The sequence below is a fragment of the Heliorestis acidaminivorans genome, assembly GCF_008933955.1.
GTDB lineage: Bacteria > Bacillota > Desulfitobacteriia > Heliobacteriales > Heliobacteriaceae > Heliorestis > Heliorestis acidaminivorans.
In genome coordinates this window covers 57,672-115,342 of record NZ_WBXO01000006.1, presented here as the reverse complement: position 1 = coordinate 115,342, position 57,671 = coordinate 57,672, and the positions used below count along the sequence as shown (strand labels likewise).

General features: G+C 41.6%; 56 protein-coding genes, 5 tRNA genes and 1 other annotated feature (1 of these 62 only partly in view). Of the genes, 55 read left to right on the top strand and 6 right to left on the bottom strand.

All coding sequences use genetic code 11. The features are described 5' to 3' along the window. From F9B85_RS09355 to F9B85_RS09095, 53 genes are all read left to right on the top strand, one after another. Positions 1 to 1,166 carry the 3' portion of a valine--tRNA ligase gene (locus F9B85_RS09355; RefSeq protein WP_151620217.1) on the top strand. Its footprint begins 1,513 nt before the window's first position, so the window shows 1,166 of its 2,679 coding nt (coding positions 1,514–2,679); its start codon lies off the left edge, out of view; the stop codon is at positions 1,164 to 1,166. After that, the gene (locus F9B85_RS09350) at positions 1,163 to 2,506 is read left to right on the top strand and encodes a bifunctional folylpolyglutamate synthase/dihydrofolate synthase (protein WP_151620215.1); all 1,344 of its coding nucleotides are present in this window, start codon (positions 1,163 to 1,165) and stop codon (positions 2,504 to 2,506) included. The genes F9B85_RS09355 and F9B85_RS09350 overlap by 4 nt, the downstream gene beginning before the upstream one ends. Before the next feature lie 164 nt (positions 2,507 to 2,670). After that, positions 2,671 to 3,306, top strand: coding sequence for a redox-sensing transcriptional repressor Rex (locus tag F9B85_RS09345; protein WP_151620213.1), 636 nt, complete (start codon positions 2,671 to 2,673; stop codon positions 3,304 to 3,306). Positions 3,307 to 3,453: 147 nt separating this feature from the next. After that, positions 3,454 to 3,894 (top strand): DUF6917 domain-containing protein, encoded by a 441-nt coding sequence (locus tag F9B85_RS09340; protein ID WP_151620211.1) that lies wholly within the window; start codon positions 3,454 to 3,456, stop codon positions 3,892 to 3,894. 87 nt (positions 3,895 to 3,981) lie between these two features. Beyond that, positions 3,982 to 4,443, top strand: coding sequence for a RidA family protein (locus F9B85_RS09335; protein ID WP_151620209.1), 462 nt, complete (start codon positions 3,982 to 3,984; stop codon positions 4,441 to 4,443). Between the two features lie 28 nt (positions 4,444 to 4,471). Next, the gene (locus F9B85_RS09330; RefSeq protein WP_151620207.1) at positions 4,472 to 5,935 is read left to right on the top strand and encodes an aminotransferase class V-fold PLP-dependent enzyme; all 1,464 of its coding nucleotides are present in this window, start codon (positions 4,472 to 4,474) and stop codon (positions 5,933 to 5,935) included. Positions 5,936 to 5,956: 21 nt separating this feature from the next. Beyond that, on the top strand, positions 5,957 to 7,243 hold the full coding sequence (locus tag F9B85_RS09325; RefSeq protein WP_151620205.1) for an FAD-dependent oxidoreductase: 1,287 nt from the start codon (positions 5,957 to 5,959) through the stop codon (positions 7,241 to 7,243). Positions 7,244 to 7,471: 228 nt separating this feature from the next. Next, positions 7,472 to 7,714: a hypothetical protein gene (locus F9B85_RS09320; protein WP_207707090.1), complete on the top strand. Its 243-nt coding sequence runs from the start codon at positions 7,472 to 7,474 to the stop codon at positions 7,712 to 7,714. Between the two features lie 12 nt (positions 7,715 to 7,726). Continuing rightward, on the top strand, positions 7,727 to 9,568 hold the full coding sequence (locus tag F9B85_RS09315) for a cobalamin B12-binding domain-containing protein (protein WP_151620203.1): 1,842 nt from the start codon (positions 7,727 to 7,729) through the stop codon (positions 9,566 to 9,568). Then, the gene (gene kamB, locus F9B85_RS09310; protein ID WP_151620201.1) at positions 9,565 to 10,638 is read left to right on the top strand and encodes a lysine 5,6-aminomutase reactivase subunit KamB; all 1,074 of its coding nucleotides are present in this window, start codon (positions 9,565 to 9,567) and stop codon (positions 10,636 to 10,638) included. Before F9B85_RS09315 ends, kamB begins: the two co-directional genes overlap by 4 nt. 119 nt (positions 10,639 to 10,757) lie before the next feature. After that, complete coding sequence (locus F9B85_RS09305; protein WP_151620199.1) at positions 10,758 to 11,018, top strand: DUF4321 domain-containing protein; 261 nt, start codon at positions 10,758 to 10,760, stop codon at positions 11,016 to 11,018. A gap of 21 nt (positions 11,019 to 11,039) precedes the next feature. After that, positions 11,040 to 11,624 (top strand): Maf family protein, encoded by a 585-nt coding sequence (locus tag F9B85_RS09300; protein WP_151620197.1) that lies wholly within the window; start codon positions 11,040 to 11,042, stop codon positions 11,622 to 11,624. A 139-nt stretch (positions 11,625 to 11,763) separates the two neighbouring features. Then, positions 11,764 to 12,453 carry a RadC family protein gene (gene radC / locus F9B85_RS09295; protein ID WP_151620195.1) on the top strand — a complete coding sequence of 230 codons (690 nt, stop codon included), beginning with the start codon at positions 11,764 to 11,766 and terminating at the stop codon, positions 12,451 to 12,453. Between the two features lie 52 nt (positions 12,454 to 12,505). After that, positions 12,506 to 13,534 (top strand): rod shape-determining protein, encoded by a 1,029-nt coding sequence (locus tag F9B85_RS09290; protein WP_151620193.1) that lies wholly within the window; start codon positions 12,506 to 12,508, stop codon positions 13,532 to 13,534. 34 nt (positions 13,535 to 13,568) lie between these two features. Next, on the top strand, positions 13,569 to 14,417 hold the full coding sequence (mreC, locus tag F9B85_RS09285; protein WP_151620191.1) for a rod shape-determining protein MreC: 849 nt from the start codon (positions 13,569 to 13,571) through the stop codon (positions 14,415 to 14,417). Further along, positions 14,417 to 14,920, top strand: a complete 504-nt coding sequence (mreD, locus tag F9B85_RS09280; protein ID WP_151620189.1) for a rod shape-determining protein MreD — start codon at positions 14,417 to 14,419, stop codon at positions 14,918 to 14,920. Before mreC ends, mreD begins: the two co-directional genes overlap by 1 nt. Further along, positions 14,917 to 16,998 carry a penicillin-binding protein 2 gene (mrdA, locus tag F9B85_RS09275; RefSeq protein ID WP_151620187.1) on the top strand — a complete coding sequence of 694 codons (2,082 nt, stop codon included), beginning with the start codon at positions 14,917 to 14,919 and terminating at the stop codon, positions 16,996 to 16,998. The genes mreD and mrdA overlap by 4 nt, the downstream gene beginning before the upstream one ends. Positions 16,999 to 17,162: 164 nt before the next feature. Continuing rightward, the gene (gene minC / locus F9B85_RS09270) at positions 17,163 to 18,020 is read left to right on the top strand and encodes a septum site-determining protein MinC (protein ID WP_151620185.1); all 858 of its coding nucleotides are present in this window, start codon (positions 17,163 to 17,165) and stop codon (positions 18,018 to 18,020) included. 12 nt (positions 18,021 to 18,032) lie between these two features. After that, positions 18,033 to 18,836 (top strand): septum site-determining protein MinD, encoded by an 804-nt coding sequence (minD, locus tag F9B85_RS09265; RefSeq protein ID WP_151620183.1) that lies wholly within the window; start codon positions 18,033 to 18,035, stop codon positions 18,834 to 18,836. Positions 18,837 to 18,867: 31 nt separating this feature from the next. Beyond that, the gene (gene minE / locus F9B85_RS09260; RefSeq protein ID WP_151620328.1) at positions 18,868 to 19,137 is read left to right on the top strand and encodes a cell division topological specificity factor MinE; all 270 of its coding nucleotides are present in this window, start codon (positions 18,868 to 18,870) and stop codon (positions 19,135 to 19,137) included. A gap of 123 nt (positions 19,138 to 19,260) precedes the next feature. After that, on the top strand, positions 19,261 to 20,385 hold the full coding sequence (gene rodA, locus F9B85_RS09255) for a rod shape-determining protein RodA (RefSeq protein ID WP_243138135.1): 1,125 nt from the start codon (positions 19,261 to 19,263) through the stop codon (positions 20,383 to 20,385). A gap of 13 nt (positions 20,386 to 20,398) precedes the next feature. Beyond that, positions 20,399 to 21,055: a flagellar brake protein gene (locus F9B85_RS09250; protein ID WP_151620181.1), complete on the top strand. Its 657-nt coding sequence runs from the start codon at positions 20,399 to 20,401 to the stop codon at positions 21,053 to 21,055. Between the two features lie 24 nt (positions 21,056 to 21,079). Continuing rightward, positions 21,080 to 22,771, top strand: coding sequence for a nucleoside kinase (locus F9B85_RS09245; RefSeq protein ID WP_151620179.1), 1,692 nt, complete (start codon positions 21,080 to 21,082; stop codon positions 22,769 to 22,771). A 159-nt stretch (positions 22,772 to 22,930) separates the two neighbouring features. Beyond that, on the top strand, positions 22,931 to 23,911 hold the full coding sequence (locus F9B85_RS09240) for a murein hydrolase activator EnvC family protein (protein ID WP_151620177.1): 981 nt from the start codon (positions 22,931 to 22,933) through the stop codon (positions 23,909 to 23,911). After that, positions 23,868 to 24,746: a M50 family metallopeptidase gene (locus tag F9B85_RS09235; protein ID WP_151620175.1), complete on the top strand. Its 879-nt coding sequence runs from the start codon at positions 23,868 to 23,870 to the stop codon at positions 24,744 to 24,746. The genes F9B85_RS09240 and F9B85_RS09235 overlap by 44 nt, the downstream gene beginning before the upstream one ends. 109 nt (positions 24,747 to 24,855) lie before the next feature. Next, on the top strand, positions 24,856 to 26,778 hold the full coding sequence (locus tag F9B85_RS09230; RefSeq protein ID WP_243138134.1) for a TIGR03960 family B12-binding radical SAM protein: 1,923 nt from the start codon (positions 24,856 to 24,858) through the stop codon (positions 26,776 to 26,778). Beyond that, entirely contained in the window at positions 26,753 to 27,460 is a 708-nt protein-coding gene (locus F9B85_RS09225; protein WP_151620173.1) for a TIGR03936 family radical SAM-associated protein, read from the top strand. Before F9B85_RS09230 ends, F9B85_RS09225 begins: the two co-directional genes overlap by 26 nt. Beyond that, positions 27,457 to 28,650, top strand: a complete 1,194-nt coding sequence (locus tag F9B85_RS09220; protein ID WP_170270366.1) for an Rne/Rng family ribonuclease — start codon at positions 27,457 to 27,459, stop codon at positions 28,648 to 28,650. Before F9B85_RS09225 ends, F9B85_RS09220 begins: the two co-directional genes overlap by 4 nt. 99 nt (positions 28,651 to 28,749) lie before the next feature. Continuing rightward, on the top strand, positions 28,750 to 29,061 hold the full coding sequence (gene rplU, locus F9B85_RS09215; RefSeq protein WP_151620169.1) for a 50S ribosomal protein L21: 312 nt from the start codon (positions 28,750 to 28,752) through the stop codon (positions 29,059 to 29,061). Positions 29,062 to 29,076: 15 nt separating this feature from the next. Then, positions 29,077 to 29,424: a ribosomal-processing cysteine protease Prp gene (locus tag F9B85_RS09210; RefSeq protein ID WP_151620167.1), complete on the top strand. Its 348-nt coding sequence runs from the start codon at positions 29,077 to 29,079 to the stop codon at positions 29,422 to 29,424. Continuing rightward, positions 29,418 to 29,696: a 50S ribosomal protein L27 gene (rpmA, locus tag F9B85_RS09205; RefSeq protein WP_151620165.1), complete on the top strand. Its 279-nt coding sequence runs from the start codon at positions 29,418 to 29,420 to the stop codon at positions 29,694 to 29,696. Before F9B85_RS09210 ends, rpmA begins: the two co-directional genes overlap by 7 nt. 67 nt (positions 29,697 to 29,763) lie before the next feature. Then, positions 29,764 to 30,270 carry a Spo0B domain-containing protein gene (locus tag F9B85_RS09200; RefSeq protein ID WP_151620163.1) on the top strand — a complete coding sequence of 169 codons (507 nt, stop codon included), beginning with the start codon at positions 29,764 to 29,766 and terminating at the stop codon, positions 30,268 to 30,270. 27 nt (positions 30,271 to 30,297) lie between these two features. Next, entirely contained in the window at positions 30,298 to 31,617 is a 1,320-nt protein-coding gene (obgE, locus tag F9B85_RS09195) for a GTPase ObgE (protein ID WP_151620161.1), read from the top strand. A 2-nt stretch (positions 31,618 to 31,619) separates the two neighbouring features. Further along, a complete protein-coding gene (gene yhbY, locus F9B85_RS09190) occupies positions 31,620 to 31,913 on the top strand; it encodes a ribosome assembly RNA-binding protein YhbY (protein WP_151620159.1) in 294 nt (97 codons plus the stop codon). A gap of 73 nt (positions 31,914 to 31,986) precedes the next feature. Continuing rightward, positions 31,987 to 33,138 carry a glutamate 5-kinase gene (gene proB / locus F9B85_RS09185; protein WP_151620157.1) on the top strand — a complete coding sequence of 384 codons (1,152 nt, stop codon included), beginning with the start codon at positions 31,987 to 31,989 and terminating at the stop codon, positions 33,136 to 33,138. A gap of 124 nt (positions 33,139 to 33,262) precedes the next feature. Continuing rightward, positions 33,263 to 34,516 carry a glutamate-5-semialdehyde dehydrogenase gene (locus tag F9B85_RS09180; protein ID WP_151620155.1) on the top strand — a complete coding sequence of 418 codons (1,254 nt, stop codon included), beginning with the start codon at positions 33,263 to 33,265 and terminating at the stop codon, positions 34,514 to 34,516. 6 nt (positions 34,517 to 34,522) lie between these two features. Then, the gene (gene nadD, locus F9B85_RS09175; protein ID WP_243138133.1) at positions 34,523 to 35,260 is read left to right on the top strand and encodes a nicotinate-nucleotide adenylyltransferase; all 738 of its coding nucleotides are present in this window, start codon (positions 34,523 to 34,525) and stop codon (positions 35,258 to 35,260) included. 109 nt (positions 35,261 to 35,369) lie between these two features. Further along, entirely contained in the window at positions 35,370 to 35,627 is a 258-nt protein-coding gene (locus F9B85_RS09170; RefSeq protein WP_151620153.1) for an RNA recognition motif domain-containing protein, read from the top strand. A gap of 83 nt (positions 35,628 to 35,710) precedes the next feature. Continuing rightward, positions 35,711 to 36,319 (top strand): bis(5'-nucleosyl)-tetraphosphatase (symmetrical) YqeK, encoded by a 609-nt coding sequence (gene yqeK, locus F9B85_RS09165; protein WP_151620151.1) that lies wholly within the window; start codon positions 35,711 to 35,713, stop codon positions 36,317 to 36,319. A gap of 10 nt (positions 36,320 to 36,329) precedes the next feature. Next, positions 36,330 to 36,695 carry a ribosome silencing factor gene (rsfS, locus tag F9B85_RS09160; protein ID WP_151620149.1) on the top strand — a complete coding sequence of 122 codons (366 nt, stop codon included), beginning with the start codon at positions 36,330 to 36,332 and terminating at the stop codon, positions 36,693 to 36,695. Positions 36,696 to 36,737: 42 nt separating this feature from the next. Next, complete coding sequence (locus F9B85_RS09155; RefSeq protein WP_151620147.1) at positions 36,738 to 37,484, top strand: class I SAM-dependent DNA methyltransferase; 747 nt, start codon at positions 36,738 to 36,740, stop codon at positions 37,482 to 37,484. A 58-nt stretch (positions 37,485 to 37,542) separates the two neighbouring features. Continuing rightward, positions 37,543 to 37,772 (top strand) — a binding site (T-box leader). Positions 37,773 to 37,816: 44 nt separating this feature from the next. Beyond that, a complete protein-coding gene (gene leuS, locus F9B85_RS09150) occupies positions 37,817 to 40,333 on the top strand; it encodes a leucine--tRNA ligase (RefSeq protein ID WP_151620145.1) in 2,517 nt (838 codons plus the stop codon). A gap of 284 nt (positions 40,334 to 40,617) precedes the next feature. Beyond that, positions 40,618 to 40,694: transfer RNA gene (locus F9B85_RS09145), tRNA-Met, on the top strand. A 9-nt stretch (positions 40,695 to 40,703) separates the two neighbouring features. Further along, a tRNA-Tyr gene (locus tag F9B85_RS09140) sits at positions 40,704 to 40,787 on the top strand. Positions 40,788 to 40,793: 6 nt separating this feature from the next. Continuing rightward, positions 40,794 to 40,868, top strand: a tRNA-Gln gene (locus F9B85_RS09135). Positions 40,869 to 40,875: 7 nt separating this feature from the next. After that, positions 40,876 to 40,951: transfer RNA gene (locus tag F9B85_RS09130), tRNA-Glu, on the top strand. A 7-nt stretch (positions 40,952 to 40,958) separates the two neighbouring features. Further along, positions 40,959 to 41,034, top strand: a tRNA-Thr gene (locus tag F9B85_RS09125). Positions 41,035 to 41,312: 278 nt separating this feature from the next. Then, positions 41,313 to 42,050: a copper amine oxidase N-terminal domain-containing protein gene (locus tag F9B85_RS09120; protein WP_151620143.1), complete on the top strand. Its 738-nt coding sequence runs from the start codon at positions 41,313 to 41,315 to the stop codon at positions 42,048 to 42,050. A gap of 176 nt (positions 42,051 to 42,226) precedes the next feature. Beyond that, on the top strand, positions 42,227 to 42,601 hold the full coding sequence (locus tag F9B85_RS09115; RefSeq protein WP_151620141.1) for a DUF4870 domain-containing protein: 375 nt from the start codon (positions 42,227 to 42,229) through the stop codon (positions 42,599 to 42,601). Between the two features lie 35 nt (positions 42,602 to 42,636). Continuing rightward, positions 42,637 to 43,443, top strand: a complete 807-nt coding sequence (locus F9B85_RS09110; protein WP_151620139.1) for an undecaprenyl-diphosphate phosphatase — start codon at positions 42,637 to 42,639, stop codon at positions 43,441 to 43,443. Positions 43,444 to 43,497: 54 nt separating this feature from the next. Further along, positions 43,498 to 43,704 (top strand): uracil-DNA glycosylase, encoded by a 207-nt coding sequence (locus F9B85_RS09105; RefSeq protein ID WP_151620137.1) that lies wholly within the window; start codon positions 43,498 to 43,500, stop codon positions 43,702 to 43,704. A gap of 583 nt (positions 43,705 to 44,287) precedes the next feature. Further along, positions 44,288 to 48,085, top strand: a complete 3,798-nt coding sequence (locus F9B85_RS09100) for a phosphoribosylformylglycinamidine synthase (protein ID WP_151620134.1) — start codon at positions 44,288 to 44,290, stop codon at positions 48,083 to 48,085. 226 nt (positions 48,086 to 48,311) lie between these two features. Next, positions 48,312 to 49,076 (top strand): copper amine oxidase N-terminal domain-containing protein, encoded by a 765-nt coding sequence (locus F9B85_RS09095; RefSeq protein WP_243138132.1) that lies wholly within the window; start codon positions 48,312 to 48,314, stop codon positions 49,074 to 49,076. Positions 49,077 to 49,149: 73 nt separating this feature from the next. Here the strand turns inward: F9B85_RS09095 and ligD (F9B85_RS09090) are convergent, their stop codons facing one another. From ligD (F9B85_RS09090) to ku, 3 genes are read right to left on the bottom strand one after another with little or no spacing between them, the layout of a single operon-like run. After that, entirely contained in the window at positions 49,150 to 50,094 is a 945-nt protein-coding gene (ligD, locus tag F9B85_RS09090) for a non-homologous end-joining DNA ligase (RefSeq protein WP_151620132.1), read from the bottom strand. Continuing rightward, positions 50,037 to 50,942, bottom strand: a complete 906-nt coding sequence (gene ligD / locus F9B85_RS09085; RefSeq protein ID WP_151620130.1) for a non-homologous end-joining DNA ligase — start codon at positions 50,940 to 50,942, stop codon at positions 50,037 to 50,039. Before ligD (F9B85_RS09085) ends, ligD (F9B85_RS09090) begins: the two co-directional genes overlap by 58 nt. Then, positions 50,939 to 51,784 (bottom strand): non-homologous end joining protein Ku, encoded by an 846-nt coding sequence (gene ku / locus F9B85_RS09080; RefSeq protein WP_151620128.1) that lies wholly within the window; start codon positions 51,782 to 51,784, stop codon positions 50,939 to 50,941. Before ku ends, ligD (F9B85_RS09085) begins: the two co-directional genes overlap by 4 nt. Positions 51,785 to 51,972: 188 nt before the next feature. On the opposite strand from ku, the gene F9B85_RS09075 reads away from it, so the two are divergent. Both F9B85_RS09075 and F9B85_RS09070 read left to right on the top strand, forming a co-directional pair. Continuing rightward, positions 51,973 to 52,623, top strand: a complete 651-nt coding sequence (locus F9B85_RS09075; RefSeq protein WP_170270364.1) for a helix-hairpin-helix domain-containing protein — start codon at positions 51,973 to 51,975, stop codon at positions 52,621 to 52,623. A gap of 266 nt (positions 52,624 to 52,889) precedes the next feature. Then, positions 52,890 to 54,191: a peptidoglycan-binding protein gene (locus F9B85_RS09070; RefSeq protein WP_151620124.1), complete on the top strand. Its 1,302-nt coding sequence runs from the start codon at positions 52,890 to 52,892 to the stop codon at positions 54,189 to 54,191. A gap of 190 nt (positions 54,192 to 54,381) precedes the next feature. On the opposite strand, the gene F9B85_RS09065 is transcribed toward F9B85_RS09070, so the two are convergent. From F9B85_RS09065 to F9B85_RS09055, 3 genes are all read right to left on the bottom strand, one after another. After that, a complete protein-coding gene (locus F9B85_RS09065) occupies positions 54,382 to 55,620 on the bottom strand; it encodes a DNA polymerase IV (RefSeq protein ID WP_151620122.1) in 1,239 nt (412 codons plus the stop codon). Continuing rightward, a complete protein-coding gene (locus tag F9B85_RS09060; protein WP_151620120.1) occupies positions 55,617 to 55,970 on the bottom strand; it encodes a restriction endonuclease subunit S domain-containing protein in 354 nt (117 codons plus the stop codon). Before F9B85_RS09060 ends, F9B85_RS09065 begins: the two co-directional genes overlap by 4 nt. Positions 55,971 to 56,144: 174 nt before the next feature. Beyond that, positions 56,145 to 57,479, bottom strand: a complete 1,335-nt coding sequence (locus tag F9B85_RS09055; RefSeq protein WP_151620118.1) for a replication-associated recombination protein A — start codon at positions 57,477 to 57,479, stop codon at positions 56,145 to 56,147. Between the last annotated feature and the right edge of the window lie 192 nt (positions 57,480 to 57,671).

Below are 57,671 nucleotides of genomic sequence, written 5' to 3'. Positions count from 1 at the left end.
TGGGTCTAGAGTTCCAAAAAGATGTACCCTTCCGTGATGTATTTATTCACGGTTTAATACTTGATGGACAGGGAAGGAAAATGTCCAAGTCACTTGGTAACGGTGTCGACCCTATTGAGGTAATCGAACAGTACGGTGCTGATACATTACGCTTTATGCTGGTCACAGGCAATACACCAGGCAACGATATTCGCTTCCACTTAGAACGACTAGAAGGTACGCGTAACTTTGTCAATAAGATCTGGAATGCTTCTCGCTTTGCATTAATGCATCTGCATGACTACAAAGGTCACCAACCATGGGGTGAACTAACCTTAGCAGACCGTTGGATTTTGTCACGCTATAATAGTGTAGTAGGTGCTGTTACAAAAGCTCTAGAAAACTATGACATTGGAGAAGGAGCTAGACTTCTCTACGATTTCTTATGGAATGAATTCTGTGATTGGTACATTGAACTGGTAAAACCTCGTCTCTATGGCAAAGATGATACTGTCACTGATGCAGTAGCTTCTAGGCAGACGGCCCAAAAAGTATTACGTCATGTACTTAGTGGCACTTTGCAACTACTGCATCCTTATATGCCTTTCTTAACAGAAGAGATCTGGCAACAGTTGCCTCACCATGGGGACACAATCATGCTTTCGTCATGGCCAGAAGTAGATCCAAACCATGTAGACTATACAGCGGAAGAAGAAATGGCCTTGCTCATGGAGTTGATCCGTAGCGCACGTAATCTCCGGGCAGAGATGAATGTGCCGCCTGGTAAGAAAGCAGAGCTTATCTTGTTGACCGATGAAGAAAAAGCACAAAAGATATTAACAGAAGGTAAGTCTTATATAGCTAGCTTAGCAACAGCTTCAGAAGTGTCGATAAGATCTATAAAAACAGAAAAGCCTGAAGGCGCAGTTACAGCTATCGTTCAAAGGGTTGAAATATATCTTCCCTTAAAAGATCTGATTGACATTGAAAAGGAGATCGAAAGGTTACAAAAAGAGCTTGCTGTGACAGAGAAAGAATTGCAACGCCTGCAAGGCAAGTTATCGAACCAATCTTTTGTCTCTAAAGCACCTGTAGAAGTAGTAGAGAAAGAGCGAGAAAAAGCTGAAGAAGGTCAGAAAAAGAAAAAAGCTTTGGAAGAGCGGATAGGTGCTTTAAAAAGCTTATGATGACCATGGAAGAAGTAAAGCTCTACCTACAAAAGCTAAGTAAACTGGGGATAAAACCAGGCCTAAAAAGCACCACTGAGCTGCTACGGCGGCTCGGTGATCCCCATCGACAAAGCAAGCCTGAGTTTATTCATATTGGCGGTACAAACGGTAAAGGTTCAACGGCTGTCATGATAGCTTCTGTACTAGAAGAAGCTGGTTATTCTGTTGGGCTTTTTACGTCACCGCACCTGCACTGCATCACTGAGAGAACGCAAATTAATAAAAAGGCAATTGAAGAAGAAGTAGTAGCTTTACTCTTAGAAGAAATGCAGAGTCCCATTGAGGCCATGGTCGAAGAAGGTTTTGCACATCCCACAGAATTCGAAGTATGGACAGCACTCTCTTTACTTTACTATTATAGAAAGGCTGTCGATTTTGTTGTTTTAGAAGTGGGCATGGGCGGAGCTATTGATGCAACTAATGTAGTTACACCTTTGCTTTCGGTGATTACTAACGTATCGCTAGATCACCAGGATTACTTGGGTCATTCAGTGGAAGAAATTACCATAGCCAAAGCAGGAATTATAAAAAAGAATAGGCCGATTATTACAGCTAGTGAAGATCCTACTGTGCTCACCCTGCTACAAGAGAAAGCAATTAAGGAAGAAGCACCTCTGATTCAAGTAGTACGTAAGGGACCAAAACTACCTAGAGCCCAATGGGTGCACTATGATATTATTAAAGGTAAGAAAGAACTGCTAGTTGAAGGGCTTTTACGATCTTATGGACCTCTAGTTGCACCTCTAACAGGAAGACATCAACAAACTAATTTAGCTACGGCTGTTGCAGTACTTGAAGTAGTACAAGAAAGAGGTTATTCCTGGACAGAGAGTGCTCTAAAGCAAGGCCTAGTGAAAACTAACTGGCCAGGACGGCAGGAGCGGATTGGAAACATTCTTTTAGATGGTGCTCATAATGAAGCAGGTGCGGTAACGCTAGCTAAGACTTTACAAGAAGACTATCAGGGGTACAAAAAAGTAATGATTTTGGCCCTTTTAGCTGATAAAGAGCGAGAAAAGGTAGCATCTCTTTTAGCTCCCGAAGCTGATCATATTATAGTATGTCGTGCTAATCATGAGCGAGCCGGCGATTGGCTAGCACTAAAAGAAATCGTAAGCCCTTACTGTAAGTCTATACAGGTAATAGAAGAAGTAGCTGAAGCTTTACAACAAGCAGAAGAAGTTGTTACTACTTGTGAAAAGAATGGTTTTTTAGCTCTTATCGTTCTATCAGGATCTTTATACTTAGTTGCTGAAGCGCGACAGATCATATTTACTAAGAATCACAAGTATTTGTGATAAATGGTGCTTCAACATCTTCTTTTTTGCGTTATAATAAGAAGGGTATGGTTCATTATTGATTGAAGCATTTGAATACTTATTCCACATAAGTGTAACTGCGCAGAAATCTTGTAGGTAAGACAAGAATTAACTTTATTACCTTTAAGAAAGAGGGAGAGCCATTGAAATCTTATAAAATACCTGAAGCTACCATAGCTAGACTTTCGGTTTATTCCCGTTACCTGAGCAAGGTAGAACAGCAAGGCCTCGAACTCATCTCGTCTGGTGAAATTGCCGAAGGATCAGGCGTAAGTCCAGCCCATGTAAGAAAAGATCTAGCCTATTTTGGTGAATTTGGAACTCGTGGTGTCGGCTATAATGTCAAAGAATTGCACAGGCATATCTTGAAGATTTTGGGTCTTGATCTGAAATGGAAAGTAGTTATTGTTGGTGTCGGTCACTTAGGAACGGCCTTGGCTATGTATCGTGGCTTTAGAGATCGCAAGTTTGAAATTGTTTCTCTTTTTGATGTTGATGAAAGCAAATTTGGCAAGGTATACGAAGGTATTGAAGTAAAGCCATTTAATGATCTAGAGAAAATTATCAAAGAAGAGAACGTAGATATTGGCATTATTACGACTCCTACGTCTAGTGCCCAAAGTGTAGCCGATATTTTTGTGAACTCCGGTATCAAAGCAATCTTGAACTTTGCCCCCTGTGTACTTAATGTTCCTTATAATATAGAACTGCGCAACGTCGATTTGGCCGTAAATTTGGAAGTGTTGACTTTTAATATTGCTAGTAAGCAGAAAAAGTAAATAATAAAATAAGAAACAAGAAACCAAGAAAGAAACCCAAAGAATGCTTTTTCGGGTTTCTTTTTTTATTCCTTGAAAAATTTTCTGACATTAAAAAAATCTATATTAGAGAAACTAAAGGAAGAAAAAATAAGAGGGAGGGAAGACATGACCTTATCAGATCCCTATGCAAAAAATATGTTAAAAATCCACCCTTATGCTAAGAAAAAAGATGTGGTGGGGGAACTTGTGGCCATATTAGATGGTCGCTTGGAACAACGAGGTTTGCAGTTGATCAAGCCTATTTCTAGAGCCCTAGCCGTAAATGAGATTCATGAAATTATTATGACTGATGAAGATGATTCTAAGCCGGGTAGTGAGGTTAACCGCATCGCCTATCTGGCTTTCTTTGAAGTAAAAGGTGGCGGAGTTGTTGTCACAGGTGATCCAGTCTATCTAAAAGGAAAGCTTCTTGGTCATATCGCAGGCTTCGATGAGACTCATATGCCTAATCATATTAATATTGTTATTCATTCCAAAGAAAGGCTTTCTGGCATCCATCAAGGTGCCGAGATAGGGCAGCAGTTATTAATTAAAAGTCCTGATTGATTGTAAGTATCTATACATGTTTTGAACTAGTACGGTGAAACTACTTTACGAGAGCGAAATAGTACAAGGAATGGGGAGGTGATAGCCTTGTCAGTTGAAGCAAAACTGCAAGAAATGGGTCTAACGGTCCCTGAAGCTCCTAAGCCTGTCGCAGCCTATGTACCAGCAATTAAAGTTGGCGATTTTATCTATACTTCCGGTCAAATTCCATTTGTGAATGGAGAACTGAAATATAAAGGTAAAGTTGGCCAAGATCTAACACCTGAAGAAGCTTATGAAGCGGCAAAAATTTGTTGTCTCAACTGTTTAAGCGTTATTAAAGGTCAAGTTGGCGATTTAGAACAGATTAAACAGATTGTAAAAGTTGTTGGATTTGTTAATAGTGGACCTGGTTTTCAAGGTCAACCAGGTGTAATAAACGGAGCATCAGAGCTTCTAGGCCAAGTCTTTGGAACAAAAGGTCAACATGCCCGCTCGGCCGTCGGTGTGAATGAGCTTCCTCTAGATTCAGCAGTAGAAGTAGAAATGATTGTCCAAGTGAAATCATAATAGACCTTCATTTTTGAGGAGGACAACAATGGCCAACGCCAAATATAAATTTCAATTGTATCGACATCTTCAAGCTAGTATCCCACAGATTTACGGTGAAGCCAAAAAAATGGCTGATGAGATCGGCATACCACCAGAGATTCGCGGTAAGTTTGGCTTGACAGGAGCTATTTCTGGCTGTCCTGCACCACTTCGTAAAGATGTAGCAGAAGCTACAGAGCGTGGTGGTAATGAAGTCATTCCACTGGCTAAACTAGTCGATGAAATCCGTGAAATTGTCAAAGACGTCTATGGTGATGAATGGGACGTTGCGCCTACAAGTACTTGTGAGGCCGCACTCTGGCTATGTTTTGATACCTTAATGACACCTCCAAACTTAGGTCGTGGTGATAACTATCGTGCGCGTTACATTGCGCCTTACGAAAAGCATATGCACCATCAAGCAGCCTATGGTAGACCTTTTCCACCAAAATACAAAGATCTGTATGCTGATCGTGGCACTACAGCCGGTGAATATGGCTTCTATGGTAAGCGTCAAAACAACTTAGATACAGTTATTGTACCTTTAGCAGGTGCTAAGTACCCAGTTCATGGTATTAAAGCCCATCCTGTGCCTCTCTTGACAGAAGTAGACCCTGAAAGCGCTATCGAACAGATGGCTCTAGCCGCAGAAGTGCATGCCCCTTATCTAACAGGCTTTACTTCGATTGGCTATGATACACCAGGTTACGGTTATGGCGTGAAAGATGAAGATGGCTCTCCTCTCTTAATGAAGCGAATTGGTGAGCTTGCTCATGAATACAACGTCCCCTTCTTAGTCGATAACGCTTGGGGTATACCTTTCGTTGGTACTGACCCTCGCAAAGTAAATGCCGATTTGATTGTTTATGCTATGGACAAAGCGGCTGGAGCGGCTACCTCAGGTCTAGTCATTGGTCGTGAAGATCTAATGGTTTCTGTCCGTAGAGCTATCGGTATGCAAGGCGATCGCTGGGGCACTACAGCTTCTTACGGTAAAGCAGCTTACGTTACTTTCGATCCTGGTAAAGAAGCTTTGCTCAGCCAAGTACAAGCCCTACGGACATTGCGTGACAATCCAGAAATTATGACAAGACCAGTTGACGATCTAGAGCGAATTGTAAAAGAAGAATTCGAAAAGCTTAACCCCAAAATTCGTCAAGGTATTATTATTTCCAAGAGCTACAACTCGCAAGCTGTGGAAGTTAACTATGAAGGCACTTGGAAAAATAATGAGATTGGCTTCCCCATCTTTGCTATTGAAGATATGTATGCCGGTAGTAATATTCTGCAAACAGGTCTAGCACAAATGGGCGTTATACCAACTATTGCCTATGATGCTAATATCTATATCTCCCCAGGACTAGGCACAACAGATGAGCATGGTCAAATTATCGAAAACAATATGCGCTACGGTGTTAGAGCCCTCGTGCAATTGATGGAGATTGTAGGACGTCACGCTGGCCTAGTGTAAAGAAGGGAGTAATATAGTACTATGCCAAAAATCGTAGTTGTAGGCGGTGGATGGGCTGGTTGTGCTGCAGCCATCGCGGCTGCTAAAACAGGTGCTGACGTTGTTCTTTTAGAGCGTACCGATATGTTCTTAGGTACTGGCCTCGTTGGTGGCATTATGCGCAACAACGGTCGCTTTACAGCCACTGAAGAAATGCTGGCCTTAGGTGGCGGTGATCTTTTTGAAGTAACAGATGCAGTATCCCGCCACAAAAATATTGAGTTTCCCGGTCACAAGCATGCTAGCCTCTATGATGTGGCTAAAGTTGAGCCTGCTGTCAAAGAGAGAATGAATCAATATGGCAATATTGAATATCGTACAGAAGCTCGGGTTAGAGATGTTCAAATGGAGGGCTCTAGAATAACGGCAGTCGTTCTGGAAGAGACTGATGTTATTCAAGGTGATAGCTTTGTTGATGCTTCTGGTACAGCAGGTCCCCAAGGCAACTGTACTAAATATGGCAATGGCTGTGCCATGTGTGTCTACCGCTGTCCTACCTTTGGAGGTCGTGTATCTATTGCCGCCAAAGCAGGTGTAAAAGAAATTATTGGTCGCAAAGCCGATGGTTCCTTAGGTGCTATGTCCGGTTCCTGTAAACTTCACAAAGATTCGATTCGTCATGATATTATCGAAGAAATGGATCGAACTGGTGTAGCTATCATTCCTATACCAGAAAAATTGCGTAAAGCAGATTCTCTATCTCAAAAAGCTTGTCAACAATATGCACTCAAAGAATTTGCTGATAATGTGATTATTCTCGATACAGGGCACGCTAAACTGATGAGCCCCTTTTATCCTCTTGATAAATTGCGTCAAGTACCTGGTTTTGAAGATGCTCGCTTTGAAGACCCCTATTCTGGCGGTATTGGAAACTCCGTACGTTATCTGGGCATGTGCCCTCGTGATAATACTCTTAAAGTACAAGGTAACGTTGATAACCTCTTCTGTGCAGGTGAAAAAGCAGGCTTACTAGTAGGCCATACAGAAGCGATTGTTACAGGTACTTTAGCAGGACACAATGCGGCTAGAGCGGCTGTGAAGAAGGAACTATTAGAAATTCCCCAAGAGCTTGCTGTAGGTGATGCGATTGCTCATGTAAAAGAGCAAATGGGGACAGAAGATGGCTTAACTAAGAAATACACTTTTTCTGGATCTGTCTATTTCCAACGCATGAAAGAAAAGAACCTTTATACAACTGATGTAAATGCTATTCAGCAAAAGGTTCAAACAGCAGGTCTCTCTGGTGTATTCGCTCAACCATTGTCTTGAGTCGTAGGTGAGCAACCGTAATGGTGAAAAAAGCAAGGTCCGGGTATGCCTGGTCCTTGCTTTCCTATAAGTAACGGTTGTAAAAAGGAGGCGGTGGTCATCGGATACTGGACTTGGCTTTATGGCTTAAATGGTAAAAGTCCTTCTGGATATCGAGTCGGCCATAGAGTAAGACAACAGCTTTTCTTTTCCCATAGGGCTGAGGACGATCAAAGGAGGAAGTAAGCGTTGACCGAGGCGATGCTATCTCATGTAATGGATGCTCTAGATGTAGAAACCTTTTTGGTTTGCTCAAGTGAAAATGAAGGAAAAGATCGTGCCATCGGCTTGATGCGCTCCTTAGGCTTTCAAGATGTTGATATTGTCTATATTCATTATGCTGGTCCTGGTGCACGGGTAAGAGTAAGAGCCTATATCTATAGACCAGGAGATAATTATGCTTGGGTTACCGCCCAAGAGTCAAGACAATAAAAAGAGAGGGACATGCCAGTGGTGACCTGTCTAGAACGACGCAAAATATTACTGGTACCGCTTGATCCCGTTCATGATATTGGACTAAAAATGATTCGTCGAGGACTTGATAAAGCAGGACACAAAACTTTGTTACTGCCGCCTGACTTACCATCGGAAGAAATTATTTCTATGATGAGTAAAGAACAGCCCGATCAAGTTTTGATCAGTCGTACTTTAGGTTATGGTGTTGCTGAATTGTTGGCTCGTTTTGCTGACTTAGCTGATGCCGCCGGTTTACGAGACAAAATGGGGCTCGTTATTGGTGGAATGGCTATTAGACCTGAATTAGCTGCAGAACTAGGTTTTGATGCAGGCTTTGGACCTGGTACGTCAGTAGAAGAAGTAGTAGCTTATGTTGAAGGACGTCCTTATCAACGGGATGCCAACAAAGTGAAGAAAACAAAAGCAGATCTGACAGCCAACTATACTTATCAGTACCGTCATAATGCTATCGGAGAATTGCTAGATCGAATTGCTGATGGAATTCTAGGATGGGTACAGGGCAAAACTTCACCTGCTATTCAAAGAAGTCGTTTACGTGATAACTTGTGGGATATTGAGCAGTGGCGACTAGGAAATATAAACAAAGATTTTACTGAGGCCTACTCTGCTTTATGTGATCCTATAGCGGAAGCCTACTATCGTAGTGGAGAAGTTCATCCCAAAACAAGACAACTAAGAGCTGAAGAAATTGAAAGACTAGAAGCTTATCTGACAGACACAAAAAGCCGTATGGAGCCAGCTAAAGTTCAACATTGGGAAGAAGGACAACCAAAAGTTTTTATCCAGTATGGTACAGGCTGTCCTTTCATGGATATTGCCCACATCAAATTATCAGAAGCCTGGGGTGCTGATGGTGTTGTTCACTTCGATCCTTCTTGGGGTGCTAGAACAGAAGGTTTTATTGGTGATTTTTTAACTCATCAGGAAGATGGTTCAGTAATAACACCTGAAAATTTATCGTGGACAAAGGCAGGACTGGAAGAATATACACTCTGGCAAGTACGGGCTCATCGCGGCTTGAATACACCTGAAACAGTTGTTCTAGCAGGCAAGTTAGGTGCAGATCTAACCAAAATTAATATAGCCTATGGTTCTCTAGCGGCAGGTACGGACCCAGCTCGTCTTACTGTAGATGGTGTAGAATCAATTAAAATGGCAGCTAAGTACAATCTTCCTTTTGATGTAGTTACGAATGAAGAACTAGCCGGTGTTCCAGCACACAAAGCTTTTGCAGGCATGCTGATTGTGGCTGCTTTAGGTAGAAAACTTGGTGGCAGACCGATACTGCAACCTCTTTTCTGCTACAGCCCTGAAGTTATGATTAGCGGTCAGATGGAACAAAATTATATTGATTTTAATGCCGCCAAAATCAAGGCCCTGCGCAAGATTATGGATGCTCCTATTTGGCCTGGAGCTCCCATTGGTTTCTTAACGCAGACAGAAGATCGAGTTCAATCTTCAATGACTACTTCACTCCATGCCGCACTGGCCGCATCACTTCGAGTCGATGCCATATCTATTGCATCATCTGATGAAGCTTACTCTGGTGGACCGATTGTAGCTGCTTCAAGATTAGATACCTTAACGGCTGTAAAAGAAGGTTTTCGCTTTTTTGGGGAAGGTCGAGTAGAAGCAACATCTATGGCTGATAGATGGGCTGATGAGATGGTTCAGAATATCGAAAAAGTTTTAAAAGACGTTGCTGACGCGCCTTCTTTTGTTGATGCTCTTTATAACGGAATTTTAGGGAGCAAAGAAGAAGGGGCTTATCCTGGTCGAGGTGGACGGGATACGATTCAAGTAGAATGAAGGTCATCGGTATAGCCGGTACAGCCAAGAATACGGGCAAGACTACAACTACAGCGGCATTGCTTCAAGAAGGTTATCGTCGTCACCGTAAAATGGCTATTACCTCTATCGGGTACGACGGTGAGGAACTAGACAATGTTACGGGCCTACCAAAACCAAGATTATGGTTGGAAAAAGGCACGATTGTAGCTACAGCGAGAAAATGTCTTGCCCTGTCTTCGGCTGATATTCAAGTCTTGGAAGATAGCTCTATTAAGACAGCTCTAGGTACTATAGTAATCGGAAAAGTAGCAACAGAAGGATTAGTAGTAATTGCTGGGCCTAATAAAGCTTTTGAGCTTGTAAGAGTGAAAAAGCTCTTGGAAAAGTACAAGCCTAATTTGCTTTTTGTAGATGGTGCATTGAATAGAATGGCTCCTATGATAGAAACAGATGGCTTGATTTTAGCAACAGGAGCGGCTCGACAAATTGATCCAGCTTTGTTAGCCTTAGAAACTTCAGAGATATCTACAGCTTTCCGTTTACCATTAGCTTATTTCTCCAAACTTGGTAATCAGCCAGGCTTTGTTTATTGGCAAGATAACCATTGGCACGTGAAGCCTTTGGCACAGAATTTGCTTATAACATCAGCAGAGGGAGAAGAATTAGCTGAATTAGTCTCTTCTAACCTAAAAGAAGGGACCAAAGGTTATATAAACTTACCGGGTCTAGTAACGACCAAAGCGATAGATAAATTTTTAGAAAAGACAGCTGATCAGATAAAAGGCTGGTCTATTCATTTTCGAGATCCTGTCAGTCTCTTGCTAAGTAGCAGTCCTCGTGAAGTTGGCCAAATGATAGAAATGATTCAAGAAAAGGGTTTGAAGGCAAAAGTGCGCAGAAAAATTCCACTACTTGCAGTAACAGTAAACCCCTTTTTCCCCGAGTATGATGCTGGTGCTCAGCTCTACCGTTCACGATTTTTACCTAAAGGCTTACTAGAATCACGAATGTACAAATTGCCTCTTCCGGTTTTCGACGTAAAAAGAAAGGGAGCTCTCTATCTTTGGCGTAAATCGATCGGTTTTTGAGGAATAGGCTGGATTAGAGAAGGATTTTAGGGTAAACTGACGAATAAAGAACGAGTTACTAGGGAAGACCGGGAGTGTTCCCGGCTTTCTTTTTTGTGATTTATAAGGAGGGTAGACTTGTGAGAACCTTTCGTGGAGGGGGTTCCCGAAGAGTCGGCATCCTCATCGTTTTACTGATAGCGGGTGCCATTATTGGCTCCTTAATTGGAGAGGCTTTACGTCCTGTTTTACCCTTTCTCGTTATGAGCAAAGACCTAGCCTTAAGTCCTACGCGCATTGATTTAGTAGCTCTGAACTTTACCTTTGGGTTTACGATAAAACTGAACGTAGCCGGTGCTTTAGGTATGATAGGTGGTTATTTCCTCTATCGCCATCTTTAATGAAAAAGTGAGGCGCTTGATTTGAATCTCATCTTAGCTTCTGCGTCACCACGACGCAAAGAATTATTGGAAGGATTGAATGTTTCTTTTCAAGTACTTCCAAGCCATTTTGATGAAAATAGCGCAGAACATATCTCAATTGAAAAACGTGTTCTACATCTAGCTCTCGGTAAAGCGAAAAAGGTTGCCCCGCAAGTAACAGATGGAATTGTAATAGGTGCCGATACGGTAGTGATTTTTAACAATCTTATCCTTGGAAAGCCTGAAACAGAGCAAGAAGCTCGCCAGATGTTAGAAAGCATGTCTGGTTGTTCCCATAGAGTCATTACTTCTCTTGCACTTATTGAAGTAAAGGAAGGCCAAGAAGTAAAAGAAATAAGTGCTGCTGAAGAAACTACTGTTTTTTTTCGTAGTTTAAATGATGAAGTTATAGATTGGTATCTGGCAACTGGTGAAAGCTATGATAAAGCAGGTGCCTACGGGATTCAAGGTTATGGAGCTTTGTTAGTGGATCGAATCGAAGGAGATTATTTTAATGTTGTAGGCTTACCTTTACGATTACTAGACTTATTATTAGAAAATTTGGGCTATACGCTTCGTCGATAGATTATGGTTATTCAGTTATTCATTAGACAATAATGGGAACATCATCAAAAAGTACAAGCTAATCTATTGTGTTTTTATCTGACGAATCTGTTCTAATTTTTTTAGCCGTTCCCCATATTATGGGGGGATTTCGGTGAATATGGACTACTCAAGATTGAGGTTAAAAGATCTACCTAGTGAGTTACGTCCTAGAGAACGGATGGACAAAGCTGGTCCACAAGTATTATCCAATAGTGAGCTTTTAGCCATATTATTAAGAACGGGAACTCAACAAGAAACGGCTTTAGACTTAGCCAACAAAATCTTGAAACAAGGTGGCTTGCGCTTTTTAGCAGAAGCTTCCATGGAGGATCTTCAAAGTATCAAAGGACTTGGTATAGCTAAGTCTGCCCAAATTAAAAGTGCTGTGGAATTAGGACGAAGGATTTCTGCAAGTTCACCAGAAACAAGAACTATTATTCGCTCTCCTGAAGATGTAAGTCGTTTGGTTATGGAAGAAATGCGCTTTTTGGACAAAGAAGTTTTTCGAGCTCTTGCTCTTAATACCAAAAATCATGTCCTAAGTATTGAGAATATATCTGTTGGAAGTCTTTCTTCAGCTATTGTTCATCCAAGGGAGCTTTTTAAGGCCCTCATTCGCAAAAGCGCCGCCGCTGTGGTGTTATTACATAATCATCCCAGTGGCGATCCGACACCTTCTAGGGAGGATCGGGAAATAACGCGTCGAATTGTAGAGGGAGGAAGAATTTTAGGGATTGAAGTGTTAGATCATATTATTATTGGTGATAATCGCTACGCTAGCTTGAAAGAGCTAGGATACATGAGTTAAACCATAGTTAGAGCTCACATCAATAGGAGATACAATTAAGGAGAAGACGATCATGTTTACCAAAGATTTGGGCATTGATCTTGGCACGGCCAATACGCTGGTACATCTTAAGTCTAAAGGAATTATTTTACGGGAGCCTTCTGTTGTTGCTATTCAACGTGATACAGGCGCTGTAATGGCAGTCGGTGAAGAAGCTAAGCAGATGATCGGACGAACGCCTGGTAATATTACAGCTATAAGACCTATGAAAGATGGCGTCATTGCTGACTTTGATATCACTATGGCCATGATCCGTTATTTTATAAGAAAAGTCTTAAAAGGATCGAATTTCTTTACACGAGTTAGAGTTGTAATTTGTGTTCCTTGTGGTGTTACGGCCGTTGAAGAGCGGGCAGTAAAAGAAGCGGCTATTCAAGCTGGTGCACGAGAAGCCTATCTGATTGAAGAGCCTATGGCCGCCGCTATTGGAGCAGGCTTGCCTGTTCATGAGCCTACAGGGAATATGGTTGTAGATATTGGTGGAGGTACAACGGAAGTTGCCGTTATTTCTTTAGGTGGTATTGTTACTGCTAAGTCTATTCGTGTAGCTGGTGATGAAATGGATGAAGCCATTTCTCATTACATTAAGAGACAATACAATCTTGCTATTGGAGAGCGAACTGCAGAAGAGATAAAAATAAATCTTGGCTCAGCTTATCTAGAGCGTCCAGATGAGTTTGCTAAAAAGATGGATGTTCGTGGAAGAGATCTCGTTTCGGGCTTACCCAAGACTGTTCATGTATCAGCAGAAGAGATTCAAAAAGCTATGGCAGAGCCCGTATCTTCTATCATTGATGCCATAAAAGTTTGTTTGGAGAAGACGCCACCGGAACTAGCAGCAGATCTGATGGAACATGGCATTGTAATGGCCGGAGGTGGCTCGCTTTTACAAGGCTTAGACAGACTTGTAAGTTTACAAACAGGAATGCCTGTTTATATTTCCGAAGAGCCTTTATCTGCTGTAGCCTTAGGGACAGGAAGAGTTCTAGAAAACATTTCTGCTTTACGCCGTGTGCTTATACCACAGAAGCGGCTAGGCTAATAAATATTAAGGTCAAACAGAAGGAGGAAGACCGTTGGCACGCCCACAACTCAGGAAGACACTGATTGTCATCGGTCTTGGCGCTTTATTAGGCCTAGGCCTTCTTCGTATGACAGCAGGAGAGCGTATCGACAATAGTCCTGTTGAGCGCTTTGCTCAGGCTGTGCTTGCGCCCATACAAATGGGCTTTTCCTATGGGACACAAAGTCTCGGTGGATTGGGTCAGTCTGTTTTGAATTATAAGCAAGTGACAGAAGAAAACGAAGCTTTACATACGGAGAAGGGAGAGCTTCAACGTCAAGTAAGTTTGTTGAAGCAGTACCAATTAGAGAACATTCGATTAAAAGAGTTGCTAGGCTTCAAAGAAGAAAAGGAGCAACAGTACGATCTGGTATCAGCTCGGGTTATTGCTCGCGATCCTTCTACCTGGTTTAGTACTCTTACTTTAGATCGAGGTTCCCGCGATGGAATTGCTCGCAACATGGTGATAATTAACAATGATGGCTTAATTGGTCATGTGGTTTCTGTAACACCTTTTTCTAGTCAAGTTTTGTTAATTATTGACCGTGAAGGACCTGTGCCTGGTCTTATTGAAGTAACCCGAGAGCCTGGTATTGTTGAAGCAAGAGCTGATGGTTCTGGTCTGTTACAAATGATTAATCTTCGACGGGATGGGCTAGTTCAAGAAGGACAACTTGTTTTAACTTCAGGTCTCGGCGCTATTTACCCTAAAGGATTAAAGATTGGCTATGTTTTAGATATACTACCAGAACCAAATGGTTTAACGAAAAGAGCGACCATCCGACCTGCTGTAGACTTTCAACGTCTTGAGGAAGTTTTTATTATTAGAAATGTCTATAAAGAGGAAGGGGCCGAGGACTAGTGCGCTATTTGCTCATAACGCTTTTTCTAGTTCTGGCAGTGGTCTTACAAACTACTTTTTTTCACACTTTTTCAATTCAAGGGATTGGTCCCAATCTAGTTTTAATTTTGGTAGTATTTTTCTCTCTCTTACAGGGAAGTAGAGCTGGTAGTTTTTTTGGTCTCTTGGCAGGTTTGTTTTTAGATTTGATTTCAGGTCGTTATATTGGCTTAAATACACTGACCTTAGCCGCTGTAGGAGGACTGATCGGTCTAATTGAAGGTCGGCTCTATAAAGACAATTTACTCGTTCCTATGGGAGCAGTTTTGGTAGCTACCATAATTCTTAACTTATTGGCTTACCTTTTAGCTCTTTTTGCCGGTCTTCAGATTACTTTCAAAACATTATGGATGACTCTCTTGATCCAAGCTTTATATAATACAGCCTTGGTGCCCCTTTTTTATGGAAAGTTTTATCACTCTACAACACAAGGTTGGCTCCGTAAGGAAGAGGTGGGATCATGAGCAAAAATTTTGTCGATCTTTCAAATAAGACCATTAGCGAGTTACCCAAAGAGTCTCCAGCTGTAAAAAGACGTAAAGAGCTAGAGAAAACTTTGCGTATTTTTGCAGTTATTACAATGGTTTTATTTGTTTTTCTTTTTTCTCGTCTTTTTTATTTACAACTTATGGCTAGCGATGATTATCAGACTACATCAGAACGTAACCGTCTTCGCTTGTTGCCTATAACAGCCATGCGTGGAGATATTGTTGATATTAATGGCGTCACTTTAGCTACTTCTGTGCCAGTCTATTCTGTTTCCATAACCCACTTAGATGCAAGGTATAAAGAAACAGAAGAGGAAGTGGTCGAGAAGGTAGCTTCTATTTTAGGTCAAAACGATCCACGTATTACGCCTGAATATATAAAAGATCAGATTAATAAAAGCAGATCTCGTCTTTATGAACCTATTTTAATTAAGTCTGGTTTAACAGAAGAGGAAGTAGCTATCCTTGAAGAAAAGCGATATGAGCTGCCCGGTGTGGTTGTAGAGAAAGGGCCTGTTCGCTATTATCCAACTTACGGTGACAGGCAGATTGCAGGCCACCTGCTTGGTTATGTTCGAGAGATTAGCCGTGACGAAATGGAGCGTTTTGCTGAAGATAATTATCGATTAGGGGATATGATTGGCAAAATAGGTTTAGAGCGTGCATTCGAGAAATATTTACGAGGACAAGATGGGTTTCAACAAGTAGAAGTAAACGCTTTCAATCGTCCCATTCAAAGCTTTTATACACAAAACCCTACGCCAGGACAGCAAATAGCTCTTACTATTGATGCTGAGATACAAAACAGAATGGAAGAAGCGATGGATGAAACGCTAGAGAGGTTACAGAATACCTTTCCCAAAGCCCAAGCCGGTGCTGCTGCTCTCATCGATGTACGTAGTGGCGCTATATTGGCTATGGTTTCTAGACCTAATTTAGATCCTAACGACTTTATTGGTCTAATGGACCAGGCTACTGCAGATTATTATCACAATTCCAATCCACCAGCTTTTATCAATCGAGTTTTTCAGTCTGCTTATCCCCCTGGATCAACTTTTAAGCCAATTACAGCACTGGCTGCTTTAGCGGCAGGGCGCCTTAACCCTAGTGAGACAGTAAATTGCACGGGAGCTTATTGGGAAAAACCTTATATTCGTTGCACTGGTGTTCACGGAGCAGTTGATCTGGTTCGAGCCATGGCTACTTCGTGCAACGTTTATTTTCAAGAGATGGGTCGAAGAGCAACCATTGATAACGTCAGTTTGGTAGCTAGAGAATTTGGTCTGGGTGAAGAGACAGGGATTAATCTGCCTGGCGAAGAAATTGGCTTAATGCCAGGTCGTGATTGGAAAAGAGCCTGGGGTAACTCTTATGCTCTAAATCGCCAAAAAACTAGGCTAAAAGAACTTGAGAAGCAGACGGAGGAACAACTTGCCCTCGTCCAAATGGAGGAAGAACGGGAGCAGATTCTAGAGAAAGATGAGCGGATTCGCAAAATTATTGAGCGGGACTATCAAAATGATCTGAATTACTGGCCTTTTTGGCAGGCTTTCGAGACTTATAACACATCCATTGGACAAGGACGAAATCAATATACAGTCTTACAATTAGCCAATTATGTAGCGACTTTGGCTAATGGGGGAACACGCTATGAGCCTTACTTAGTAGACCGCATCGAAAGAGAAAACGGTGAAGTTGTTCATCGTTTTGAACCTACAGTAATGCATCGAGTTTCATCTACTTCAGCTGAAGAAATGGCTGCTGTAAGAAGATCTATGCTGGCTGTTACGGAGCCTCGCGGTACGGCATACCATATTTTCCACGACTTCCCCGTTAGGGTAGCTGGCAAAACAGGAACAGCAGAAACAGGTCGTGTTGGTGATAGCAATCAAAATCGTGATTTTCATGGCGTATTTGTTGCTTTCGCACCTTATGATAACCCTGAAGTTGCTTTTGCTGGTGTTATAGAATATGGCTATCATGGGGGATCGTCCGCTGGTATGGTAGCGAAAGCAGTTTTTGAAGAATACTTTGGCTTTAATCAAAGAGAATAAAAAAATTAATCTATCGAAGCTATTTAGTCGAAAAATGTTAAACGAGGCGTTCTTCCTCGTTTTTTTCTTTTTCTTGAAGGATTTTACTCTTTAGCGTAGAATTTATTGTTGAATTAAAATGGTAAAAGTATGGAAATTGCCTGAGAGGCTGGGGTTAAGTAGCAATGAAAAAGGCAGACATAGTGATCAAAGGTAGCAAAGAAGGCTTGACCTTCTTCCTTGACTCTGAGTGTGAATTTTCTTCTTTGGTAACTGCAATTGAAGAAAAATTAGGCTCTGCCGATAACTTTCTCATCGGAGCTAATGTGTCAATTGATGTAGGCTCTAGAGAACTTACAGAAGAGCAGTTAGGACAACTAAAGGCGCTTTTCCCTTCTTTTGGTTTGATTGTACGGGCGATCAATACTTGGTCTGAAGCCAAAAGTGTTGACGATCAGGAGGAGGTAGCCACAGTGAAAGGGAATAGGGAACGAATCTATCAGATTGCCAACCACTTATACGAAGCTAATGAAAGCTCTGGGAAGAAAAAAGAAGATGGTAATAAAAACATTGTGTCACCAACTGACGGAGAACTTGTAGAAGTACAAGAAAGATCTTACATACCTGATTCTAAGGAAAGTAAGAACGAGGTAGAAGAGTCTGCTATGATAGACAAGCAGGGTGGCGACGAGCAGACGCTTTTAATTCAGAGAACATTACGATCTGGTCAGAGGGTACGTTACCCTGGTCATGTTGTGATCATGGGGGAAGTCAATCCTGGAGCAGAAGTGATTGCCGGTGGTAATATAATTGTGCTTGGTAGCTTTCGTGGCGTTGCTCATGCTGGCGCATTTGGTTCAACTGAGGCTATTGTCATGGCTTTTCGTTTACAACCAACTCAATTACGCATTGCCGACCATATTACCCGACCTCCCGATGAAGGGGATGCGGGACCGGAACATCCCGAAATTGCTCGTATCCGAGATGGTATGGTAACGATTGAACGGTACCAATACGGTTCAAAATCATTTGGAAAAGACTGAGGAGGAAGTCTAATGGGTGAAGTAATTGTTATCACCTCAGGTAAAGGCGGCGTTGGTAAAACAACAACTACAGCTAATATTGGTACAGGCCTTGCTTCTTTAGGATATAAAGTAGTACTGGTAGATACTGATATCGGTTTACGCAATTTAGATGTGGTTATGGGTTTGGAAAATCGGATTGTTTATGATATTGTTGATGTAACAAGTGGACAAGTAGTTGCTTCTAAAGCACTTATTCGAGACAAAAGATTTCCTGATGGTAGATTAAGCTTATTACCAGCGGCGCAAACAAAAGATAAATCGGCTGTTAATCAGAAGCAAATGCTTGAACTTTGTGATGAGCTAAAAGCAGAATTTGACTTTGTACTTATTGATTGCCCTGCAGGCATAGAACAAGGGTTCAAAAATGCTATCGCTGGTGCGGAAAAAGCAATCGTAGTTACAACGCCTGAAGTATCAGCCATTCGTGATGCCGACCGGGTTATTGGTCTGCTGGAATCATCGGGTATACGCAATCCTAGATTGGTTATCAATAGGCTTCGACCTGGAATGGTTCGTCAAGGTGATATGATGTCAATAGAAGACATGGTTGATATTTTAGCTATTGACGTCTTAGGAGTTGTTCCCGAAGATGATTCTATCTTGATTTCAACTAACAAAGGTGAGCCTGCTGTTTTAGATGAACAATCTCGGGCTGGACAAGCTTATCGCAATATTACACGTCGCATAACTGGAGTAGACGTACCTTTGATGGATTTAGAGCAACCTGATAGTTTTATGGACAAAGTTCGTAAGATCTTTGGTTTCCGTCGCTGATAGTAGCTAGAAAGGGGGCATAGTAATGGCGGTGCTGGATTTCTTACAGCGTATTTTTAGTCGTGACAATATGTCGGGTAGTAAAAACGTGGCCAAAGAAAGACTTCGTCTTGTTCTTGTCCACGATCGAAGTAGTGTTTCTCCCGAAATATTGGAGTCACTTAAAGAAGATCTAATTAAGGTCATCTCTAATTATATGATCATCGATGAGAGAGCACTTGAAGTTAGCTTAAGTAACGAAGATAGCTCTGTTGCTCTGGTGGCTAATATTCCGATACTAGACATAAAACGGAGAGACTAATAGTGGAAACTCATGACCTTTCTTACAATTGTAAGGAAGGCCTTTTTTTTGAACCTGTTATAGCCTATAATTATAATGTTCTAAATATCGTAATATTCAAAGCACTATAAGGAGGATGCCGTTTTGGATCGAAAATTTATCAAAAACGTAGACTGGACGCTAGTAGCCCTAGTCGCCCTCCTTATGACTTTTAGCTTGATTGTTCTTAGTAGCGCTTCTGCCAATATTGGAGCTGATCGATGGGATTTTGTTCGTAAACAGGCATTATGGATGGGAATAGGTTTGGCGGCCGCTATTGCTTTGGTCTTTGTTTCTTATCAGAATGCGGCACGCTATTCCTGGTATCTCTATGGCTTTACGTTACTGTTGCTTTTATCAGTTATAGTCTGGGGCACGGATATTAACGGTTCTCAAAGATGGATTAAGTTTGGTACTTTTCAGTTTCAGCCATCAGAACTTGCTAAACTATTATTGATCGTAACTTTTGCTGATTTTCTTTCTAAACGTTATGGAAAACTTAATACAATTACGGACTTACTGCCTTGTTTCCTCTACATGGCCCTTCCAATGGCTTTAATCCTAATTCAACCAGACTTGGGTACTTCTCTTGTTCTAGTAGCTGTAATGATGGGTATGTTACTTATAGCTGGTGCGAACAAAAAGATTCTCTTATCACTTACAGTCGGTGGCTTTGCTATTATTAGTACAGCTCTGGCAGGCTACTTTTTTTGGGGTTTATCTTTGCCGTTACAGGATTATCAGATTATGAGGCTAGTTATCTTTTTTAACCCCGACATGGATCCAGCTGGATTTGGCTACCAGATTCGTCAATCCTTAATTGCCATTGGTTCTGGTGGATTAATTGGGAAAGGACTATACAATGGCAGTCAAGTGCAATTGAATTTTTTACCTGAACATCATACTGACTTTATTTTTGCAGTTGTTGGTGAAGAGCTAGGGTTTATAGGTGCCGCAGCATTACTGTTGCTTTTCATGTTCCTTATTTTACGGTCTATTCGTATTGCTTTAGATGCACGAGATGTATTTGGATCTTTAATAGTAATGGGTATTGCCTCGATGCTTCTCTTTCAAGTGCTTGTTAATGTTGGAATGACGATCAGTGTTATGCCTATCACGGGCCTACCACTGCCTTTTGTAAGCTATGGGGGAACTTCCATGCTTACAAATATGATGGCGCTGGGCCTACTCTTGAACGTCCACATTCGCAGACAGACCATCATGTTTTAAGGGTGATTAAAAAGTGGCATTAGAACAGTTAAAAGTAAATGATTTGATTCAGATTCTGATTCCTCCAGGAAGTATATTTTCGGGTCATCATAAAAGTCGTATTGAGGATATGAGTGATGATAAGCTCATCCTGGCTTTGCCTTTTAAAGAAGGACAACCGATTCCGATGCACGTAAAAGAGAGAGTTATTTTCTACAAAATAACGGACAGTGGTATATGGGTTTATCAGACTCAAGTATTGTCTCGGAAGGCTCATCCGATTCCTGTTATAGAGGTCGATCGACCTCTCAAAGCCGATAAGGTGCAAAGGCGGAATTTTTATCGATTCCCTATCGTCTTAGAAACGGATTATGCCAAAATAGATGAGCAAAAAGATCCTATTGATTGGGAATGGCTTAGCTGTAGTATTCGGAATATTTCTGGTGGTGGCTTGCTTTTACTATGTCAAGAGCCCCTAGAAAAAGATAATAAACTTTTTGTGAACATACCATTACTGCAGGAACAGTTACGAATGAAAGGTATCATCAGAAGGGTTTCAAAAGTACAAGAACAACGGGAGACCTCTTACTATATCGGATTAGAATTTATAGAACCTACTCGAGTAGAGCAGGAGAAAATTATTCAATTTATTTTTGCTCGTCAAAGAGAGAGGCGCAATCAAGAGCTATGATAATAAACTAAAAGGGGATACTCTATGACCACTATCTCCAAACCTTCGCTAGCTTTGACAATAAAAACACCGCAAACAGGCTGGTTTTGCCGATGGTGGAATCGACGTACCACATTGCAAGTTTTAGCCTGGGAATTGCAGGCGGAGCATGGCGCTCCTATTGTAGCAGTTAAAGTAAATAATAAAATCGAGAATTTACAGTACTTGCCTGAAGAAGATTGTACTGTTGAAATGGTTGATATGACTAGTGAAGCAGGCATTCGTGTTTATGCTCGAAGCCTTGCTTTTGTTCTAATGCGTACAGCGAGAGAGCTTTACCCTGAAGTCGACTTTGAGATTCAGTTTTCCTTAAACAAAGGTTTTTACGTTGAAAGATTAGGTGGCGAACCGCTAACGCTTGATATGGTAGAGAAAATGCGTGAGCGTATGTGGGATATTGTTCGAGCTTGTGAGCCTATTGAATGTCAGGTTATGACGATTGAAGAAGCCAAGGTAAAGCTTCTAGAACATCAACGAGAAGATCAGGCGGCTATCTTAAAGTATCGTCAAAGAGAACCTGTCTATCTATATCGCTGTGGCGACTATGTTGAATTTAGCGACGAAGTGCTTGTTCCTCATACAGGTCTAATTACAACTTATCAATTGGAACATCACTATGCAGGCTTTTTGTTGCGTTTTCCTGATCAAAATAATCCATTCCAGATTCCAAAGAACTTAGAGCAAAAGAAATTAGGCTATATTTTCCGTGAATCAGATCGTTGGACAAAAATTGTTGGCGTCTCTAATGTTCGGGATCTAAATGGTCATATCGAAGCAGGCAAGACAAGAGAGTTAATTCGATTGGCAGAAGCCTTACATGAAAAACGAATTGCTCAGATTGCTGATAAGATAGCTGAAGAGCCGGAGCGTGGACGGGTAATCTTAATTGCCGGGCCTTCTTCCTCTGGTAAGACGAGCTTTGCACAACGCTTGAAAATACAGCTTAGAGTTAATGGTTTCAATCCAGTGACTCTTTCTCTAGATGATTTTTTTCATCCTCGACGTATCACACCTAGAGATGAAGCAGGTAATTTTGATTTTGAGTCACTTTACACAGTTGATCTCGCTTTGTTTAATGAACAGTTAAGTAAGCTCATTGATGGTCAGACTGTAGAAGTGCCGCATTATAACTTCCATAGCGGGGAAAGAGAGTATCTAGGGCGAGAACTACGCATAGGTATAGATCAACCGATCATAGTGGAAGGTATCCATGGATTAAACGAAGAACTAACGAGCCATATTGACCGAGAACAGAAGTTTAAGATTTATGTGAGTGCTCTTGTTGAATTGAATTTAGACTTGATGAACTATATTAAAACAACTGATATTAGGTTATTACGTCGTATCATCCGAGATCACAAATATCGCTCTCGGCGAGCTGTAGAAACTCTGACTATGTGGCCTTCTGTACGACGTGGCGAAGAACGATGGATATTCCCTTATCAAGAAGATGCTGACGTTATGTTTAACTCAGCCCTTCTATATGAACCTGCAGTATTAGGAGCTTATGCTAAACCTTTGTTAGAAGCAATTGATTCGTCGGAAGAAGTATATGGCGACGCACAACGTCTGTTAACGTTGCTTGATTATTTCCGAGCGATGAATGATTCTGAAGTACCCCTTACGTCAATCTTAAGAGAGTTTATAGGTGGAAGTACTTTCTTCCGCTCTAAGTAGACAGCTTTAATACCAAAAAGACTCTATGCAAAATAAAAGCATAGAGTCTTTTGTTTTTTAAAATCCTTACTCCATCATACTTGTCCTATTTCTTCATATCATGTAGCGAAGGGCTTTGAAAACAATCAATTATCTGTTAGCGGCAAAGGAGGAGGGAACGTGAAGAAAAAACCAGAAAGTGAAAAATGGATTTATAATCATCGTCGCCAAACCCCAAAAAGCAAGGTACAACAGGAGGAGAAGCTTGAAGAGAAAAAAAATAGCTTCCCACAAAGCACTTTAGCCAGCACAAATAGTACAAATGAGAGCAGTAAAGAAAGTAATAAAGAAGGCTCAAAAGATAATCAAAAAGAATTAAGTAAGTCTGAAGTACAAGAAACTTGGTTTCCTAAAAAAACAAGGACAAGCCCACTGAACGCAACAGATAAACCGAGATGGGCTCTATACGATCCTCCTGCAGAAAAAGAAAATCCCAAAATGTCCTGGCGCTGGTTCGGTCAATCGGTTATGGCTTTAATTCTTTTAGCCTTTTTTTGGGGGGTTTTTCAGATTGAACACCCCTGGGCCAAAGTTGCACAACAGCAAGTAGAGCGTCTTGTTACAGAAGATATGGAGTTCGAGCCTATGCGTCAGGCTGTGCTTCGTCTCGGACTTTGGACTGATGCTACAGTAACAGCCCCTGTATTTGCACCAGCAGGTGGCGTAGCTCGCTACGGTCTTCCTGTAGAAGAACCGGTTAAAGGTATTGTTGTAGAAGCTTTTGGACAACGAGGCACGGATTTTTATCCTGGGGTAAGAATTGTTGGTACAGTCGGAGCGCCTGTGGTGGCTGGTGTAGAAGGTACATTAATTACACATTGGCCTGAAGATGGTGGTACTTATGTTCAAATCGCTATGAATGATGGATCTATTCGTATTATGGGACCTCTACAAGAGCTTTACGTGCAAACTGGGGAGCTCGTTCAAGCTAGCACGGTCATTGGTCCTCTTGGAAGAAGTGCATCTGCAGGACAAGCTCAGCTTTATATCGAGATGCGACAGGGAGGTCGAAGTGTAGATCCTTTAGCTCCACCCGTTGAGAAGGGAGGAGCTGTTAATGAGAATAGCCCGGTTGGCGGGGGTGGAGATTCGAGTCAATGAGTGGCTAATCTTACTAGCCGCTCTCTATGCTTGGGCAGGTGTCGGTGTTTACGTTGCTTTAGCTTTTCTATCAGTAGCCTGGCATGAAATGGGACATGTTCTAGCGGCTAAAAAGCTTGGTTTTGAAGTAAAGGAAGTAGAATTTTTTCCATTTGGAGGGGTTGCTCGTCTTTCTGCCCATATAAATCATCGTCCTCGTGATGAAATATCGGTAGCTTTGACAGGGCCTGTATTTTCTTTTTTATTGTTATTGATTTTAGAAGGTACTTTTTATTTAGGTTTTTCTTGGGGAGGTTATTTTGATTATTTACGAATTGTCAATTTTACGATAGGAGCATTTAATCTACTGCCCATTTTGCCTCTTGATGGAGGGCGAGTGCTTCGCGCTATATTGACCTTAAAGATGGGTACTATGAAAGCTTCTAATGTAACAGCAACCTGGGGCGAATCACTGGCAATTATTTTTGCTTTTCTAGCTGTTATCGGGCTCTTCTGGGAAAAAACAGGTTTAGACTTACCTCTAATTGCAGGCTTTTTGTTTCTCGGTGCTCATAAAGAGAGGAGAAATGCTGCCATGGTCTTCTGGAATCTTTTGCAGTCTAAAGGAAAAGAATTAGCTAAAAAGCATACTTGGAACGGTGCCGTTCTTGTGGCACGTCATAGCGTGCCTGTTTCATCTTTAATTCCACAAATATCGCCTAATCAATGTTTACTCGTTACGGTTGTTGATGAAGATGGTAAAATTATGGGGCAGGTTACAGAAAGTAGGCTATTAAACTATATGATTTCGGGACAGCAGGATTGTTCTGTAGGAGAATTAGTGAAAGAGTCTTAGTGGGGGTTGTCATTCCTGGCTGATGGAGATAATCTATGATAAGTAACTATTGTTGGAGTTATGTAGAAGCAGACGATGAAGGGAACGACAGAATGAAGGTGGAAAATCTTTGAATCAAGAACAGATTAGCCAAATATTAGAAGATGAACTATTGAATAAAGTAACGAAACCAACACGATACACCGGCGGGGAATACAATCAAGTCAAAAAAGATTGGTCAACTGTAAATACGACTATGGCCTTTGCTTTTCCTGATGTCTATGAAGTAGGCATGTCTCATCTAGGACTACGAATCTTGTATCATTTGATTAATGATCAAGAGAATATGTTAATGGAGCGCGTTTTTGCACCATGGATAGATATGGAAGAGGAACTGCGCAAGAGAGAAATACCTCTATTCTCTCTTGAAAGTCGGCGACCATTAAAAGATTTTGATGTTATCGGCTTTACATTGCAATACGAAATGTCTTACAGCAATATACTAAATATGCTAGACCTTGCTGATATCCCACTGTGGTCTTATGATAGAACCGATGAACATCCGCTGATCATTGCCGGAGGTCCCTGTGCTGTCAATCCTGAACCGCTGGCTGATTTTCTTGATCTAGTGATTTTAGGAGAAGGTGAAGAAAGCTTACCGAAACTACTAGAAGCAATTGGGAACTTTAAGCAAGCACAGGGTTGGCGTCGTGACAGTCAGAGAGATAGTCGTAAAGCATTGTTACGAGAATTAGCTCAATTACCAGGTATATATGTTCCTTCTTTATATCAACCACATTATAATGACTCAGGTCATTTTGTGAGCATAGAGAGAATAGATTCAACAGTGCCGGCACAAGTTTCCAAACAGGTAGTAGCTGATTTGGATAAAGCTTATTTTCCGACTAAGTCCATGGTTCCTTTTATGGGTGTAGTTCATGATCGGATCATGTTAGAAGTACTACGCGGTTGCTCTCGTGCTTGTCGTTTTTGCCAAGCTGGTTCTATTTATCGACCTGTTCGAGAGCGATCTATGGAAACACTAAAAAAGCAGGCAGAAGAGCTAATTCAACAAACCGGTTATGATGAAATTGCCTTAACTTCTCTTAGTACAGCTGATTATAGCTGTGTAGAACCACTCCTAAAAGATTTGCTCCAGTCTCATGAAGAAAAGAGAGTGGGCGTGTCTTTGCCTTCTTTGCGAGTTGATGCTTTTTCTGTAGATTTGGCCAAAGAAGTACAGAAGGTTCGTAAGACAGGCTTAACTTTTGCACCGGAGGCAGGAACACAACGTCTACGCGATGTGATTAACAAAGGTGTCACGGAAGAAGATCTTATGGAGACAATAGAAAAAGCTTTCCAGGGTGGATGGCATACTATTAAGCTTTACTTTATGATGGGTCTTCCCACAGAAGAGGAAGAAGATCTAGAAGGTATCGCTCGTCTTGCAGAACAAGTAGCTTATGTAGGCTCTGATATTTTTCGCTCCAAAGGAATTAGAAAGGCTGTTAAAGTAACTGTAAGTGTTTCTTCCTTTGTACCGAAGCCGCAGACACCTTTCCAATGGGAGCCTCAAGATCGGATGGCTTTATTAGAAGAGAAGCAACAGTTTCTCAAAAAGCGAATTCGAGATCGGCGAATTACTTACAACTGGCATGATTCTAAAGTAAGCTTTATTGAGGCTGTCATGGCCAAAGGTGACCGAAACTTAGGTAAGGTGCTCTACAAAGCCTGGGAAAATGGTGCTAAGTTCGACGGATGGACTGAACATTTTCGTTTTGAACGGTGGCAAGAAGCTTTCCAAGCAGAAGATATCGACCCTGAATACTATGCTTATCGCAAGATAGAATACGATGAACCTTTGCCATGGGAACACCTTAATTATGGTGTTAGTCGCAGTTACCTTGTCAAGGAACACAAAAAAGCGATAGAGTCAGAGTTGACCGACGATTGTCGTCATAATAAATGTAGTGCCTGTGGTGTATGTTCTTCTTTAGGGATTTCTGTTGATTTGCGGGGTGGTGATCATGGCCAGAATTCGGATCGCCTTTAGTAAAGAAGATCCTGTTCGGTGGCTTTCGCATCTAGATACACAAAAAGCTTTCGAGAGAGCTTTACGAAGAGCCCAGATTCCTCTTAGTTACTCAGAAGGATTCAATCCTCATCCAAAAATATCCTTTGCTTCAGCCTTAGCTGTTGGTGTTGTTTCTCTTGGTGAGTATGTCGATGTAGAAGTTAGCCAAGAAATTGAAGGGGCAGAAGTAGTAAAAAGCCTGCAAACTGCTATGCCAGAAGGCTTTCGTATTATAGAAGCGACCCTTGTACCATCAGGTCAAAAGGCTCTAATGGCTTTAGTTAATCGTGCACAATATCGAATCAAGGCTCCCTTGCTCAAAGTATTAGATGAAAAAACAGTGCAAGATGCTGTAGTTAATGCTCTTTCGCTAACTAACTGGCAAGTAGAACGAGAAGGCAAAAAAGGTACTGTAATTAAAGATATCCGTTCTGGTGTTTATGAACTAAAAAGTTCTATTATAGAGAACCATTTGTTGCTGGAAATGCTTGTTCAGACAGGTAGTGAAGGTAATGTAAGACCGGAAGAAGTTCTCTCTATAGTGGTGCAACAAGAGAGCTTGCCAGTCAATGTGGACAGATTGCGGATCTTGCGGTTAGGTCTTTTTGTAACAAAAGGAGATCAACTGCTTACGCCTATAGAGGTTTTAAAGGCACTGTGATTGCCAAAAAAATTATCATTCAAGCCAAGGGTGAGCTTATTATAGCAGGGGTTCTTGAAGAAGGACGGCTTGTTGAGCTTTACTGGCATGATCCCAAACGTCAACGCCTTGAGGGTAATATTTACAAAGGCCCCGTTGTGGACTTGTTACCAGGAATGAATGCCGCTTTTGTTGATATTGGTACGCGTAAGAATGCCTACCTTTCTTTAAAAGATTGGAGCGGTCCTGAGATTTCTGAAGGCCAAGAAGTGGTTGTTCAAGTGGTGAACGAAGGCAACGGACAGAAAGGGCCACGACTTACTTCTCAAATTACAGTACCAGGACGTTATCTTGTTATAACACCATTTTTAGAACAAGTAGGTTTGTCCAAAAAAATAGATGATGAGGCAGAGCGGAATAGACTTTTAGCAATTGCGCAAAAGCTTTCACTACTAGCTCCGACTATAGGACTGATTATCCGAACTGCTGCTGAAGGCATGGATGAAGAAGCGCTGGTAGCTGATTTTCAATCTTTGCTCATACAATGGCAAAGATTAAAAGAAAAAGCAGAAAACCTTACTGCGCCAGCTCTTCTTTATCAAGAATGCTTACTAACCGAGATGATACTGCGTGATCTAGTTGATGATAGCGTAACAGAAATTGATCTTAATCAATCTAACCTTTATGAAGAAATGCTTTGCTGGGCTAAAGATAATCATTTGTGTTTACAAGGTAGAATAAAGCTCTTCGAAGGTTGTGATTTCTTTCCTCTTTACAATCTTTGTCAGCAAATTGAAAAAGCTTTAGCGCCTAAAGTCTGGCTACCTAACGGTGGATATCTAATTATAGAGAAGACGGAAGCTTTAACGGTCGTAGATGTGAACACAGGTCGTTACAAGGGTGCTCAGAATTTATCAGAAACTGTTAGGAGGACTAACATAGAGGCGGCTGAAGAAATAGCTTATCAACTCCGTCTTCGCAATATTGGCGGGATGGTAATCATTGATTTTATTGATATGATTGATGAGGACCATCGTCAGGAAGTTTTAACAAAGCTCAAAGAAAAGTTAGCTCGAGATAAAGTTAAGACAGAAGTTTTTGGCTTTACTGCTTTAGGGCTTTTAGAAATGACGCGGAAAAAAACAAGAGAAAGTTTGGCTTCTATTTTTGTTGACAAAGATATTAGGAAAGAGTATCATATTGATTTGTAGGTATCTATCCCCTGTCTCAACCACTCAGGTCGGGCTTTGGGAAGAGGGCTGTATCAGTCCCGCCTAGTATCTGGTGAGTCTAGGTTAGGAGGTGTTGTAATGTACGCTATTATCGAAACGGGTGGAAAACAATACAAAGTTCGCCAAGGTGATACTTTGAAAATTGAGAAACTAGAAGGCAACCCTGGTGATATTGTTACCATTGACCGTGTTTATGCAGTCGGTACAGAAGGTGATCTTAAGATTGGAACGCCAACTGTAGAAGGTGCATCTGTTCAACTAAAAGTTGAAGATCACGGTAAAGGTAAGAAGATTGTTATTTTCAAGTATAAGCCTAAGAAGAACTATCGTCGTAAGCAAGGTCATCGCCAAGCTTACACACAAGTACGTGTAGAAGCTATTCAGGCTTAAGCAAAGAGAATCTTCATGGTAAAAACGGTTATTTTTATTGATGATGCTGGTACTATCTTAGGTTTTGAGACGAAGGGACATGCAGGCTCTGCTCCAGCAGGACAGGATGTAGTATGTGCCGGAGTGTCAGCTCTTACTTTTACAGCCGTTAATGGCTTAGAACACTTCTTAGGTGCGACAGCAACGGAAGTGGAGGCTCCTGAGCCTGGTGAGTTGCGTTGTATCTTAAAGATACCTTTGAATCAAAATGATAGTAAGGTGGCCCAGATCATTTTAGAAACCATGCTTCTTGGACTGGAACAGATCCAAGAAGCTTATCCTGCATATGTAAAGGTCCAGAAAAGGAGGTGTGTCCCATGTTGATGATGAACCTGCAATACTTTGCTCAGAAAAAAGGTGTTGGTAGTTCTCGAAACGGTCGTGATTCTGAAGCGAAGCGTCTTGGTGTTAAGCGCTCCGACGGTCAAGCCGTTCTAGCTGGTAGCATTCTTGTTCGCCAGAGAGGAACGAAGATCCACCCTGGTAAAAACGTAGGTATCGGTAAAGACGACACCCTCTTCGCTACGGTGAACGGTGTAGTAAAATTCGAGCGTAAAGGCCGGGACAAAAAACAAGTCAGCGTTTATGCCGTGTAACAACGAAGCCTCCGGATTAAAGTCCGGAGGCTTTTATAATAGGTAGCTAATTTAAAAGGGTGATCCGATGGGCAACATAAATTACTATAGAGACGATTTCGATAATGAATCGGAATTGTGGATAGAGGTCTGGCGGGAAATGCGTCATGACTGTATCAATCATTTGCAAATTCTTATGGGCTATGTTCAGCTGGGAAAAATAGATAAGGCTAATGATTTTGTAAAGAACCTAGCTTCCAAAATTCGTGAAGATGGCGATGTTATGCTCCTAGGTGTACTACCTTTAATTGTCATGCTGATCCATAAAAAGTTTACTTTGCGAAAAGAAGAAATCTTGCTTCATGTAAAAGTAGCAAATAATTGGGATCCTCAGACATGGCAAAAAGAAGAGAATGTACAGGAGCTACTTGAAGCAGTAAGAGCATTTATCGATGTGATGCTAGAAGAAGGCAATTCCTTTAATGAAAGCAATCAGCTTTATCTCCTTTTCCATGGTGGTCAATGCCCTTATTTAGAGTCCTATTGGGAAGATTGTTCTGGACAGAACAAGCACTATCCTTTGCAGATGCCTTAAGGAAGGGCAATAAGGAGGGGTTTTTCTATGTTTTATGATCAGGCGAAGATTTTTGTAAAAGGTGGAGACGGAGGCAATGGAATTGTTGCTTTTCGTCGTGAAAAATATGTACCCGAAGGTGGACCAGCTGGTGGTGATGGCGGTCGTGGTGGTAGCGTAATCATCGTTGGCAATGAAGGTTTGCGGACGCTTGTTGATTTGCGTTATCAGCGTCACTACAAAGGTACGCGTGGTGAGCATGGTATGGGTAAAACTATGCATGGTCGCAGTGGTGAAGATCGACTGCTTAAAGTTCCCATTGGTACAGTAATCAAAGATGCTGACACTGGAGAGACTTTGGCAGACATTATTGAAGAAGGGCAAGAAGTTGTAGTTGCCAAAGGTGGTCGTGGCGGCCGTGGTAATGCTCGTTTTGTTAGTTCTTTAAATCGTGCGCCGCAACTGGCCGAGCAGGGAGAACCAGGGGAAGAACGATGGTTAGAATTAGAATTAAAAGTATTGGCTGATGTAGGTCTTGTGGGTTTTCCTAATGTAGGCAAATCAACATTAATTGCGGCAGTATCTGCGGCACGGCCTAAGATAGCTAACTATCCTTTTACAACTTTAGAGCCTAACTTAGGTGTTGTCAGAGTTGGAGAAGGCCAGAGCTTTGTTATGGCTGATATTCCTGGTCTTATAGAAGGTGCTCATGAAGGTGTAGGACTCGGGCACGACTTCTTGCGTCATACGGACCGCAGTCGAGTCCTCATTCATGTACTTGATATAGCAGGTAGTGAAGGTCGCGATCCTTTAGAAGATTTTGACGTAATTCAAAGAGAACTGGCCCTATATAAGCCACAGTTAGCCGATAAGCCTATGGTTGTAGCGGCTAACAAAATGGATCTAACAGATGCTGAAGAAAATCTAGAGCGTTTACAAGCTAAGCTAGGCGATGATTACAAGCTCTTTCCCATATCAGCGGCAACTTCAGAAGGATTACAACCTTTGATCTGGCAAGTTCATCAGATTTTAGAAGAACTAGGCCCTGTACAGCAAGCTGTTGAAGAAGTTACCCATATGGACGTACAGATGAAGCCAGAAAAAGAAGAGCGATTTAAAATCACTCGTGATGATAATGCAGTTTTCATTGTGACGGGTAAAGAAGTGGAAAGACATGTTGCCATGACCAACTTTGATCATGAAGAAGCTGTAGTTCGCTTGTCGCGTATCTTTGGGAAAATGGGCTTAGACCAAGCACTTCGTGATGCTGGTGCTAAGCATGGCGATCCTGTAAAAATTAGAGATTTAGAGTTTGACTTTATTGAATACGGTGGCGGTATTGATGCAGATGAGGATAAAGGAGATTAAAAATGTTAACTGGTAAACAGAAAAGATATCTTCGTTCTTTAGGACAAACTATGGAACCAATTATTCATGTTGGTAAAAATGGTATTGGTGGCATGCTGATCAAACAAGTAGAAGATGCTTTAGAAGCAAGAGAACTTATTAAAGGTAGAGTATTACAAAATTGCCTGCAAGATCCCAAGGAAGTAGCTAATGAAATTGCTGAAGCTGTTGATGCAGAAGTTGTTCAAGTAATTGGCAGAAACTTCTTGCTCTATCGCCCTTCTGAAGAAAATCGGCAAATAGAACTTCCTGTTTAGTCTAGAAAGCAGGAATGTGTAAAAGAAAAGAGAATTCTATGATGCAGGGATCTATAAGGGGGGCGTAACGAACATGTTTGATCGCCAGGATTTGCCCGGGATCCGACGGATCGTGGTCAAAGTGGGAACGAGTACGCTTACCCATGATACTGGCAAATTGAACTTAGAACAAATGGAGAAATTAGTTCGCCAAGTAGCTGATCTGGCTAATCAGGGATACCAGATGATTCTGGTAAGCTCAGGAGCTGTTGGTGCTGGTATGGGCCGTCTTGGCTATAGGGAAAGACCGAAAACTATCCCTGAGAAACAGGCTTGTGCCGCTGTAGGACAAGGTATTCTTCTCCATATGTATGAAAAGCTTTTTGCAGAGTATGGACAAGTAGTAGCCCAAGTATTGTTGACACGAGATGATCTGGCTTCTAGAAAACGTTATATCAATGGCGGCAATACTTTGGAGACTTTACTTCGCTTAGGCGCAATACCTATCATTAACGAAAACGATACTGTTGCTGTTGATGAGATTCGTTTTGGTGACAACGACACCCTATCAGCACTCGTAGCGGCTCTTGTAGACAGTGACTTACTGGTGCTTTTGACAGATATTGAAGGACTATATTCAGCTAACCCGCGCACTGATCGACAAGCTCAGCTAATCTCTAAAGTAGAATCAGTTACACCTGAGATTGAAGCTATGGCCGCAGGTGCAGGAAGCAACCTAGGGACAGGTGGAATGGCTACTAAGATTCAAGCTGCTAGAATCTGTTCAGAGTCAGGTATTGCCATGGTTATTGCCAACGGAGCAAGACCGAATGTACTTCGAGAGATTATGGCCGGGCAAGAAATAGGTACACTTTTTCTACCACAGGACAAGCCTCTACCAGGTTACAAAAGATGGCTTGCTTTTGGTTCAACTTGTAATGGGCGCATTTATATTGATGAAGGCGCTGTACAAGCCCTTGTCTCAGGAGGAAAAAGCTTGTTACCTTGTGGCATAGTGGCTACTGACGGTCTTTATCAGAACGGTGATCTAGTGAGTATCATAGCTCCTGAAGGTTATGAAGTTGCTCGAGGCGTTAGTAATTATTCTCTTGAACAAGTACGGCGAATAATGGGACGACAATGTTTAGAGATTGAGTCGCTTCTAGGCAGTAAAGATTATGATGAAGTAGTTCACCGCGATAACTTAACGCTTATGCTTCCACGGCAGACAAGCTTTTCTTCTTAATCTAATTTCTGCCTCTTAGTAAGACTAAACATAAGTTAAGAAATTTTTTTTACTTAACTATCAGCAATAATTCTTCGAAATGCAGATTAATCATTGATATTAGGAAACGGGGGAAGGAGCAAAAATGCCTTATCCAGAGCTAGTACTCAAAGGGAAAAAAGCCAAAGATGCTGCTTATCAGCTTGGTCATTTGTCTTCTCAAGTGAAAGATAAAGCACTAGAAGCTATGGCTGAAGCGCTTATTGCCAAAGAGGAAGAGATTTTAGCGGCCAATGCCTTAGACGTAGAAAGTGGCAGAAAGAAAGGCTTATCTAAGGCACTCCTGGATAGGCTTTTGTTAACACCGAAGCGAATTGAGGAAATGGCCGAAGGTCTTTATGCTCTTGTTGGTTTGTCCGATCCAATCGGCGAAGTAGTACATCAATGGAAACGACCTAATGGTTTAGAAATAGGTCAGGTGAGAGTTCCATTAGGTGTCGTTGGCATTATTTATGAAGCTAGACCAAATGTTACTGTTGATGCGGCTGGGCTTTGTCTTAAGACAGGTAATGCTGTGTTATTACGAGGTGGTTCAGAAGCCATACGTTCTAACATGACCATAACTAGGATTATTGCAGAAGCGGCTGAAGAAGCAGGTATTCCAGCTGGCGCTATTCAACTGATTGAGACAACTGATCGAGAAGCGGCACAAGAAATGATGAAGATGAACGAGTATTTAGATGTCTTAATTCCACGCGGAGGTGCCGGCTTAATACAAACAGTGGTGAAAAACGCAACAGTTCCAGTCATAGAGACAGGAGTTGGAAATTGTCACGTCTACGTTGATAGTGATGCTGATCTGGAAATGGCAGAAAACATTGTTATCAATGCTAAGACTCATCGTCCTGGTGTTTGTAATGCTATGGAAACCCTATTAGTGCACAAAGACGTAGCGAAAAAGTTTTTGCCGCCTGTTAGTAATCGCTTGATGAACTTGAATGTGGAATTACGCGGCTGTCCTCGCAGTGTTTCTATAGTTCCTGGTATTAACGAGGCAACAGAGGAAGATTATAACACGGAGTTTCTTGATTTGATTCTTGCTATTCGTGTAGTAAATAGTTTTGAGGAAGCACTAGATCATATTCGTCGTCACGGTTCTGGTCATTCTGAAGCAATTGTAACTAATAATTACAGTTGTGCTCGTCAATTTACTCGGAGAGTTGATTCGGCAGCAGTTTATGTTAATGCTTCAACGCGCTTTACCGATGGCTATCAATATGGTCTTGGTGCAGAGATTGGCATCTCTACCCAAAAACTGCATGCTCGTGGACCAATGGGACTGAATGAACTAACAACAATCAAATATGTCTGCTATGGCGATGGCCAGATCAGACAATAAAAGCTAGTGTTTACTTCTAATACCGGTCCTTATGGGGCGGTCATTCCAAAGATTGATGAAAAAGATTTCAACTATTATTGGCAAGATAGTTCCTTTGGAATAAAAGTACCCAAAAAAAAAATAAAGCCTCATGGTGGTAGGCTGAAGATAGGAATCATGGGTGGCACTTTTGATCCCATACATTATGGACACCTTGTTACAGCTGAATCAGCGGCAGAACAATTTGAGTTGTCACCAGTTATTTTTGTCCCTTCAGGACGTCCACCTCATAAACGTGAGCATTTAGTTACCGATCCCATTGAAAGGCTTCGCTTAACAGAACTCGCAACCCTGTCTAATCCTCGTTTTTCTACCTCTTCGTTAGAAGTAGAAAGGACAGGCTACTCCTATGCTATAGACACTGTACAATGGTTTCACCATCATTATGGACCCACTGTTGATTTATATTTTATTACTGGGGCAGACGCCATTGTAGAGATTATGTCTTGGCATAAGGTAGAGCGATTAATACAATACTGTCAATTTATAGCAGTTTATCGGCCCGGTTATGCTCGAGAACAACTTCACAACACGATTTCACAGTGGTCGGAAGAGTTTTCTCGGAGAATCCATTTGATTGAAGTTCCCGCATTAGCTATTTCTTCGACTGATATTCGTAATCGTCTCAAAAAAGGTCGGTCGATCAAATATTTGGTACCTGAACCAGTGGAACATTACATTAAGGAACATCTGTTATACCGTTAAGCGCATAAGGGACATTCTTATGGCTTATACTAAATCGCGACACGGTATAGATGGACCAAAACAAATTAAGTACCGTGATGTGAAACAGGTTTAGGTGAGGTGAAATCATTTGGTACGGACTCTCTATGTGGGCAACCTTCCTTGGGCAACAAAACCAGAAAATCTTCAAGATCTTTTTGCTCCCTACGGTGAAGTCGTAAGCAGTCGAATCATTACCGACAGGGAAACAGGCCGTTCTAGAGGTTTTGGTTTTGTAGAAGTCAGTGATGAAGATGCCGAGCGTATGATTGAAGCTATGAACGGCTTCGAATATGAGGGCAGACAATTGACAGTAAATGAAGCGAAACCAAGACAAATGGAACAGTAGCAAAATCTGCTCACCTCCTAAACCCTCTGTGGTCTAGGAGGTTATTATTTTTCTATTCATGAAAGGATGGTTAATAACGTTTCATGAATTGGAATGCCTTAGTTCAAAGAATTAATCAAGATGTAGAAATGACCATGGGCTCAAAAAGATTTCAACATACTCTTGCTGTTCGAGATAGTGCCCTAGAAATGGCTCGACGATTCGATCTCAATCCTTTACATGCTGAAGTAGCTGCCTTGCTACACGATATAGCTCGTGAGTGGCCTGTGAAAAAGTTGATTTCTTATTATGAAAGAGCAAAGCGAGAAGATCGACCTGATTGGGAAGCAGATCACTTAGCTTTATTACACGGACCAGCCGGAGCTCTCTGGGCACGTGAATACTATGGGATTGAGCAGAATGAAGTGCTAGAAGCTATTTCTTTTCACACTACAGGGCATCCTACCATGGGAAAAGTAGCAAAAATAGTTTATCTTGCTGACAAGATTGAAGTTAGTCGTGCTTATCAAGGTGTAGAGGAAGTTCGCCAATTGGCTTTAAGATCAATTGATAAAGCTATGCAAGTCTCAGTAGATCAATCCATATGCTATATCATAAAGCAAGGACTCTTCTTACATCCTTACACGGTAGAGTTAAGAAATCATCTTCTCAAGGAACTTCAAAATTACGATGAAAGAAACACAGGGAGGTAATGAACTTTTGATGGATAGTAAAGATTTAGCCATCCAACTTGCCGAAGCGGCATCTGAGAAAAAAGCTAGCGATATTCTTTTGCTTGATTTACGAGATAAGTCGAGAGTTACAGACTACTTTGTCATTTGTACAGGCAACTCAACACCGCAGGTACAGGCTATCTGCCAAAACATTGAAGCCAAAATGAAAGATCTGGGGCAGCAGGCTTTGCGGATTGAGGGATATCGAGAAGGTCGCTGGGTATTGGTCGATCTTGGTGACGTAGTTGTGCATATCTTCAGACCAGATACAAGAGATTATTATTCTTTAGAACGCCTATGGGGCGATGCGCCTCGGGCTATGGAGCCTAATTTTGCGGAGTTTGCTACTGTTTAATATAATTTTATACTGGCGAAAGCTTGGCTCGGAGTGATTAGAATGTATAGATCCTTTGCGGCTTATTACGATCGATTAATGGCCGATGTGGATTATGATAGTTGGATTAATTTTGCGGAACAAGCCTTCGCTTTAGCGCCTAAGAGACCACAACAAATTCTAGATTTAGCTTGTGGAACTGGTGCAATTACTAAAAGGTTATTAGATAGAGGTTACGATGTAGTTGGTGTAGATCTTTCTCCAGAGATGTTAGCCCTTTCTGCTGACTGCAATCAATCCTACCTTGAAGCTTCTAGGCTTCTGCTCTTAGCACAGGATATGAGGCGTCTAGAGTTGCCTTTTACAGTAGATGCTGTTGTATCTTTTCTAGATAGTCTTAACTATTTAGAATCTTATAAAGAATTGGCTCAAGTATTTGAGCGAATTTCAAGAGTTTTAGCTGAGGGTGGCATCTTTGTAGCTGATTTACACACGGAACATAAACTCTCAACGATGGTCGGCAATGATGTTTTTTATGAAGTAAGCGATGACATGGCCTATTTGTGGCTTAATCACTACGATGCGGAGCAGAGAGCTGTAGAGATGGAACTTACTTTTTTTGTGGCTCGTGAAAACGGGCTATATGAACGTTTTGAAGAATTTCATCGCCAACAATGTTTTTCACAAGAAGAGATTGAAAAAGCATTAACTGAGGCAGGATTAGATATTATTGGAATCTATGGAGATCTAAAAGGCGGTTCTTTAGAAGAGAATAGTGAAAGATACTTCGTGGTGGCCCAGAAAAAATAAGCCTTTTCTTTGCTTTTTTCTATCAGAAAATATATAATAATTGGGTATAATTTATATCTTATAGACGATGAATGGGAATAGTAAATCTAACCTTTTCTACCAGAGACCTGCCGTTTGCTGCGAGGCAGGGGAAAGATAGATTGAACTCACCTAGGAGTTGCCAGAGCTACTTTATTTGGTTGTAGTTCTGTGCCGGTAGGACCGTTATCCCTGTGTAAGAGGTCATTTGCTATTTATCAGCAAAGGGCAAATTGGGTGGTACCGCGGAAGAACCTTTTCGTCCCAACAGGGGCGATAAGGTTTTATTTTTTTTAGGAGGATCGATTCTAGCAATGGAAGAAAGGTACGATTTTCAAGAAATTGAGCAGAAATGGCAAAAAGTATGGGAGCAATCTGCTATATATGGAGTAAAAACTGATCCTGCAAAGCCAAAATATTACTGCCTCGAAATGTTCCCCTATCCTTCTGGTCAGTTGCACATGGGCCATGTTCGTAACTATTCTATTGGTGATGTTGTAGCTCGCTTTAAGACCATGGAAGGCTTTAATGTCCTTCATCCCATGGGTTGGGATGCTTTTGGTCTACCTGCTGAAAATGCGGCCATTAAGCATGGTGTACCGCCAGCACAATGGACTACAGAGAATATTGCTAATATGCGCAGTCAGTTAAAAGCCATGGGTCTCTCTTATGACTGGGAACGCGAGATTGCCTCTTGCTATCCCGATTATTACAAATGGACGCAGTGGCTCTTTTTACAGCTTTACAAAGCTAATCTTGCTTACAAGAAAAAGGCGAATGTAAACTGGTGTCCTTCTTGTGCTACTGTATTAGCTAATGAGCAAGTTGTAGATGGTGCTTGTGAGCGTTGTGATAGTGTTGTAGAGAAGAAAGCTTTAGAGCAGTGGTTTTTCCGTATCACCAATTATGCTCAGCGGCTTTTAGACGATTTAGATAATTTGCCCGGTTGGCCTGACAAAGTAAAAACCATGCAGGAAAACTGGATTGGTCGTTCTGAGGGTGCTGAGATGGACTTTGCCTTACCAGAAACGATGGGCGGCTTTGATAAAATTAGAGTCTATACTACTCGGCAAGACACGATTTTTGGTGTTACTTATCTCGTCTTAGCTCCTGAGCATCCTTTAGTCGAAGAGTTGCTTAAAAACAATGAGCGTGAAGATGAGATTAGGGCTTTTATAAGCAAAGTGCTTAATCTCAGTGAGATTGATCGGACTTCTACAGAAACAGAAAAAGAAGGTATTTTCACAGGTCATTACTGCTTGAATCCAATGACTGGTGAGCAAGTAGCTATCTGGATTGGTAACTATGTTCTTGTTGATTATGGAACTGGTGCTGTTATGGGCGTACCAGCTCACGATCAAAGGGACTTTGAGTTTGCTAACAAATACAACCTACCTATTCGCGTCGTCATTCAACCAGAAGGTATAGCTGATCTGAAGGCGGAAGATATGGATCATGCTTATGTTGATAAAGGAACTCTAGTTAACTCTGATGCCTTCAATGGCATGCCAAATGAAGATGCTTTAGGTGCTATCGCTACGGAATTAGAAAAGCTAGGTAAGGGAAGTAGAAAGATTAATTTCCGCTTACGTGACTGGCTCATCTCTCGTCAGCGTTATTGGGGCACACCGATTCCAATTATTCATTGTTCCACTTGCGGCGAAGTACCTGTTCCCGATGAGCAATTACCTGTAATTCTGCCTGATGATGTAGAGTTCAAACCATCTGGTGAGTCTCCACTACGTTCTAGGCTTGACTTTCTGAATTGCCAGTGCCCGCAATGTGGTGGAGAAGCACAGCGAGAGACTGACACAATGGATACTTTTGTCTGCTCTAGCTGGTACTTCTTGCGCTACTGTTCTCCTAAGAATGAGCACGAAGCTTTTGCTGCTGAAGATGTCGATTACTGGATGAATGTAGATCAGTACATCGGTGGCGTAGAGCATGCTATTCTTCACTTGCTTTATGCTCGTTTCTTCACGAAAGTGTTCTATGATCTCAAGCTGGTAGCTGTTGATGAACCTTTCAAGAACCTCTTAACACAGGGTATGGTGCTGATGGATGGCGCTAAGATGTCTAAGTCTAAAGGCAATGTAGTTAGCCCAGAAGAGATTATTTCTCGTTATGGTGCTGATACGGCTCGTCTCTTTATCTTGTTCGCTGCACCACCTGAGCGTGATTTGGAGTGGAGTGATCGAGGTGTAGAGGGTGCGCATCGCTTCTTACATCGTGTATGGCGCCTTGTACAAGCTTATCAGCCTTCTTTGAGACAGGTAACTACCTTGATGCTTCAGCCTGCTGATATAAACCTTTCAGAGCTTAATAAGGACGACAAAGAACTGCTTCGTCAAATCAATTATACAGTCAAAAAAGTAACAGAAGATGTAGGTCAACGCTTTAACTTCAATACTGCTGTTTCGGCTATTATGGAACTTGTTAATGCTATGTACATTTACAAAGAAAAAGTTCCTGCTGAGCAACAGAATCTTGCTCTAATCAAAGATGGAATTGGTAAATTAATTTTAATCTTAGCTCCTTTTGCTCCCCATATCTGTGAAGAGTTGTGGCAGATAGTCGGCGGCAAGGGCTATGTTTATCAGCAATCTTGGCCTAGCTATAATGAAAAAGCTCTAGTACGAGATGAAGTTGAAATTGTTGTTCAAGTCAACGGTAAGGTACGTGATCGCTTATCTGTAGCTAATGGACTTGATGCTGATACCTTGAAGGCGCAAGTTCTAGAGAATGAGCGTGTACAAAGCTTTATTGATGGTAAGAATGTTGTTAAGGTAATTGCGGTGCCTAATAAGCTAGTGAATATTGTGGTCAAGTAAGTAGCCTTTCTAGGCACATTTTTAAAGTAATAATATGTCGGGTCCGAGTGAAGTCACTTCCTATGAACGGGCGTCTCCCACGCGTTTTAGCCAGCAAGCTGTTTGATAAGCTGAGGTCGCCAAGCCCTTTTTCCGGAAATGTCTTCCCTCGGGCCTAGGACTTTTTTTGTATCAGTTGGCTTTCTCCGATATTTCTCCAAAAAAACAGAAAAACTTGTTGACATAGAGAAGATAAAGTGATAACATACTGTCCTGTGACCGGGGTTTTGGTCGCGATGGACTATGGCGGTGTAGCTCAGTTGGTCAGAGCATACGGTTCATACCCGTAGAGTCGTAGGTTCAAATCCTACCACCGCTACCAACTTAATGCGGAGGGATTCCCGAGTGGCCAAAGGGAGCAGACTGTAAATCTGCCGCGTAAGCTTCGAAGGTTCGAATCCTTCTCCCTCCACCACCATTTTGGGGTGTAGCCAAGTGGTAAGGCAGCGGACTTTGACTCCGCCATTCGTTGGTTCGAATCCAGCCACCCCAGCCATTTATAAGGCCCGTTGGTCAAGTGGTCTAAGACACCGCCCTTTCACGGCGGTAACAGGGGTTCGAATCCCCTACGGGTCACCATTTCCTCGCCAGCGTAGCTCAACTGGTAGAGCAACTGACTTGTAATCAGTAGGTTGCGGGTTCAAGTCCTGTCGCTGGCTCCATCTATATTAGGGTTTGCGGGATCACCAGGTGGATGGAAGAACTAGACACTAGTTGCGCGACAGCTAAGAAGAATGTTTCGGCCGATGAAGTCATGGGATCTAACTACCCCGATTAGCAATGGAAACCGTTTGAAGCGTACGCTTAGACGGTTTTTTGCTTTTTATGGAATTATGTGCTTTCTTGGAAATAAACTCGAAAGGCTTGACGTAAAATTTTTTTTGTTGTCCAATAGATAGGAACTCTGCAATGAGAAATTATTTGGAAGGAAGAGTTTTTAATGAAGGGTAAGAAATTTATTGCTTTGACAATGCTTTTGTTTTTTACTTTGCTAGGTTCTAATTTTGTAGGTGCTGTAGAGCCTCCTAAAGTCTTTATCGATGGTGAAGAGTTAGTTTCCGACTTACCTATTGTTATTGAAGATAATAGAACCTTGGTGCCTATGCGAGCCATTTTTGAAGCTTTGGAACAGAATGTTGAATGGAATAACGAAGAACGTTCTGTTACATCAGGGTCTATCTGGCTGCAGATTGATAATGCAGTAGCTGTTGTAGGGGATGAAAGGGTAGAACTTGATGTTCCAGCTCGGATTATCCAGGATAGTACATATGTACCTTTACGGTTTATTGCCCAAAGTTTAGATAAAGATGTTTTTTGGGATGGGGCAGAGAGAAGGGCTGATATTAACTCTAAGATACTAGAAGAAGTAATTGCTGAACAATTAATGGAATTTGAAATCGATAAAGTTTACTACGACGAAGGCATACTGAAGGCTGACGGTACTTTTCACAACGTAGGATCACTTTATATTAATAATGTTCAGTACATAGATGTCTTGATTCATATGGCTAATGAAGAAGAGGAGCAAGCTGTAGTTGCTGATCATAGATTCGAAAATATTCCTGTTGAACTAGAAGCAGGTGCAAAAAGTAGCTTTGTTTTTATTTTTGCAGGAGTACCAGAATATGAAGATGCTGTCTACTGGGGCTTTGATGCTTACGATTGGGAACTTGAGTAGATAAGACCTTAATTAGCTAATTACTAAGTCGTTCAGTTAGAAAATATTTAGTTCGAGGCAGGAGATTCCCTTACAAAAAAAGAAGACCTTTTATGACCTTTTTCAGGAGGCATAAAAGGTTTCTTTATTTCTTACACATGTACGGAGGAGATGCTCTAAGGAAAGGAGGCATTTTCATGGAAGTATACAATGTAGATAATTATAGCAGTCCATCAAAAGATGAACGTATGTGGGCAATGTTATGTCATGTCTCAACTTTTCTAGGTTACCTATTACCTCTTATTGGTCAGGTCATTCCTCCATTATTGATCTGGTTAATAAAAAGAGACTCTATGCCTTTCGTTGATGATCAGGGTAAAGAAGCACTTAACTTTCAGATAAGTCTTTTGCTATATACCATGATTGCTGGGCTTCTGGTGATAGTTGCGATTGGATTTGTTTTCTTGTTGATTATTCCGATTGCGCACTTTATTTTAACTATCATTGCGGCTATTCGATCTAATGAAGGTGTTTATTATCGTTATCCCTTAACGATTCGTTTGATTCGTTAGAGAACTTTTTTTGTTTCAATTGAGGAGATGTGGGAGTGGAGAATCTTTATCTAGTAGCCCTTATACTAGCGATTGTTGAGGGTTTTACTGAGTTTCTGCCTGTTTCTTCAACAGGACACTTAATCTTACTAGGACACTTGTTAGGTTTTGATGATGAAAGAGCGGCTACCTTTGAGATTTTTATTCAATTAGGTGCTATTTTGTCTGTTCTTTTTCTTTACAAAGAAAAATTTATTGATATGGGACAATTGTTTTTCAAACAAGGATTGAAACCACCAAAGCATGGATTTTCTGTACTTCATTTGTTAGCGGCCTTAATACCTGCTCTTCTGTTGGGCTACTTGCTTCATGGTTTTATTAAAGATCATCTTTTCTCGGAAAAAACGGTTATCATCGGTCTCGTTGTAGGTGCCCTATTGTTACTTGTAGCCGATCGATATGCTTCTAAAGCAAAGGTACAAAGTTTTGACGATATATCATTAAAGCAAGCATTTTCCGTAGGCTTATTTCAATGTCTTTCTTTGTGGCCTGGCTTTTCACGATCGGGTGCTACTATTTCGGGTGGAATTCTTGTAGGGCTTTCACCGAAGGTTGCCGCAGAGCTCTCTTTTATTGTTGCTGTCCCCATTATGTTTGCCGCCACAGGTTATGACTTACTAAAGTCTTATCACTTCTTAACGATGGCCGATATCCCCATCTTTGCCTTAGGTTTTGTTGTTGCTTTCTTTGTAGCGTGGTTATCGATTATGTGGTTTCTACGTTTCCTTGAGAACGTAGGATTAGCCCCCTTTGCCTACTATCGCTTTATACTAGCCGCTTTTTATTGGATTTTCTTCTTATAGGGGTTGGCAGAAAAAGAGAACGTAAGAATATAACCAAAAATTTAAGGATAGGTTATGAGCAACAAAGATAAGAATGTAACAATTTCAGAAAAGCAAAGAATCAACTGTCTACGCTGTGAGCACTTTTATATTACTTGGGAGCCTAAGTTTCCTCGCGGCTGTAAATTGCTCAACTTCAAAACTCGTTCTATGCCCAGTCTCGTTGTCTTTCAGAGTTGTGGTCATCCTTGTGATGGCTTTCGAGAAAAGAAGAAGCTATAGAGCTTCAAAAGAATCCAAAAATTTTCTTGATAAAGTTCAAAAAAGTACTTGCAAAAGAATAGACCTCATGATACACTCTAACTAGGCAATATCCTTACAGTTTAGAGAGAAACAAAAAGGAGCGTAGAAAAGCATCGACAGGTAAAGGTTGGTTCAAGGTTGTTTACAAGATTCTTATTCCGGTTCAATACCTGTCAGGCACTGTCAAGTTGTTATCAAGTAGTCTAGGTTCTTATCAAATTGTCAGTGGTTAAAAGATGTTTACCTCCCCAATCGGTGTTTCGAATCTCAAATTGGTGATTCTGTTGTCTATTTATCATGGTACGTCAGTCCATCTCGTTGTTTTTTCTGGTAGTTAAGGGTTGTTTGTTGAATCCTTCGCTTAGGTAGATTGTAAGGTCTATGTAGGAACTAGGAACTGTAGGGATGGTTGCTTCAGAGAGAAGGCTTTTATTTTAGCCTTCTCTTTTTGTTTTTCCTTGCTCTTACTGCTGTCATGATTTATTCTATTGAGTGAGCGTAAATCAAGGTATATAAAAAGTTTACACGTAAAGATTTTTATATTCTATACAGGAGGATCTTCATGGCACAAGAAGTGAGACGCATTTATGTAGAAAAGAAAAAAGGATTTGATGTAGAAGCTCGAAGCCTCTATGCCGATTTGAAAGAGAACCTTGCCATGCAAGGTCTAACAAATGTACGTATTGTTCAGCGCTATGATATTGCTGGAATGACTGATGATGAATACATGGAGGCTCGGAATACTATTTTTTCAGAGCCCACAGTAGATCAAGTTTACGATGAAACCTATCCTTTAGCAGATGAACAAAAAGTTTTTGCTTGGGAGTATTTGCCTGGTCAGTATGATCAAAGAGCAGATTCAGCGGCTCAATCGGTACAGCTATTGACACAGAAAGATAGACCAGATATTCAAACGGCCCGTCTAATCGTACTCGAAGGCTCTATTACAACAGAAGAAATTGATAAGATTAAGTCATATATTATTAACCCTGTAGAAGCAAGAGAAGCAATACTAGAAAAACCTCAGGCCTTATCTGTAAAAACAGAAGTTCCTGCTGATGTAGAGATTTTGCATGGCTTTATCGATAAGTCAGAAGATGAACTACAAGCTTGGATGAATCAAACTGGCTTGGCTATGAATTTAGAAGATCTGATCTTTTGTCAGACTTATTTCCGTGATGTAGAGAAACGTAATCCAAGCATTACTGAGATCAAGGTGATTGACACTTATTGGTCAGATCATTGTCGTCATACTACTTTTTTAACTAGAATTGAAGGTGTTGAGATTGAGGCTGGCTCTTTCACAAGGCCTATACGCAAAGCTTATGAAGAATATATTCAATCACGGACCTTTGTCTATGGAGATAAAGTAGCAGAACGAGATCAGTGCTTAATGGATATTGCCGTGCTGGCTATGAAAGAATTGCGCAAAAAAGGTCTTCTTGAAGATCTAGATGTGTCTGATGAGATTAATGCTTGTAGTATTGTAGTTCCTGTAGATAGAGACGGCGAGACTGAAGAATGGCTAATCATGTTCAAAAACGAAACTCACAATCACCCTACAGAAATTGAACCTTTTGGTGGTGCCGCTACTTGTCTGGGTGGAGCCATTCGCGACCCTCTATCAGGACGTTCTTACGTTTATCAGGCCATGCGTGTAACAGGTAGTGGCGATCCTCGTCAAAAAATTGAAGATACGCTACCTGGAAAGCTACCACAGCGCAAAATTACTATCGGCGCGGCGGCAGGCTACAGCTCCTATGGTAACCAGATTGGCTTAGCTACAGGACAAGTAGCTGAAGTCTACGATGAAGGCTTTGTTGCTAAAAGAATGGAAATTGGTGCTGTTATTGCGGCGGCCCCTAAAGCTAATGTAGTACGTAAAAAGCCTGTTGCTGGTGATGTGATTGTACTTGTCGGTGGTCGTACTGGTCGTGATGGTTGTGGTGGTGCTACAGGTTCTTCTAAAGAGCATACGGAAGATTCTCTCTTTACTTGTGGTGCTGAAGTGCAGAAAGGTAATCCTCCTACAGAACGTAAGATTCAGCGCCTTTTCCGCAATCAGCAAGTTAGTCAAATGATCAAAAAATGTAATGATTTTGGTGCAGGCGGTGTCTCCGTTGCTATTGGAGAGCTTACAGAAGGTCTCCATATCAACTTAGATGCTGTACCTCGTAAGTATGAAGGTCTCGATGGAACAGAGCTGGCAATTTCGGAGTCGCAGGAGCGCATGGCTGTTGTCATAGCGCCAGAAAATGTTGAGGCTTTTCAGCTTTTTGCGAGAGAAGAAAATGTGGAAGCTACTGTTGTAGCTACTGTTACAGATGAAAGAAGATTAAAGATGTTCTGGCGTGGACAAGCCATTGTCGACGTAAGTCGTGATTTTCTAGATACGAACGGCGTTCAACAAAAGACTACCGTAACAGTATCAGCGCCAGAAGAGAGTGCAAACTATTTCCAAACCCTTCCTAGTCAAGTTGAAAAAGCATTGCCTGATGTAAAAGAAGCCTGGCTTGCTAATCTAGAAGACTTAAACGTCTGTAGTCAAAAAGGTCTGGTAGAACGATTTGACAGCACTATTGGAGCGGCATCTGTTTTGCTTCCTTTTGGTGGAGTCAATCAAAGCACACCTGCCGAAGGCATGGTAGCAAAAGTACCTGTTCTCAACGGAGAAACGAAGACAGCAACAGCTATGACTTATGGCTATGATCCTAAGCTGGCATCTTGGAGTCCTTTTCATGGTGCTCTCTATGCCGTTGTAGAAGCTGTAGCTAAGATTGTTGCTCTAGGCGGCGACTACCGGAAAGTTCGTTTAACTTTACAAGAATACTTTGAAAAGCTTGGTCAAGATTCTGTAAAATGGGGTAAGCCTTTTAGTGCTCTCTTAGGCGCTCATTACGTTCAAAAAGCCCTAAAAATTCCTGCTATTGGAGGCAAAGACAGCATGTCCGGTACATTCAAAGACTTGCATGTACCACCAACCCTAGTCGCTTTTGCCGTCAATGTTCTCCAGTCAGATAAAGTAGTTTCGCAAGAATTTAAGCAGAGTGGCAGTCAAGTTGTACTTCTTCCCCTGACTAGAGATGCACAAGAAGTTCCTTCTTTTGAGCAACTAGATAAGAACTATGGGAAAGTTTATGAATTAGTTCAAAAAGGTCAAGTACTTGCCGCTCAAACTGTTCGCTTTGGTGGTTTGGCTGGGACTATTAGCAAAATGGCTTTTGGTAACAGTATTGGTATGGCTTTTCAAAACAAAGTCGATGCAAGTCCTCTTTTCTCTCCAGAATACGGCTCTATAATTTTAGAAATACCTGCTGAAGTAGATTTAGCGGAAGCTTTTGACACTGTTTCTTATGAACTGTTAGGTAAGACAACTGTAGAACCTATTATTGCTGTCAATGGCTATGCTATTTCCCTTAGCGAAGGGCAGGAAAGATGGGAAAAACCGCTCGAAAAAATCTTCCCCAGCAAAGCAGATGCAGTTGGCTCGGCTCAGGAAATTTGCTTTGACGCATCTTCCATAGGAGCAACTAGAAAAGTCAAGAGTTCTCTTAGCTTAGTAAAACCAAGAGTCTTTATTCCTGTCTTTCCAGGCACTAATTGTGAATATGATACAGCTAAAGCTTTTGAAAAGGCAGGGGCTCAGTCTGACTTACTTGTCGTAAGAAATTTGACAGCTCTTGATGTAGAAGAGTCTATTGACGCCATGGTTAAAGCAATAGAAAAAGCACAGATGATAGTTATTCCTGGTGGCTTTAGTGCTGGTGATGAGCCTGAAGGATCTGGAAAATTCATCGCCACTTTCTTCCGCAATCCTCGTGTCAAAGAAGCTGTTACTAAGCTTTTAGAAGAGCGTGATGGCTTAATGTTGGGGATTTGTAATGGATTCCAAGCTCTTATTAAGTTAGGTCTTGTTCCTTACGGTGAGATCCGTGAGATTACAGAAGATAGCCCTACCTTAACTTTTAATAACATTGGACGACACATCTCTTCGATGGTGCGCACGAAAGTAGTTTCTAATCTCTCTCCTTGGTTTAATGAAGTTGATCTAGGAGATATTCACTCCATTGCTATGTCTCATGGTGAAGGTCGTTTTGTGGCTAAAGATCAAGTCTTAAATGACTTGATAGCAAAAGGTCAGATTGCTACACAATATGTAGATCAAGTTGGCAAACCTAGTATGGATATGCCTTATAATCCTAACGGCTCTGTATGTGCCATTGAAGGTATCACAAGCCCTGATGGACGTATCTTAGGGAAAATGGGTCACTCAGAACGTATCGGTAATGATGTGGCTATCAATATTCCTGGTGAGAAAGATCAAAAGATCTTCCAATCAGGTGTTAACTACTTTAAGTAAGTTAAGATTTTATATAATAAAGAAAGGTGTCTGCACAGACAATTAGTTTGTGCAGACACCTTTTTATTTGACATCATTACCAAAAAATACCTTGAAATTTTCTTACTAACCTAGTATCATAACATGGACTGGGATTCATCTCCCGTAATTTTACTTCCAAATGGTTTAGTAAAGCTTTTTAACAGAAATCCAGTCAAAGAGAAATAAAGTGGAGGGATCTGAGAAAGTGAAGAAATGGATGATAACAACATTGGTGACAGCAACTATCTTTACAGTAGGTGTAGTGTCTGCCAGTGCAGTAAGTCCTGTCAAAGTTTTGGTCAACGGTCAAGAGATTAATTCTGATGTTCCAGCTCAAATTGTAGATGGTCGTACATTAGTACCTGTACGAGCTATTTCAGAAGCTTTACAAGCTGATGTAGAGTGGGATGAGACAACATCAACAGCTTACATAAGTACAGAAGGTGCTGAAGAAAAAGCCAAAGAAAAATTTCAAGCAGAACTTCGCAGAGAATGGCGACAAGATTTTTCTCAATGGCAACGTCTTTCCAGTGCTACCTTTGTGGAAATCCTTGAGCAGTTAGAAGAGTTAGAAGATCTTACCATAACTGAAAAGCAAGAAGCTTTAGAAGAAATTCTACAAAAAATTGATGAAGAAATCCTAGCTCAAGCGTCTACTTATCGCATACCACCAAGACATAGCAAAGTGAATTACGATTTCCTAGAAGGTGTACTTCAAGTGCGTTCAGGAAGTGCTTTGCTTCAATTGGCTACGGAAGAAATGAAGCAAAAAAATGACGGAGCGGCCAAAGCACTCACTGCTGCTGCAGAAGATTTTTTTGAACAAATAGCAAAAACGAATCGATTTGTCAACATGGACTGTATGGAGTGTCATACTCCGCCAGGACAAGCTCAAGCAGTTCAGCCAGTGCTTCCTGAAGAAGTTCCAAGCGACTTATTGGAATTAGAAGTGCAACAAGAACAAGAATAGTAAGTATATAAGGGAGTCTATCGTGAACCGACTTGTCGGTTAGCGATAGACTTTTTTTATTGTCAACTAATTACTATATAAACTCTAAGAGGTGGGTAAGGCTATTCTTCTCTTTGATAGTAGGGGCGAAAAAGTCGCCTTTTTGACTGACTCGTTCGCTTACTGTCTTGATGGAAAAGCTACTTGGTTTTACTTTGCTTGTTACTTCGCTCCAATGTAGGGGTGTTGAAACGGGAGCGCCCCTTAGAGGACGGGGGCTGTAGACGGAAGCTAGAGTTTTTCCTTGACCGATTTGCCAGCAGTCTAGATAGAGAGAATTTCCTCGTTCTTTGATGGACCGCTTTAAGGTGACCCGACGATCAACCTTTTCGATAAATTGAGCTAAGACAATAGCACAGTCCCGAACGGTTTTATAATCATAGATAGGCCTTAGGGGTACATAAATGTGTAAGCCCGAACGACCTGATGTTTTGGGATAAGAAGTGAGTCCAAAGCTGTCGAGAGCTTCTTTGACAAGCAAGGCCACTTCTACAACGGTACTAAATGATTGACTTTCATGAGGATCAAGATCGAAGACCATATAAGTAGGATGATTAAGCCTACCTATCTGAGATAGCCAAGGATGAAGTTCGATAGTGCCGAGATTAATTACCCAGAGTAAGTCCATCCAATCTCTTATTAGGCAATAGGAAATGGGAGAGCCTCTATGTTGAGATGGAATGGCCACAGCAGTTAGCCACTCTGGGCGAAAAGAAGGACTTTCTTTTTGATAAAAAGATTTTCCCTGAATACCATCGGGGTAGCGAACCATAACAATAGGTCGATCTTTAAGATGAGGAAGTAGGTAAGGGGCTATTTGTAAGTAATAGTCTAATAGATCGCCTTTGGTAAAGCCTTCATCAGGCCAAAAGATTTTATCCAAATTGGTAAGACGCAGACTTTGGTCACCATTACGCACTTCTAGGGTTCTATAATCTTGAGCAGTGATGGATGGCGTAGGCGAAGATCTTTGGTCCATTCTAGATACTGTATTAGCACTTGATAAGAAGGTTTTACTTTGTAGTAGCCTTGTTTTTTTATTTGGGATGTTTTTTCTTGAATTTGATGGGGATGCAGTCGGTCGTACCACTGTTTTGCCTCCTTTTGGGAGATACCTGATCCGACTTTTCCAATGTATTGCCGTGTATCATTTCCTTGTTCTACCCCTAGAGCAAGGGCGGCAACTTGTCCTTGCACAGAACTGGTAAAGCCAATAATCCAACAAGAGATTTGACGAAAATTTTTTACCTTACGCCAACTTCTTGCTTTTTTACCTGGTATATAAGGACTATTACGATCTTTTCCTACCATGCCTTCTAGATTGAGCGTTTCAACCTGTTGATAAAAGGCATGACCTTTCTCCGGCACGGAAGAAGTTAAAAGAATATGGTCAGAAGGAATTAGTTCTTCATTAAGCTTTGCTAAGCGCTTTTCTAAAGGATAAGTCATAAAAGACTCATCTTGCCACTGTAGTAGATCAAAGACCATGTACAAGGCAGGCAAGGTTCTTAAAGCTTCTTCGATAGTAAAATTACTCTGAGCTCGAAATCTTTTCATTACTAGAGGAAAGCTTGGTAGACCTTTTTCGTCGAGAACAATAAGCTCGCCATCAACTATTGCTTGAATGCCTGGTGAAAAAAATTTTGCCTTTGCGATCTCAGGAAACTGAGCTGTAAGAGACGTTCCCTTACGACTTCGTAGAATTATATGGTCCTTTTCTATATAAGCGAGACAGCGAATACCGTCCCATTTAATTTGAAAAAGAAAATCAGGATGGTCAAAAGGTTTGCAGAATTGCTGTGGTTCCATAGGTAGAAGAATGGTCATGATGTTTTTTTACGGGAGACGGTGCTTTTTCCAGCTTTCTCTTTTTTAGCTGTTTTTTTCTGTTCTTCTTTTGCTTGATTTAGGCTTACTTTCAAAGCTTCCATGAGATCGACAACTTTGCCTTTGGGTGCGGCAGTAGTAGTTGGTATTTCGGCCACTGCTTCACCTTGTACTTTCTCTTGTAACCATTGTTGAAGCTTTTCGTTATATTCGTTTTGCCATTGTTGTGGGTCAAAGGGCTCTGTTAAGCTTTCAATAAGCTGAACAGCCATTTTTTGCTCTTTATCTGATATTTCCAGTCCCTGCCCTAATAGACCTAGGCCTTCTATAGAACGAATCTCTTCTGGGAAAAGCATAATGTGCATGGCCAAAGCATCGCCGTATATTCGAAGAGCGGCTATCGTTTCCTTAGAGCGTAAGATAACCTTGGCTAAAGCTAGACGATTAGTTTCTTGAAGAGCTCGATGCAGGAGAGCATAAGCTTTTTCTCCTTGTTGATCTGGTGCTAAATAATAGGTTTTGACAAAATAGATGGGATCAATTTCTGCAAGATGAACAAATGATTGAATATCGATACTGCGGCTACCTTCTGGCTCTAAAGCTGAGAGATCTTCCTCTGTAACAATGACAAACCGTCCTTTGGTATATTCAAAGCCTTTAACAATCTCTTCGGATTCTACTTCTCGATCGCAATGGGAGCAACGCTTCTGATATTGAATGGGGCGGTTACATTCTTTGTGCAGAAGACGAAAACGTATATCCTTATCTTCCGTAGCTGCAAATAGCTTAATGGGAATATGAACAAGTCCAAAGCTAACAGCACCTTTCCAAAGACTGCGCATTTGCGCACCTCCTATAGTAGTTGATATCAGTGGAATTAGTTAGTTGATAGAAGAAAAATAAAACAAATAAATACATAAGTTTTAATTTAATTTTAATTTGTGAAAAAATGGGTGGAGAAGGAAGGGAAAGTAAAAAAACCGTCGAAATAGTTTGCAATAAAGAAAATATTGGGATAGGAGGGAAGGTTTTGGAGAATAGAAAACGCATCTATTATCTAGCAGGTGCTCTTGTAGTAGCTCTTATTATAGGTATGTTGTTACAAGGAAGTCGTTTTTACTCGACTGAACGTGTAATAAAAGTTCCTCAAGATGCCCATGCGCAAAGTACTCAAAGTCCACATGATGGATCTAACTCTGTTACTGAGCAAGCACTTATTGAAGTATCTACCATTTTTATTCATGTAACAGGTGCTGTTCACAATCCCGGTGTTTATCGTCTTGCAGAAGGAAGTAGAATGGAAGATGCTTTACAGCAAGCCAAGCCTCTAGAAGATGCTGATATAGAAGTCTTAAACCGAGCTTCATTACTCATTGATGGGCAAAAAGTTGTTGTACCCTTTCAAAATGCCGCTGGAGCAACAGAGAGCCACCTGCTTCTAGCCACTAGTCTTGTCAATCAAGGTAGTGCTATTTCCGGAAATGGCCTTGTTAATATCAATCGCGCCGAAAGCAGAGAGCTAGAACAATTACCGGGCATCGGCCCTGCTACAGCACAAAAAATAATTGACTATCGAGCCTCGCAAGGACCTTTTCGTAAAGTCGAAGATCTACAGAAAGTGCCTGGTATTGGCGCTAAGAAGTTTGCTGATGTTAAGGACAAGATAGCTGTAGTTGATTAGACATATTTTCCTACGTACTTCCCCAAAGAAGATCAAGAAAAAGCTTGGTCTTCTTTTTCTTTTTTAAACTTACATATACCAATTTCTTAATGATTAGCAACTATTACCCTGTCTTTCAATTAATTTTGCATGGATCTAACTCACTATATGCAGTAGGATCAGGTATGTACCATTTCTAAGTTGTCAATGATGTAAAGTCATTGTGCAAGTGATGAAGCGGTTTTTTTATTCTTCTTTTTATTATTCAAGGAAAGGTGGAGAAGATTTTGACACGTAAACTGACAATTGCAGCTATGGCAGTATTCTTGCTTTTAGCTATGAGTATTTCTATGGTCTTTGCTACAAGCGAAGTTTCAACTGGCTTGGCCATGGTTGAAAGAGGTGCTTATCTACGGACAGAGCCAAAGCTGAACGCAACGCGAATTCAGCTTGTACCGAAAGGCGAAACTCTTGTTGTTTTAGAGCAAGCTAATCAGTACTGGCAGAAAGTGCAAACACAGAATGGTCGAATTGGTTACATTACCACCAATCCTACCTATGTAAAATCTATTCCTAGTAATGTTAATGCAACGCTTCAGCTTGAGCGTTCTCTCAAGAGAGGCGATCGTGGTGATGATGTTGTAGAAGTGCAAATGCGACTGTCTAAACTTGGTTTTTACAGTGGTCGCGTCGATGGTGACTTCGGACCGATGACCCATCGAGCCGTAGAGAGCTTTCAAAGAGAACATCGTCTGGTTGTAGATGGTGTTGTAGGACCTCAGACGACAAGAAAACTGAATGAATTGTTGGCAGGAGATGCTCAGTCTACAGTGACGACTACAGCGCCTGCTACAGCACCAGCGCCTGCTAATAATGGTACAGCACCGACTTCTACAGGTACTGAAGCTACACCAACTGGACAAGCTTCTGTTACCACCAAAACCTTAGGCAAGGGAACTTCTTGGGAAACAGAGATGTATGTCATCAAAGGAGTCAAAGAAGGTCCTACGGTGATGATTGTTGGTGGTGTTCATGGTAACGAGCCCGCTGGTTTCCGAGCGGCTCGTCAAGTAAAAGACTGGAAGATTGAAAATGGTACGCTAATTGTAATTCCTGATGCTAACAAAGTAGGTATTAACAATAATCGTAGAAATTCTTCTTTTGGTGACTTGAATAGAGCTTTCCCACAGAGCAATGGAGCCAATGGAAGCGATGCTTTATCTAGAGCTATCTGGGCTGAGTACCAGAATTACAAGCCCCAATACGTTCTTGATCTGCACGAAGGTTATGATTACAACGTGCAGAATAAGAATTCTGTAGGACAAACGATTATCTATCATCCATCTGGTCAGATGCAAAGCTTTGCTAACAAACTGACTAGCGAACTGAACAAAGGTTTACCAGCTTCTAAGCGTTTTAACGTTCTGCGCAATCCTGTTGGCGGTAGTCTTGCTCGCGCCGCTGGTCTGCACGGTTCAGAAGCTGCTATTTTTGAGACTTGCACCAAAGATCCTATTAATACAAGAGTTCAGTATCAGATCAAAGCTGTAGAAATGTTCTTTGATCATGCTGGTATGAAGCGTCAATAATTTTGGCACTGACTTTACCGATAGAGGTTAATGAACAAAGTTAGAGACTAACGAAGCAAGTGTCGTGCTACGGAAACAGTGGGACAAGCAAAAACCCCTGAAGTTCTCCAATTAAATTGGAGCTTCGGGGGTTTTTGGTATGCTCTATTATTACTTTGCATCGCCTTCTTGAAAGGTCTTAGTGCAGTTATCATGCTTCATGACCACCGATTTTTTTGGCTCTATCTCTAGCTACACCTGCTGTTGTCAAGGAAGAGCCACGTAGTATAGCTGTAGAACCAAAGCGCGCTCGCAGATCATCGATGGCTCGATGTAAGCGATCTTGCTGATCCCAATCTACAAACAGTTCTTGCTGAAGGGTATGATCATCAACGAGGTTGTCAATGCCTACAGAGAGCGAGCGGACGGGTAGGCCATTCCAGTGACGGTGAAAAAGCAGTTGCACACGGCTAAAGACTTGCTCAGAGAGGTTGGAGGGAGCAGGGAGGCTCGATTGACGATGAAAGCCTCGCCTGAGGTCGTAAGAGCGCAAAGAGACCGTAATAGTTCGTCCTGCTTTTTGGAGACGGCGAGCACGGCTGCAGACTTGATCGGTCAGTTCGAGTAAAACTGTTTCAATCTCTTCTCGTCGATAATAGTCTTTAGGTAAGGTGATAGAATGACCGATTCCTTTAGGTTTTTCAAGAGAATGGGCTGATACGGGGGAATGATCTCGTCCCCAGGCCAGATGGTGATAAATTTCTCCCCGTAGACCAAAACGTTTAGTTAGATAGTGCAGAGGATAGTGGGCTAGATCTCCAATCGTCATTAGTCCCATATTACGAAAATGACTTTCCATCCGCGAGCCTACCATAAACATTTTCCTCAGGGGAAGGGGATGGAGCTTCTTGGCTATGTCTTCTGCTTTCCAGAAGGCTATACCTTGAGGGTTTTTCTTAGCTTCAATGTCGCAAGCCATTTTAGCCAGAAATTTGTTATGACTAATGCCAATAGAACAAGGTATTTTCAGCTCTTCGCGGAGACGATGGCGAAAAAGACGAGCTACTTCTTCCGCTGAAGGCCAGATTTCTTCTGTACCAGCAGTATCAATAAAAAGCTCATCGACGCTGTAGGGCTCTACTAAAGGAGAAAAAGTGCGAGCAATCTGCTGAATCTTCCAAGAGATTTCTAAATATAAAGCCATGCGAGGCTGTACGCATTGGGCCTCAGGACAAAGCGCTAAGGCTTCACCGACGGTCATAGCTGTCTTAATGCCATAAGCCTTAGCTTCCTTAGAAGCGGCTAAGATAATGCCATGACGACGCTCAGGGTCACCACAGACGAGTACTGCCTTGCCCTGCAGTGCAGGGTTTTGGGATGCTTCTACGCTAGCATAGAAGGAGTTCATATCGGCTAACAAGATAGTGTCATGATTAGTTCTTTCTTTCATATTTCTTGAACACCTACAATCGCGGCAATTGGAATTGAGAAGGAAGTGCCCTCACTTTCAAGACGGAGAAAGCCAGGCCGCTGACCTAAGCTTAAGGGATGAGCTTTCAGAGTTTTTATTTTTTCTTTTTCTTTTATGATCAAGGTAATGAGAGCTTTTTGGGCTACGGCAGTTTCAATAATCTTTTGGATTTCTTCTAAGTATTCTTGTGTAGGGCAAGGTATGCAGGTATCGCTAAGACTTTCTTCGCCCATAGTTTCGATAGAGCCTGCTCGGTGTTCTGGGAGGATCATTCGAGAGCCTTGCCATAGTCGGTTCTCGCCAAAAAAAGCACGACTGCGCTGACGCATAAAGAACCTCCTTTCGCAGAACATATTTTCTAAGAAGCACAGTTCTATTATATGGCTTATCTTTCTGTTTGTCATGATGGTAAATAAAAGAAAAAAGAAAACCTTTTCAAAAGCTGAAAAGGTTTTCTTATTAAAAGGTTGTTTTTGGTTGTTTTTATTAGATTGTTTTTCCTTTTAATCAGAGTTAGAAGAGTCTTTCTGGAGGTGTTTTTCTAACTCTTGCAACCACTGCTTGATCGATTTCTCGCGACCTTGTTCGGTCGGCTTGTAGAAGCGTCGACCTTCTAGTTCTGCAGGGAGGTAGCTCTGTTTTATATAACCTCCGTAGTCGTGGGGGTAGTGATAGCCTTGCCCGCTTTGAAGTACTTGGGAAGCAAGAGCATGGGAGGTGTCTGCTAGATGTCGTGGAATTTGGAATCCTTTGCTTTCCCGCACAGCCGCTCTGGCTTCGTAAATTGCTACTTTGGCGCTGTTACTTTTGGGGGCACAGGCTAAGTAGATAGTTGCTTGTGATAAGGGGATTTGTCCCTCTGGCAGTCCTACCATTTTTACTGCTTCTGCTGTAGATTGGGCGAGGACGAGAGCCATAGGGTCGGCTAGACCTATATCTTCAGCGGCATGGATAATTAGTCTGCGAGCTATATAGAGCGGATCTTCACCAGCTTCTAACATAAGAGCAAGCCAGAAGAGAGCCGCGTCGGGGTCAGAACCGCGAATGCTTTTGATGTAGGCAGAGATGGTATCGTAATGGCCGCTTCCTTTTTTATCGTAGTAAGTAGCCATTTTCCCAGTAATCTCCATTATGTGCTGAGCTGTAATTTTTTCGGTCTTATCGTGAACAGTCATTACCATATCTAAAAGTGTCAAAGCTGCACGACCATCTCCTTTGGCGGCTCTGACGATAAGCTCTAAAGCTTCTTCTGTTAATTTTTCTTCTGATAGACCTAGGCCTCTTTCGGTGTCGGTGAGCGCTTTAAGAAGTAATCTCCTCATATCAGCTTCGCTTAAAGGGTAGAGCATGTAGACTCGTAGGCGGGAAATGAGAGCGGCATTAACTTCGTAGAGAGGATTTTCTGTCGTTGCTCCGATTAAGATAAGGGTTCCGTCTTCAATAGCTGGTAGCAAAAGATCTTGCTGGGCTTTGTTAAAACGATGAATCTCATCGACAAATAAAATGGTGCGCTCCTGATAATATCCTAAGCGTTCTGATGCTTCTTGAATGGTCTTTTTAATTTCTGCTGAGTTACTACTGACGGCAGAAAGGGTAACGAAGTAACTTTTGGTACTATGAGCAATTAGTCGAGCTAAGGTTGTTTTTCCAGTACCAGGTGGACCATAGAGGATAAAAGAATGAAGCTTGTCTTCTTCAATCATTTTTCTTAAGGATGATTTGGGCCCCACTAGATGAGCTTGTCCTACAACTTCATCTAAGTCACGAGGCCTCATTCGATAAGCCAGAGGTCCTTCGATATTTTTGTGCTCTTCCCGTTGATAAGAAAAGAGATCCATATGTATGCCGTCCCTTTCTTATGATCTTTCTGTAATCATTCTATCACTATAAAGCAAGCTATTAATATAATGCAAGCTTGAGAAAGCTCTTCGCGGCTCTTTAGGCAGAGTCATCATGAGCCTCTAGAGCTATACTGATTAGGACTCTATTGGGTTTGATGCCCTAGAAGAGAAAGAGAGCCGTCGCGACGG

Excerpts from the sequence above, each read along its gene's own strand:
- kamB (WP_151620201.1), top strand. The coding sequence starts at position 9,565 with ATGAAGGTCATCGGTATAGCCGGTACAGCCAAGAATACGGGCAAGACT.
- F9B85_RS09340 (WP_151620211.1), top strand. The coding sequence starts at position 3,454 with ATGACCTTATCAGATCCCTATGCAAAAAATATGTTAAAAATCCACCCT.
- ligD (WP_151620130.1), bottom strand. The coding sequence starts at position 50,942 with ATGACCATTCTTCTACCTATGGAACCACAGCAATTCTGCAAACCTTTT.
- mrdA (WP_151620187.1), top strand. The coding sequence starts at position 14,917 with ATGAGCAAAAATTTTGTCGATCTTTCAAATAAGACCATTAGCGAGTTA.
- F9B85_RS09315 (WP_151620203.1), top strand. The coding sequence starts at position 7,727 with ATGCCAGTGGTGACCTGTCTAGAACGACGCAAAATATTACTGGTACCG.
- F9B85_RS09235 (WP_151620175.1), top strand. The coding sequence starts at position 23,868 with ATGAGAATAGCCCGGTTGGCGGGGGTGGAGATTCGAGTCAATGAGTGG.
- F9B85_RS09120 (WP_151620143.1), top strand. The coding sequence starts at position 41,313 with ATGAAGGGTAAGAAATTTATTGCTTTGACAATGCTTTTGTTTTTTACT.
- F9B85_RS09055 (WP_151620118.1), bottom strand. The coding sequence starts at position 57,479 with ATGGATCTCTTTTCTTATCAACGGGAAGAGCACAAAAATATCGAAGGA.
- F9B85_RS09290 (WP_151620193.1), top strand. The coding sequence starts at position 12,506 with ATGTTTACCAAAGATTTGGGCATTGATCTTGGCACGGCCAATACGCTG.
- ligD (WP_151620132.1), bottom strand. The coding sequence starts at position 50,094 with ATGGACCAAAGATCTTCGCCTACGCCATCCATCACTGCTCAAGATTAT.
- radC (WP_151620195.1), top strand. The coding sequence starts at position 11,764 with ATGGACTACTCAAGATTGAGGTTAAAAGATCTACCTAGTGAGTTACGT.
- F9B85_RS09155 (WP_151620147.1), top strand. The coding sequence starts at position 36,738 with ATGTATAGATCCTTTGCGGCTTATTACGATCGATTAATGGCCGATGTG.
- proB (WP_151620157.1), top strand. The coding sequence starts at position 31,987 with ATGTTTGATCGCCAGGATTTGCCCGGGATCCGACGGATCGTGGTCAAA.
- leuS (WP_151620145.1), top strand. The coding sequence starts at position 37,817 with ATGGAAGAAAGGTACGATTTTCAAGAAATTGAGCAGAAATGGCAAAAA.
- F9B85_RS09060 (WP_151620120.1), bottom strand. The coding sequence starts at position 55,970 with ATGCGTCAGCGCAGTCGTGCTTTTTTTGGCGAGAACCGACTATGGCAA.
- ku (WP_151620128.1), bottom strand. The coding sequence starts at position 51,784 with ATGCGCAGTCTTTGGAAAGGTGCTGTTAGCTTTGGACTTGTTCATATT.
- F9B85_RS09105 (WP_151620137.1), top strand. The coding sequence starts at position 43,498 with ATGAGCAACAAAGATAAGAATGTAACAATTTCAGAAAAGCAAAGAATC.
- F9B85_RS09225 (WP_151620173.1), top strand. The coding sequence starts at position 26,753 with ATGGCCAGAATTCGGATCGCCTTTAGTAAAGAAGATCCTGTTCGGTGG.
- F9B85_RS09350 (WP_151620215.1), top strand. The coding sequence starts at position 1,163 with ATGATGACCATGGAAGAAGTAAAGCTCTACCTACAAAAGCTAAGTAAA.
- minC (WP_151620185.1), top strand. The coding sequence starts at position 17,163 with ATGAAAAAGGCAGACATAGTGATCAAAGGTAGCAAAGAAGGCTTGACC.
- yhbY (WP_151620159.1), top strand. The coding sequence starts at position 31,620 with ATGTTAACTGGTAAACAGAAAAGATATCTTCGTTCTTTAGGACAAACT.
- rpmA (WP_151620165.1), top strand. The coding sequence starts at position 29,418 with ATGTTGATGATGAACCTGCAATACTTTGCTCAGAAAAAAGGTGTTGGT.
- F9B85_RS09065 (WP_151620122.1), bottom strand. The coding sequence starts at position 55,620 with ATGAAAGAAAGAACTAATCATGACACTATCTTGTTAGCCGATATGAAC.
- F9B85_RS09245 (WP_151620179.1), top strand. The coding sequence starts at position 21,080 with ATGACCACTATCTCCAAACCTTCGCTAGCTTTGACAATAAAAACACCG.
- minD (WP_151620183.1), top strand. The coding sequence starts at position 18,033 with ATGGGTGAAGTAATTGTTATCACCTCAGGTAAAGGCGGCGTTGGTAAA.
- rplU (WP_151620169.1), top strand. The coding sequence starts at position 28,750 with ATGTACGCTATTATCGAAACGGGTGGAAAACAATACAAAGTTCGCCAA.
- F9B85_RS09100 (WP_151620134.1), top strand. The coding sequence starts at position 44,288 with ATGGCACAAGAAGTGAGACGCATTTATGTAGAAAAGAAAAAAGGATTT.
- F9B85_RS09115 (WP_151620141.1), top strand. The coding sequence starts at position 42,227 with ATGGAAGTATACAATGTAGATAATTATAGCAGTCCATCAAAAGATGAA.
- F9B85_RS09200 (WP_151620163.1), top strand. The coding sequence starts at position 29,764 with ATGGGCAACATAAATTACTATAGAGACGATTTCGATAATGAATCGGAA.
- F9B85_RS09210 (WP_151620167.1), top strand. The coding sequence starts at position 29,077 with ATGGTAAAAACGGTTATTTTTATTGATGATGCTGGTACTATCTTAGGT.
- F9B85_RS09180 (WP_151620155.1), top strand. The coding sequence starts at position 33,263 with ATGCCTTATCCAGAGCTAGTACTCAAAGGGAAAAAAGCCAAAGATGCT.
- F9B85_RS09325 (WP_151620205.1), top strand. The coding sequence starts at position 5,957 with ATGCCAAAAATCGTAGTTGTAGGCGGTGGATGGGCTGGTTGTGCTGCA.
- yqeK (WP_151620151.1), top strand. The coding sequence starts at position 35,711 with ATGAATTGGAATGCCTTAGTTCAAAGAATTAATCAAGATGTAGAAATG.
- F9B85_RS09330 (WP_151620207.1), top strand. The coding sequence starts at position 4,472 with ATGGCCAACGCCAAATATAAATTTCAATTGTATCGACATCTTCAAGCT.
- obgE (WP_151620161.1), top strand. The coding sequence starts at position 30,298 with ATGTTTTATGATCAGGCGAAGATTTTTGTAAAAGGTGGAGACGGAGGC.
- rsfS (WP_151620149.1), top strand. The coding sequence starts at position 36,330 with ATGGATAGTAAAGATTTAGCCATCCAACTTGCCGAAGCGGCATCTGAG.